This window comes from Paenibacillus glacialis, from assembly GCF_001637205.1.
GTDB lineage: Bacteria > Bacillota > Bacilli > Paenibacillales > Paenibacillaceae > Paenibacillus_AQ > Paenibacillus_AQ glacialis.
Map to the genome: position 1 here is coordinate 57,672 of NZ_LVJH01000048.1, position 57,671 is coordinate 115,342.

General features: G+C 38.8%; 28 protein-coding genes and 2 pseudogenes (2 of these 30 cut by a window edge). 29 read left to right on the forward strand and 1 reads right to left on the reverse strand.

The window, feature by feature from the left end; all coding sequences use genetic code 11:
• The 5 genes from PGLA_RS19875 to PGLA_RS19895 all read left to right on the forward strand — a co-directional run.
• Nucleotides 1-620 carry the 3' portion of a hypothetical protein gene (locus PGLA_RS19875; protein ID WP_068536199.1) on the forward strand. The gene continues 109 nt to the left of window position 1, outside the view, so 620 of the gene's 729 nt are visible here — the last part of the coding sequence; its start codon lies beyond the left edge, outside the window; its stop codon occupies nt 618-620.
• A 264-nt stretch (nt 621-884) separates the two neighbouring features.
• A complete protein-coding gene (locus PGLA_RS19880) occupies nt 885-1,481 on the forward strand; it encodes a nucleoside/nucleotide kinase family protein (RefSeq protein WP_068536201.1) in 597 nt (198 codons plus the stop codon).
• Complete coding sequence (locus tag PGLA_RS19885; protein ID WP_068536202.1) at nt 1,465-1,965, forward strand: 2,4'-dihydroxyacetophenone dioxygenase family protein; 501 nt, start codon at nt 1,465-1,467, stop codon at nt 1,963-1,965. Before PGLA_RS19880 ends, PGLA_RS19885 begins: the two co-directional genes overlap by 17 nt.
• Nucleotides 1,966-2,047: 82 nt before the next feature.
• A complete protein-coding gene (locus tag PGLA_RS19890; RefSeq protein WP_068536204.1) occupies nt 2,048-2,566 on the forward strand; it encodes a ClbS/DfsB family four-helix bundle protein in 519 nt (172 codons plus the stop codon).
• A gap of 90 nt (nt 2,567-2,656) precedes the next feature.
• A complete protein-coding gene (locus tag PGLA_RS19895; protein ID WP_068536206.1) occupies nt 2,657-3,190 on the forward strand; it encodes a GNAT family N-acetyltransferase in 534 nt (177 codons plus the stop codon).
• A gap of 85 nt (nt 3,191-3,275) precedes the next feature.
• Here the strand turns inward: PGLA_RS19895 and PGLA_RS19900 are convergent, their stop codons facing one another.
• On the reverse strand, nt 3,276-4,019 hold the full coding sequence (locus PGLA_RS19900; RefSeq protein WP_068536207.1) for a YheC/YheD family protein: 744 nt from the start codon (nt 4,017-4,019) through the stop codon (nt 3,276-3,278).
• Nucleotides 4,020-4,096: 77 nt separating this feature from the next.
• Here PGLA_RS19900 and PGLA_RS19905 point away from each other — a divergent pair, with 77 nt between their 5' ends.
• The 24 genes and pseudogenes from PGLA_RS19905 to PGLA_RS20015 form a co-directional block, all read left to right on the forward strand.
• On the forward strand, nt 4,097-4,312 hold the full coding sequence (locus PGLA_RS19905) for a hypothetical protein (protein WP_068536209.1): 216 nt from the start codon (nt 4,097-4,099) through the stop codon (nt 4,310-4,312).
• A gap of 37 nt (nt 4,313-4,349) precedes the next feature.
• Entirely contained in the window at nt 4,350-5,237 is an 888-nt protein-coding gene (locus tag PGLA_RS19910) for a serine/threonine-protein kinase (RefSeq protein WP_425415408.1), read from the forward strand.
• A gap of 385 nt (nt 5,238-5,622) precedes the next feature.
• Complete coding sequence (locus PGLA_RS19915) at nt 5,623-7,173, forward strand: tetratricopeptide repeat protein (RefSeq protein WP_068536212.1); 1,551 nt, start codon at nt 5,623-5,625, stop codon at nt 7,171-7,173.
• 275 nt (nt 7,174-7,448) lie between these two features.
• Entirely contained in the window at nt 7,449-7,706 is a 258-nt protein-coding gene (locus tag PGLA_RS27595; RefSeq protein WP_342671701.1) for a GNAT family N-acetyltransferase, read from the forward strand.
• Between the two features lie 336 nt (nt 7,707-8,042).
• A complete protein-coding gene (locus tag PGLA_RS19920) occupies nt 8,043-8,360 on the forward strand; it encodes a PadR family transcriptional regulator (protein ID WP_068536214.1) in 318 nt (105 codons plus the stop codon).
• Complete coding sequence (locus tag PGLA_RS19925; protein WP_068536215.1) at nt 8,357-8,899, forward strand: DUF1700 domain-containing protein; 543 nt, start codon at nt 8,357-8,359, stop codon at nt 8,897-8,899. Before PGLA_RS19920 ends, PGLA_RS19925 begins: the two co-directional genes overlap by 4 nt.
• Before the next feature lie 4 nt (nt 8,900-8,903).
• Nucleotides 8,904-9,665 carry a DUF4097 family beta strand repeat-containing protein gene (locus PGLA_RS19930; protein ID WP_068536217.1) on the forward strand — a complete coding sequence of 254 codons (762 nt, stop codon included), beginning with the start codon at nt 8,904-8,906 and terminating at the stop codon, nt 9,663-9,665.
• Between the two features lie 145 nt (nt 9,666-9,810).
• Entirely contained in the window at nt 9,811-10,584 is a 774-nt protein-coding gene (locus PGLA_RS19935) for an ABC transporter ATP-binding protein (RefSeq protein WP_068536218.1), read from the forward strand.
• Nucleotides 10,585-10,590: 6 nt separating this feature from the next.
• Nucleotides 10,591-13,002 carry an ABC transporter permease gene (locus tag PGLA_RS19940; protein ID WP_068536220.1) on the forward strand — a complete coding sequence of 804 codons (2,412 nt, stop codon included), beginning with the start codon at nt 10,591-10,593 and terminating at the stop codon, nt 13,000-13,002.
• A gap of 376 nt (nt 13,003-13,378) precedes the next feature.
• Nucleotides 13,379-14,590, forward strand: a complete 1,212-nt coding sequence (gene fabD / locus PGLA_RS19945; RefSeq protein WP_068536223.1) for an ACP S-malonyltransferase — start codon at nt 13,379-13,381, stop codon at nt 14,588-14,590.
• A 55-nt stretch (nt 14,591-14,645) separates the two neighbouring features.
• Nucleotides 14,646-30,374, forward strand: a complete 15,729-nt coding sequence (locus PGLA_RS19950; RefSeq protein ID WP_068536224.1) for a non-ribosomal peptide synthetase — start codon at nt 14,646-14,648, stop codon at nt 30,372-30,374.
• A 64-nt stretch (nt 30,375-30,438) separates the two neighbouring features.
• Nucleotides 30,439-38,208: a non-ribosomal peptide synthetase gene (locus tag PGLA_RS19955; protein WP_068536226.1), complete on the forward strand. Its 7,770-nt coding sequence runs from the start codon at nt 30,439-30,441 to the stop codon at nt 38,206-38,208.
• A 23-nt stretch (nt 38,209-38,231) separates the two neighbouring features.
• Nucleotides 38,232-49,265, forward strand: a complete 11,034-nt coding sequence (locus PGLA_RS19960) for a non-ribosomal peptide synthetase (RefSeq protein WP_068536228.1) — start codon at nt 38,232-38,234, stop codon at nt 49,263-49,265.
• Nucleotides 49,262-50,578 carry an MFS transporter gene (locus tag PGLA_RS19965; RefSeq protein ID WP_068536229.1) on the forward strand — a complete coding sequence of 439 codons (1,317 nt, stop codon included), beginning with the start codon at nt 49,262-49,264 and terminating at the stop codon, nt 50,576-50,578. Before PGLA_RS19960 ends, PGLA_RS19965 begins: the two co-directional genes overlap by 4 nt.
• 24 nt (nt 50,579-50,602) lie before the next feature.
• Nucleotides 50,603-51,871, forward strand: a complete 1,269-nt coding sequence (gene ectB, locus PGLA_RS19970; protein ID WP_068536230.1) for a diaminobutyrate--2-oxoglutarate transaminase — start codon at nt 50,603-50,605, stop codon at nt 51,869-51,871.
• An 84-nt stretch (nt 51,872-51,955) separates the two neighbouring features.
• Nucleotides 51,956-52,558, forward strand: a complete 603-nt coding sequence (locus PGLA_RS19975; protein WP_084411318.1) for a pentapeptide repeat-containing protein — start codon at nt 51,956-51,958, stop codon at nt 52,556-52,558.
• 16 nt (nt 52,559-52,574) lie between these two features.
• On the forward strand, nt 52,575-53,138 hold the full coding sequence (locus PGLA_RS19980; RefSeq protein WP_068536232.1) for a GrpB family protein: 564 nt from the start codon (nt 52,575-52,577) through the stop codon (nt 53,136-53,138).
• Complete coding sequence (locus tag PGLA_RS19985; RefSeq protein WP_068536233.1) at nt 53,131-53,844, forward strand: class I SAM-dependent methyltransferase; 714 nt, start codon at nt 53,131-53,133, stop codon at nt 53,842-53,844. Before PGLA_RS19980 ends, PGLA_RS19985 begins: the two co-directional genes overlap by 8 nt.
• Before the next feature lie 196 nt (nt 53,845-54,040).
• Nucleotides 54,041-54,385 (forward strand): annotated as a pseudogene (locus PGLA_RS19990) (HIT family protein); the annotation flags it as partial.
• Nucleotides 54,386-54,523: 138 nt separating this feature from the next.
• A pseudogene (locus tag PGLA_RS19995) lies at nt 54,524-55,190 on the forward strand (HAD hydrolase family protein).
• 325 nt (nt 55,191-55,515) lie between these two features.
• A complete protein-coding gene (locus PGLA_RS20000) occupies nt 55,516-56,067 on the forward strand; it encodes a GNAT family N-acetyltransferase (protein WP_068536235.1) in 552 nt (183 codons plus the stop codon).
• Complete coding sequence (locus tag PGLA_RS20005; protein WP_068536237.1) at nt 56,064-56,942, forward strand: alpha/beta fold hydrolase; 879 nt, start codon at nt 56,064-56,066, stop codon at nt 56,940-56,942. Before PGLA_RS20000 ends, PGLA_RS20005 begins: the two co-directional genes overlap by 4 nt.
• A 62-nt stretch (nt 56,943-57,004) precedes the next feature.
• The gene (locus PGLA_RS20010; RefSeq protein WP_068536239.1) at nt 57,005-57,427 is read left to right on the forward strand and encodes a GNAT family N-acetyltransferase; all 423 of its coding nucleotides are present in this window, start codon (nt 57,005-57,007) and stop codon (nt 57,425-57,427) included.
• Nucleotides 57,428-57,604: 177 nt separating this feature from the next.
• On the forward strand, nt 57,605-57,671 hold the beginning of the coding sequence (locus PGLA_RS20015; RefSeq protein WP_068536241.1) for a serine hydrolase domain-containing protein. The gene runs 977 nt beyond the window's last position; the window shows 67 of its 1,044 coding nt (coding positions 1-67); the start codon lies at nt 57,605-57,607; its stop codon lies beyond the right edge, outside the window.

Genomic DNA, 57,671 nt, shown 5'->3' on the forward strand with positions numbered 1-57,671 from the left:
AATCAAAGAATAATGAAAAGCCTGAAGAACAAAGAAATGTTAGCGCTACAGGTATAGAAACAATAATACCTTCTGGCTGGAAGATACTTGAGAAAGTCAAAGGAGAACCAGAAAAAGCAGAAGGAGATTTAAATAAAGATGGCATTCATGATATTGCTGCAGTTATTGAAAAAACAACAACTGAACCAGAAGAGGCCCCTTCACGCGCATTACTAATTGCTTTTGGTTCTATGGATAAAACCTATTCACTTTCAATCATTGCTGATAGAGTGATTTTAAAGGCCGATGAAGGTGGTGTTTGGGGAGATCCCTTTGATGGTCTTTCTATAGATAGAGGATCAGTTCTGGTAAGCGAGTACGGTGGAAGTAACTGGAGATGGTACAATAAATATAGATTTAGATATCAGAATAATGATTGGTATTTGATTGGGGCAACAATGGGGGAATATTTCACCGGTACGACAACACAAGAAAACGCCGATGAGGAAGATTATAACTTGCTTACTGGTGATTATATTATAAGAACTACCGTTGACAATGGGAAAGTTACAATGAAACAAGGAAATAGAGGTAGAAAACAACTAATAAAACTAAGAGATTTTAACATGGAAGACATGTAGATATTTAGAGCGAATCGTGAGAATCGCCTAACACCGTACTCATGTATCCGATCTTCGGTCCTTTGGTTGACAGATATATAATCATGAATAAGCTCGGACAACAAATGCCCCATCCTAAGATAAGAGATATCTATGGCTGGGGCATTTTGTGAATACCTGAACGTTAGGCGAAACCTTTGAAAGCAATATTAATAGCTTGTGTACCATGGTAAAATAGATAAAATGCAGATTCATAACAAAAAAATCGCGTTCGAGGAGAATATAATGGAAAGACAACAAAAACCATATGTAATTGCCATTGCTGCAGTTTCTGGTGGTGGGAAAACTACAGTGACGAAACGTTTAACAGCTACTTTAAGCAATTCGAAAGCTCTTTATTTCGATGACTATGAATTTGATGGTGAGCCCGATGATATTCGTGAATGGGTAGAGAAGGGTTCGGATCATAATGTGTGGAATTTATCGCCATTAATCAACCAGATACAGTTGTTACTATCAGAACATATACCACCACTTGACTACATATTACTTGATTATCCTTTTGCCTATGCACATGAAGAAATGAGTAAATTAATCAATTTTACAATCTTTATCGATACCCCCTTGGACATGGCTATGGCAAGGCGAATATTAAGAGATTTTGCAGAAGAGTCTATTGAGAATGTCAGAAATGATATGGAAAATTACCTATCTCGAGGAAGGAATGCGTATTTGGATATGTTAAGAACAACAAAACCTAATTCAGATTTCATTGTCGATGGTTCTTTGCCACTTGATACCATTGTAGCCACGATAACAGAGGAAATTAATAATAAAAAAAGTAGAAAAGAGGAGAGTCCGCTCTATGAACCAACTAATTAAAGAAACAGTCATTAAGCTTGCTGAAAATTTCCAAATACCCGAAAGAGTGTTCAATATCGATGATTTACCTTGGGTACCTTTTGATGAAGGGGAAGTTAATTGTTACTTTAAACCACTTAGATTTGACTTATCGACAGGAAGTTGGACGTATTTATTTAAGATAAAGAGCAATAAAATATTAACTCGTCACCGGCACACAGGAGGAAGTGTTATAGGATACAACATTCAAGGGGAATGGAGATATGAAGGACGAGAATGGATCGCCAAACCAGGAACATTTATATTCGAACCACCAGGAGATATTCATACATTAATTACAGAAGACGAAGAGGTAATTACATTATTTATCTTGGGAGGATCTCTACAATACTTCGATGAAAATAACGTGATTATTGGACAAGATGATGTTTATACAGTTTTGAAGAAGTATAGGGATTATTGCATTGAAAATGAACTAGAAATACGTGAGGACCTAATTTATTAGATAACGATCAAACTGAATATAAGAAAATAACATGTGGTGACTCATGTGAATTATTTATCGAGATTAAAAAGGAGGTTATTATATGCCAAGTCATGATTATGAATCTAAACACGCATTGAAAAACGCTATCCATACCGGCTATCTGTCTCTGGATATTGAATTTGATGGAATTGAAGATTCTCAAAAAGATATACGTATTCAAGAGGTAGATCGCACGCCTGCAGAAATCATTGCCTATCAACTTGGTTGGATGAATCTTGTTATGGGATGGGACAGGGATGAAAAAATGGGTAAAACCGTCATTATGCCTGCTCAGAGCTATAAATGGAATCAACTTGGCGGACTGTATCAATCATTTTATCATACATATGCGCTCTACTCTTTAAACGATTTGAGATCTTTATTCAAAGAAACAGAACAACAATGGCAGGACTGGATTGATTCATTGAATGAAGAAGAACTCTTTACGCAAGGTGTTCGACTTTGGACAGGTACTAATCCGCGGTGGGCGATGGTCAAATGGATTCACATTAATTCAGTTGCGCCTTTCAAGACATTTCGTTCTAAGATTCGTAAATGGAAGAAACTACAGTTATCGTGATCCTTTTCTGGATGATAGATTTGGAGAATATACGCATTGTCTTTCGAGTGTTTGTTTTGAGAAGAAACTATGAGGCTATGGAGGTAAATAATGTTAAGTGTGAAGTATAGAAAATTAGTAGTTGAAGATTGTAAACGAATAAATGATATGAATCCATCGCAATACATAAAAAAAGCATGGAGAGAAGTCAATGGACAACGCCAGTTAGTTGAGATTAACTATCTAGATTCTGATTGGGCTAATGGTTACGAACACCATTTCAATAGTTTGAAAGCAACGATATTAAGTGAAGGTGATGCGGTAGGTGCTTTTGATGACAGTAACAGATTAATGGGGTTCGCTACAATAAATCGTGAGTTCTTTGGTGACAATTCTAATTACGTTTTATTAGACCAATTATTTATTTCATTAGAGCATAGAAATAAAGGAATAGGTAAAAAGTTATTCTTGATAATTGCAGAAATAGCGAAAGAGTGGCAAGCAGATAAAATATATATTTGTTCTGGTTCTGCCGAAGAGACAGTTGCATTTTATTTTGCGCTTGGGTGTAAAGAGACAGTAGAAATAAATAAGACACTATACGAACAGGACCCAAGGGATTTTCAACTAGAGTATCAACTTTAATGATATCCTCGGGTTCCCATCCAACTTTACTACATACCTAATATTACTGTCGAGAACCTCTGTAATGTCGAGGATTTGCTCATTTTCATCTCCTTGCTTCTATTCGCCTCTTTGCATGAAGATATCTTCGGTATTGGATGGGATCAAGCTTCTTCAAGCCGTGAAAGTTAGGTTTGGTGTTAGCTTCGATAAACCATACTTTCCCTTTCTTGTCGATGCCCATATCCAATCCGATGATTCGAAAAGGGAAACGAGAGCCTAATTTACGTGCGATTTTGTAGGAGACACCACTTAAAGTCTTGAGAACCCTAGATACGTGTAGCGGTTGGTCGGCTCCTCGAAGGATTTCCTTTATTCTCGCATCCCGTGCTCCTTTTGCCACATTGGTGACGATGGAATTGGACCTTGGCGCGACTTTGGCACTCATCCAGGTAAGTAACCAACGATTGGAGGGTTTTTGGAGAACAATCCGCAGATCAAAAGGTTTATTTCGATAGGTTGCTAGTGTAATCCCTCGCTGGATAATATATTTTTTACCGCGACGCATTCTCTTTACTACTTCGAATACAATGTTTCTGTTACGGCAGATTATTGACTTGGTTTTATACGAAATCAAGCTTTCTGAACGATTAAGCCTCTTAACTCGGATTATCCCCGTTCCCGCGGAACCATTATCGGGCTTGATATATAAGACAGGGAATTCCCTGAGCATCATGGTAAGCGTGGCATCACGGTACCAACGGGTTTGCGGAACATGACGGGATAGGAAGCGATCATTTAGTAATGGCTGCCCTTTTTTCATTTTGCTACTGATGAATTTGTGTTTCATTCACCCACCTCCATTCCTACATTATTCGGAATCACTTATCTGGATGAGGGCTAATATCCTACCTGATTAAATATTGCATGACTTATATTTATTATCATTACCGGTTAATTCCAACAGGGACGGAAACATGGAATGAAAGAATTCTAATTGGTCATGACGCAGATGGAAGTGATGGATGGTCTTATAGATGGGAGTTCGGTAATCAGACACTTCACGACCACATTTCTGTGCAGGCGTTAGGAAGTGATAGTTCTACACAAGCAACTGAGAGCATCAAAGTGCATTCCCTTTAAAGCTTAAAATAATATATTCATACCTATGGAGGAGTTAATGAGTAATCCAGTTACAATCACGCTCAATAACGTATCGTTTCAATTAAGAAAAGATCGGAATTTTGATTGGCTAAAAGAAATGGGAAGTGTATTTTGTGTTTTTGATAAACAAGACTCTGGAAATATATCATTTGGGATTCAGAAAGATGAAACAAAGAGGTTTGTCAAATATGGAGGTGCTCACACATTAGAATATGCAGGTGATCCTCAAGATGCGGTTGTGCGATTAAAAGAAGCTATTCCAATATATGAAGACTTGAAGCATCAGCACCTAATCAATTTAGTAGACCATTTCGAGGTCGAAGATGGGTATGCTTTAGTATTTGAATGGTTTGAAGGTAAATGTCTTCATCCTCATTGGTCATTTCCACCACCAGCGAAATACAATGATCCCAACTCTCCATACTTTTGTTATAGACAATTGTCAATTGAATTGCGGCTGCTTTCGTTAAATAGTATTTTTTCATTTCATACGGTTATAGAAAGAAGAAGATATGTTGCTGCTGATTTCTATGATGGTAGTATCTTATATGATTTCACTACCAATACAACAAAGATTTGTGATATTGATTATTATCAGAAGAAACCATTTCTAAATACAATGGGAAGACTTTGGGGGTCATCCAGGTTCATGTCACCTGAGGAGTTCGAATTGGGTGCAAGTATTGATGAGATTACAAATGTATTTAATATGGGAGCAATTGCGTTTTGCCTGATCGGTGGCGAGCTTGATCGTTCTTATTCAAAATGGGATGCGGGTAAAGAATTATACTGTGTAGCACTCAAAGCTGTTGAGAGAAATCGTAAGGATAGATATAGTTCAGTGGCAGATTTCTATTCAGCTTGGAAGATTGCTCAACAAAGTGATTGTACAAGGAATATTTAAATGGTTCTTTAGAACGTTAGCGTAAATAAGATTTTATAAAATATGGAGGGTTCTCAATGGATGAGAATTCATAATTAACTACGGTTGACTCAGATGAGAAATTTCTTAATATTGCTAGAGAACTAATTAAGGATTCGAGAGTTGACTTCTCCCTTTTGGATATCCAATCTGAAGGGGCTTTTTGTTGGCAATTAATCATATCAATCCTCTATCATGGATGTTTACATTGAATATATACAAGAATCTACCAATCTACAGGTTTTGAAGGATGCAACTTATATGGTACGATTCTAGAGACGTTCATTTGTTGCAGGAGATTGAAGTACACAAACTTAGTATGATAACAGATAGACTTAATGAAACACAGAGAGCAGGTAAATAGTGAATGGCAGACAATAAACAACAACGCTTTCGCTTCAGTGAAGCACCTATTTGGGATTTGCAGCGGACGTATTATGAAGAACAAGGAATGAATGCTTGGAATAATGATCAGGTTCCACAATATATAACGAGCAACCCTATGATTGCTACAGCCTACGCTGAAATGATTTTCGGATTTCTTCAAGACCGGGCCGGGAAGGGCTATATTTCTGAACCCGTTACGATCCTGGAGCTTGGAGCGGGAGCAGGGCGCCTCGCATTTCATGTATTGCATAAACTGTGCGAGTTGAGAGATTTTGCAGGGATAGTGCTTCCACCTTTCCGCTATGTTATGACCGATTTGGCGTTAAAAAATGTGATTGGTTGGAAGAATCATCCTGCTCTGCAATCATATATTCAGCAGGGACTGCTGGATTTCGCACGGTTTGATGCCGTGCATGATACGGAGATGAACTTGGTGGTATCTCAGATCACCATTCGGCCCGGTGATCTGAAGCAACCGTTACTTATTGTCGCTAATTATTTCTTTGATAGTATTCCGCAAGAGTTGATCTATGTGGGTGGTGGCAAGATTTTTGAATGTGATGTTCTAATTGAGTCCCCGGATAATTCCAATCTGCTTAATGCTTCAGAAGCACTGGAACAAATGACATTGAATTACGAGCATCGTCGGGCTCCTAGATATGAAGCAGAAACATACCCGTATCGCGATGTGATCGCGTTGTATCAGCAGGAGCTTGAGGATTCACATATCTTATTTCCAGAGGTTGGGTTGACATGTCTGGAGCGGTTGAATCAGTTATCACAGGCAGGTTTCCTACTTCTCACAGCGGATAAAGGCGACCACCGTCTGGATAACTGGAAGTTTGCAGAACCACCTGAGTTAATTCTTCACGGTAGCTTCTCTTTAACAGCAAATTATCATGCCATTCAACAAGTATTTGAGCAAAAAGGTGCACAGACACTATTCACCACGCATCATTATAAAAATATAAATGTCGGCAGTATATTCATGCTGGAGCAACCGTTAAGCTATGCCAATACCCGATTGGCCTACCGGCGATGTATCGAACGTTTTGGACCGGATGAGTTCTTCAGTATGAAGGAATGGGTAGACCTGCAATTCGAAACTATGGGACTGCATCAAATCTTGGCTTTTTGGCGATTGGGAGGGTATGATGCGGAGTTCTTCATACAGAGCGCGAAACATATCTCGAACTTGCTACCAGAGGCTAGCGATGAAGAAATGCTGGATATCCAAAGAGGTATACACATCATGTGGTCATCGTACTATGTGATGGAGCAGCGCTATGATTTAGCACTCGACGCTGGGTTGTTGCTGTTCGAGATGGACATGTACGAGGATGCGAAGCTGTTCCTAGAAATTTCTGTACATGCAGATGAAGATGAGCCTGTGCCAACGGTTCTCTACTGCTTGGCTATCTGTAGTTATGAGCTTGGGATGGAAGACGAAGCATTGGAATACACACGCGAGGCGTTGGTTCTTGAGCCTGAGCATGAAGAGGCTTTGGAGTTATTAAAATGCTTTGAGTGATGTGAAAAATAGAATCAGAACATGCAAAACGACCCGACTTAAGACGATAAAGTCTAAGGTTGGGTCGTGTTGCATTATATGAGGTGCATTTGCAGGATATCTCATTGGCTGGAACTAAAATTTATGGATGCTAATCTAAAAGAACTTGGACTAGATATTGTTATTGGTGAAGGAAATGAAATTTCCGATTCAATACTAACTAACGTAATACAACCCTATGAGATAGTAAGATAATGTCCAAAAGCGAGAAGTGAATCCAGACGTTATTATAAATTTTGAATGAGTGTGGGTATTATTCCAAAGTTAACCATGAAAGAAGAAGAAAGAAACTGGTAGGAATTAGAAGAGTGATATCAGACGGAATTTTCCAGGCTTTAATATGTGATTTGATTGTCTTACCAGAGTATCAAGGAAGAGGAATTGGCGGCGTGATGTTAACGCAACTACTATTACATTGCGAATATGAAGAGATTGTAATGGTACAACTAGCATACATAGACAACTGTTTGTGTCCGATCCTCAATATTTCGTAGCAACTTGAAGGTTATTTAACCGAGAGATAATACCCATAGATACTGCGCTTGAAGGCCTATTAAGTACAGTCCTTGATTTATACCATCATACTCCTCTAAATGAGAACAATGCTTCAACACATCCACAGTCCGTCCACCTGTGTTTGCGATTCATTTGAAGAAGTAAAAAGGATATGGGTAGAGTAAGGAAAGCAAAAAGCGTGACTTTGATTTAGTTATATTATGAAAAAAATATATAATAACAGGTACCTTGCAATAAATAGTAGCTAATGTTAATATATGTATATAAAGGTATTGAGTATTACACAGTACTAAGCAAAGTGATGGTGAGGAACCTTGAATATTCAATTTAAGAAAGGTGTGTTGGAGCTTTGTGTTCTCGTCTTGACAGCTAAAAAAGATCGTTATGGTTATGAACTAGTGGAACAGATTTCACGGAGATTTGAAATTGCCGAAGGAACGATTTATCCATTACTAAGAAGACTTGCATCTGAAGGTCTTTTCTCAACCTATTTATCTGAGTCGATGGAAGGACCTCCGCGTAAGTACTATAAGATTACGGATCAAGGAATGACGGTCTTGAATGAGCTTGTAACGGAATGGGAAAAGTTCGCTGGGGGAGTTCGAGAGATGATTGAGGAGGGCTCAGAGTGAACAAAGACTTGTATTTAAGTGAGTTGTATAAATATTTAAAGCGGCTTCCTCCAGATGAACGAGATGAAATTATGACGGATTATGCAGAGCATTTTGAACAGGCTGAATTAAATGGACGTTCAGAGAAAGAAGTAATTCAGAGGTTAGGAAGTCCGAGATTAGTCGCTCGTGAGGTGCTTGCTCAGACTCAAATTAAGAAGGCTGGGAAATCCCCTTCACTCTCAAGCGTAACTAGGGCCGTCATGGCGACAGTTAGTTTAGGATTGTTCAATTTAATAGTTGTTTTGCTACCATTCGTTGCTTCGTTATTATTGTTTGTAGGCGTGTATGGGGTAGCATTTTTTTTAATCATATCACCCATTCTTTTATTTATTCAGAATCCACTGGTCTCGATCTTTATCAATGAATTCTTTCTCATGGTGGGTTGTGTAGGCATAGGACTAATGTTAGTTATCGGTTCTATGAAAATGACCAGTGTATATTATAAATTTGTTATTCGTTACTTGCGGTATAACCTGAGCTTAATAGGAAGGATATGATGAATTGAGAAACTCAAGGAACATATTAAGATTTGCATTTGTTTTAATTATCGTTGCCATCATTGGAAATGTTGCGATGTATTTGATGGGGAATTCCGCCTTCAATATCGCAGAGCTAAAGATAAAGAAATCCATAAATGTGGAGCAAGCAACTGGTATTTCTATTCTTGCAGATTCAGGAACTGTGAATATAGTCCCAGTTAAGGGTGACGAGATCCAAGCGACTCTACAAGGAGAAACAACAAAAAAATGGATAAAGGATTACCATTTAAATGTTAAGGAAGTGAAAGGCGAAATTAATATTGAGATTACACAGGATAGTAGATTGCGCCTATTTGATCTCTATACGAATCTGCAACTTACGGTAGGTATACCTGCGGCGAAGATGAGTCAGCTACAGGTTAAAACGGATACAGCAAACATCAAAGTAGACTCAGTTCATGTTACCGAATATCGACTTTCTAGTGATACAGGTGATATTGATGTTAATGTAACTGATGGGTTATTTGACATCAAATCGGATACAGGAGATGTAGCTTTAGCACTTGAGCAAATTAAATATGAGATTAGCGTTGTAACAGACACAGGGGATATTAGTATAGAGGCGGTTCAAGAACCTGAAGCGCTTCGCACCAAACTGGAGGCAGACTCAGGAAAAATAAATGTTACATTTCCGCACTACAAAGATGGTTATATAGGGATAGGTGGCCCCATGGTTAAACTAATCTCAGATACAGGGGATATAAATATGGGAAATAAAAAATAAATAATGATAATTCATGTATTATGCCATTTATGATTGACTAAATTTAATAGGTATAAGGCGAAGACATAGGTATTAGGACTCATAAATGATATTATTTTTAAAATTTATAATTAATAAAAAATTATAATTTAAAGGTGGGGTATTTATGATAACGGCTAATTCCAAAAAGACAGTGATGATTGAAGCAGTTGACTTATGTAAGTCCTATTCAACAGGATCAGAACAATTTCATGCTGCAAAAAATGTTAATCTTGAACTGTATAAAGGTGATTTTACTGTCATTATGGGTAGTTCAGGATCGGGTAAATCAACGCTTTTATACTTGCTAAGTGGTCTAGATAGTTTATCTTCTGGAAAAGTATATTTTAAAGGGCAACAGATAGATGGATATTCAGAAAAAGAGATAACGGATTTTCGCTCTAATAAAATTGGTTATGTATATCAGTCCATAAATCTAATTCCAGATTTCAGCTTGTTTGAGAATGTTGCATTTCCTGGATATGTGGCTGGTCGTGGTAAAAACGAAATTAATATGCGAACGACAAATTTATTAAAAATGATGGACATTGAATTACAGGCTGATCGCTTGCCATCGCAAGTATCTGGTGGACAGCAGCAAAGAGCAGCGATTGCCCGTGCACTCATTAACTCGCCCGAAGTTATTTTCGCTGATGAGCCCACTGGAGCGCTTAGTCAGGAGCAAGGGACGATTATATTAGATATTTTGACAGAGATAAATCATAAAGCTCAATCGATTGTTATGGTGACACATGACATCAAAGCAGCTTGTAGAGCAGATCGATTGATTCTTGTTAAGGATGGGCAAATAGACGGTATACTGGAACTAAGTAAATATTCACCAGAAGATATGAAAGCAAGAGAGAACCAAATTTTCCTATTCATGTCAGGCAAGGGGTGATTACGAATGTATCCTGTATGGAAGTTATGTTGGTCGAATCTGAAGAATAAAAAAGTGCAGAATGCTTTTATGGCTATCATCATCATGCTCTCCGCGCTACTCCTATCTACTGCCGTGCTAGTGATTAATAATACGAATCGTGTATATGAGGATATGCACACGAAGGTTAATGGTGCTCATCAAATTTTAAGGTTTGAGAATGGCATTCATGATCCATACAAGGTTAATCAGTGGTGGGCACAGCAAGAAGGAGTGACTACTTCTGAAGTGATGCGTTATCGATATCTCTCCAGTATGGTTCATGAAGGAGAGGAAATTCCGAATGTAGATTTGTTTATGATGGATACTCCGAATATGCCCTTTACGGTTGATAAGCTTTTATTTGTACAAGGTGAGGATAGACAAGACCCCGAACCGGGAACAGCCTGGATACCAACATCGCTCGCTTATTCCAATAATATTCAAGTGGGAGATCAGATTGAATTCAAAACAGATAAACAAACATTCCAATTGTTGGTTGCTGGTGTAGTTGTGGATATTTCGTATTGTTCACCGTTTGCAACGAGTGGAAGAATTTGGATGAATGATCAAGACTATACTACCCACTTGTCAACATTACAGGGTAATGATAAGTATATGACCGAAATGCGATTTGATGATTACAGTCAAAACAGAGCTTACTGGGGAAATTTCGAGAAGTTTCTAGGAACTCCTTTTTTGGAATCTGTGAAGGATTTTGAAAGCATATCATCGTACTACATGATAGCCAATCAAGTAATAAGCTTTATTATGATTTTTATAGCAATCGTTATGATCTCAATCGCACTGTACACACTCGGATTTACCATTTCAGATGCGATCATATCTAGCTACAAAACGATAGGTATCATCAAGTCAGTCGGATTATCCTCTCGCAAAATTATTGCTGGGTATGTTACACAATATACTTTGATTGCTTTCATATCAGTTGTTCCAGGGATTTTGATTAGTTATTATTTCTCAAATAAAATTGTTAGTAGCTCTATGGCTTATCTGAACACAAGTTCGTCGAATATGAATATTCATTTTTCGGGTATTGAGATATGGATTGGTTTTGCAGTAATTACTGTTATTGCTCTATCAGCACTGCTTTTCTCATACAAAGCCCATAGTGTAAAGCCTGCGCAAGCTGTTCGCTACGGTATGTCGGAAAAAGATAGCTCTAAGTTGTCAAGACGTTTGGATACTGGGAAAAGCAAGTTGTTGCAATTTGGTCGTCTTCCGATCGAATTTCTCATCGGGCTAAGAGGAGTAAGAAAAAATATTCGTGGATCTTTACTGATTATCCTCATTTCAGCCTTGTCAACATCTGTTTTGGTATTTGGATTCATGTTCATATTCAGTATTACTTCTATCCATCAGACCATTGCGAAATGGGGATATGATTCATCGGACCTATCTATTAGAATTGATAATCCAGATAAAATTACCTATGAACAATTACATGGAGAAGTATTATCAGACAATAGAGTTAAGAACTTTAGCCTATATGGAGATGCAAATGCTGTTTTACCAATTAGTAAGGAACATGCTGCTGATTCGGATGGGGACTCCATGGGAATATTACTCACTGTTGCTGATGGTAATTATGATGAAATAGGCTATGAGAATGTGAAAGGACATAATCCGATCAAGGATAATGAGATTACAATCGGTGTAAATGTAGCTAGAAAATTTAATATAAATGTAGGTGATCCACTCGATATTTATATTGAAGGAGAAAAGTATACACTCACGGTTACAGGGATTTATCAGGCCATTGCCAATATGTCTAACACAGGTCGAATAACAGCTGAAGCGGTTAGAAAGGTCAATCCGAAATTTGGAGCTTCGTTGAATACAATCTTCATTAATCTTCAAGATGGTGTTTCTGTCAATCAATTTGTGAATGAAATGCATAAGAAATATGGAAATGCACTTTGGACGGCAAGTCAAGCTTCTTTGGTAGATGAAGTATTTTCTCAGGCTGTTACAATTCTAATATTACCGATGTCCCTAATGGCATTACTATTCATTGCAGTAACATTTATTATTATCTATAGTATATGTCGTATTAATATGAAAAAACAGAGTAGAACCTATGGCATCTATAAATCAATAGGAATGACTTCTCAACAGATTCGGTTGTCAATTACAGCAGAAATATTGGTCGTATCTTGTATTGGAGCTGTAATAGGAATTCCTTTTGGATTATTAGGTCTCCCACCCTTATTGAATTTTGTTTTGATGGATTATGGAATAGTTGAAGTACCTTTAATTATGAATGGGGTAGGAATTATAGGAATGATTCTTTTAAGTATTCTCATAGCATGTTTGGGTTCTTGGTTTGCATCAAGAGTTGTGAAAAGTGCATCCCCACGCATATTAACAGTAGAATAATATAATGGTCACACTCCCCTAATTTGATTTTTAAAAGTCTCAAAACCTAACCTAATACTAAAGACGACTTACAATTCTATTTGAATTGGAAAGTCGTCTTTTTAAGTTTTTAATAATAGAAAGCTTCAAGAGACTAAAAAGCAGAAAGAGACAGTACTATCTTTGTTAATTTACATAAAATGTCATTAGTATACAAATTTAATGTAATATTTACATTTAATTTACACGAAGTGATTGACTATAAAATTACGGCTATGTTATGTTATTTTATGGAAACTAATCCAAATAGAGATGTATTTAATATTATTTATGTTTATTGTCATTAATTATATCTTGAGATTTTATGATAATTAATATGAAGAATGGAGGTTTGTAGATGACTAAAACCGCCTTTTTGTTTCCAGGACAAGGTTCTCAATATGTAGGTATGGGGAAAAAATTGCAAGATCAATTTAATACGGCAAAACGATTGTTTGAGGAAGCAAATGATACATTAGGTTGTGATCTTACTAAATTATGCTTCGAGGGTAGTCATTTACAACTCATGCAGACGATGAACACGCAACCGGCTATTTTGACTATAAGTGTTATTTCTTTTGAAATTGGTAGACAAGAACTTGGTTGGGAACCTTCTCTTATGGCAGGACATAGCCTTGGTGAATATTCTGCTCTTGTGTGTGGAGGTGTAATGTCATTTCAAGATGGACTCCGAATTGTTCGAAAAAGAGGCATGCTTATGCAGGACGCGGCATCCTCTGGTCTAGGCACTATGGTTGCAGTAATGAATGTTTCTAGAGAGCAGTTGGAGCAATGGTGTAGTGAGATTTCTACTGAAACCAAGCAGGTTGTGATCGCATGCTGCAATTCATTGCATCAGCATGTCTTGGCAGGCCATCAATTGGCGATCAGTGAAATCATTGAAAGGATGAAAGGGATCCCGAGTGCCAGTGTTAATTATTTGAATGTTAGTGCTCCATTCCACAGCCCTATGATGAATTCAGCGGCAGACAAATTAGTAGAAGAGTTGAATCAATACAAGTTAAAAGACTCGCAGTGGCCCATTATTTCAAATGTGACTGCACTTCCGCATAAGCAACAAGAGCTAATAAAGCTACTACATCATCAAATGACACATCCCGTTCGTTGGCTAAATACGATGGAATATATGTATCGGGATGGCGTTAGCCAGTCGGTAGAAATTGGGCCTAGGCAGATACTGAGTCAACTGATGAAAGAAAGCTTTCCAACCATTCAGACACATCATTTTGAGAATCCAGATGATTTAGAAGATTTACGTGTAACGTTCAATACAGAGCAATATGGTCGTACAGCGATCAGTGCACGTATTCAGGAGGCTTTGACAGCGTCTATAATTGCCCGGAACCGGAATGTGGACACTGAACAATATATGAAGGGTGTTATGCCACCTATCAATCATATCAAAAAAATCATTGAACAAGTTAATAGTGATAGAGATATCAACTTGACTAAGACGATTCATCACGTAAGTGAACTACTAGAATTCATATGTAATAGCAAGCAACTATCTATGGATGAACAACTAAAAATCGTAAAAAAATTAGTATAAGTCTTGAAGGATAATGTGTGAATGAATCGATAATACATTGTTGGGGAGGAAGAACATGTTTACGAAGCAATTTACAACACTAATCGACGTTATTAAAGAAAGAGGTAAAGCGGATAATAGAGGAATCACCTTTATTGAAAGTGATGATCATGAAGATAGACTCACGTATAAAGATCTGTATGAACAAGCGTTAGCTTTTCTAGCTAATCTTCAAGCATCAGGGGTAAGTCAGGGACAAGAAGTTGTGTTTCAAATTGAGAATAATCGTAATTTTATCATTTCTTTTTGGGCTTGTATTCTAGGTGGAATAATACCTGTCCCGGTTAGCATTGGAAATAATGATGAACATAAGAGCAAGGTATTTAAAATTTGGGATGTGTTAGCTCGTCCATATATGGTGACAGAGACCAAAATACTAGCAGATTTAGAGAAATACATAATAAAAAGTGGCCAAAATGATCTAAACGACAAGATTCGAGACAAGATTATGCTAATAGATGAAAGCGATCTATTTTTACGACAGCATCCAGCACAAGTATACACCGCGCAACCAGAAGAAATTGCATTCATACAATTTTCTTCTGGTTCAACGGGTGATCCGAAGGGTGTCATTCTTACACATAAGAATCTTATCTATAACGCCAGTGGTATGCTCAATTGCTCAAAAATTACCGCTGAGGATTCATATTTACAATGGATGCCTTTAACGCATGATATGGGGTTGATTTGCAATCATATCTCACCTCTTGTAGCAGAGGTAGATCAGTATATTATGCCGACTTCTCTCTTTATTAGACAGCCATTATTGTGGATTAAGAAAGCAAGTGAACATGAAGTCTCTATAATTTCATCCCCGAATTTTGGGTATAAGTACTTTTTGCAATTTTTCAAACCTGAAAAGGCAGTAGATTGGGACTTATCAAGAATTCGTATCATATATAACGGGGCAGAGCCGATTTCAACAGCGCTATGTAATACTTTTTTAGATACACTTGATGCCTATAAATTGAAACGAACTTCGATGTGTACTGTATATGGCTTAGCTGAAGCTTCTGTTGGGGTTTCTATACCTAACGCTGAAGAAGAGTTCGTGACTATTTATCTGAATCGTGAACATTTAGGTATAGGTAAACAAGTTGTTGAAGTAGATGAACATTCGAATAAGAGCCTGTCCTTTGTAGAGGTTGGGTATCCAATTGATTATTGTCAGGTTCGAATTTGTGATGATGATAACAACGAATTGGAATATAATACCATTGGCCATATACATATTAAAGGGGATAACGTGACCCAAGGGTATTATAGAAATCACGAAGCGACTCGAAATCTATTAACCTCTGATGGATGGGTGAAGACGGGAGATTTAGGATTTCTCCGCAATACTCAGTTGATAATAACGGGTCGTGAGAAAGATGTCATTTTTGTTAATGGACAGAACATATATCCCCATGACTTAGAGCGGATTGCTGAGGAAGTGGAAGGCGTTGAACTTGGAAGGACTGCCGCATGTGGGGTTTATAATTCGAATTTGAAGAAAGAAGAGATTGTTTTATTTATTGTCTCGAAAAAGAAACTTGAGAAACTGATTCCCACTGTTGCTTTACTAAAGAAGCTTCTAAATCAAAGAGGCGGATGGGAAATTGCTGACATCATCCCAATTAAGCGAATGCCCAAAACGACTAGCGGAAAAGTGCAACGGTATAAGTTAGGTCAGCAATATGAGAATGGGGAGTTCGCAGATATTTCACAAGAATTAAGAAACCTTGCACTTGCTTCTAATGAGGTGAAGGAAGATGTGAGTACAATAGCACTCACCTTGAGTGAACTAGAGCATGAAATTCAAGTAATTTTTCGTGATGTACTGGAAGGAAAACTGGTTAACATTCAGGATAGTTATTTCGATATGGGTGCAAACTCGCTTCAGTTGGTTCAAATAGCAGATCGGATCGAACAGAAATTTCATGTGAAATTAACCGTTGCCGATTTGTTTGCTTATCCATCGATTGTTGAATTATCGAAGTATCTCAAATCAGATTCAGGTGATATGATTGACAGTATTTCAAATCAGAATGAAGATTTAGATAGACCAAGAGATATCGCGATTATCGGAATGTCACTAAATCTACCAGGAGCTTCAGATCTTCAAACCTACTGGAGTAATCTAGCAGAAGGTCGTAATCATATTGAAGCTTACAATCCTAGCAGACGTGAAGATGCTAAAGATTATTTATCTATTATAGATTGGAATAAGGAGGAATCAGAATTTAGGGTAGGTGGTTATTTAGATGAAATTGATAAGTTTGATTATTCATTCTTCAAAGTAGCACCTAATGAAGCAAAATTCATGGATCCCAACCAACGACTATTTACACAGCAAGCTTGGCACACGCTTGAAGATGCGGGATATGCAGGGAACAAGCTACGCGGTCGCAATGTAGGTGTATATGCTGGGTTTTCCAAGGTTGGGTATGATTATGAACGCCTTATTTCCAAATATGATCCTGAACGAATCTCTAATTATATCGTAGGTAATTTACCATCCGTTTTAGCTAGTAGAATTGCCTATTTTCTTGATCTGAAAGGTCCAGCAGTGACCATAGATACAGCTTGTTCTTCATCATTAGTTGCAGTTCATTTGGCTTGCCAAGGCATTCGGAATGGTGAATGTGAAATGGCTATTGCAGGTGGAGTTAGGACTTCACTATTACCGCTCGCATTAGGACTAGATATGGAATCACAAGATGGACGTACACGAGCGTTTGATGCGAATTCGGATGGGACAGGGGTAAGTGAAGGGGTAGCATCTGTATTATTAAAACCGTTAAGCCAAGCCCTGCTGGATGGAGACCATGTGTATGCAGTCATTAAAGGAAGTGCAATAAATCAAGATGGCACAACGATCGGAATTACCGCTCCGAATCCAACGGCGCAGACGGAAGTCATTCAAGCAGCTTGGAAAGACGCGGGCATTCATCCTGATACACTTACTTTTATTGAAGCCCATGGTACTGGAACGAAATTGGGTGATCCTGTCGAATTCTCTGCATTGGAAAAGGCTTTTGAGAACTATACAGATAGAAAACAGTACTGCGCGCTTGGGTCAGTAAAGACGAACATCGGGCATACATTTGAAGCATCTGGGATCGCTGGTCTGATCAAATCGGTACTCATGCTTAAACATCGGCAGAATCCGCCGTTAGTTCACTTTCGACAACCCAATAATAATATAAAATTTGAAGAATCGCCTTTTTATATCGACACAGAACTAGCATCTTTTGAGGAGTCTTCACAACCTTTACGCTGCGGAGTTAGCTCTTTCGGGTTTAGTGGAACGAACTGTCATATCGTCATGGAAGAGTATGTTCATAATAAAGTGGAAGAACAGACAAAAGAGAATGTCCAGCCACACATATTTACGCTATCAGCTAAAAATGAAAGCGCACTTTATGAGCTAATCAATCGGTATAAGAGCTATGTATCTGCTTATTCGGGAGACGCTATTGCTGATATTTGTTACACGGTTACTACAGGGCGTACCCATTTAGAGCATCGACTTGCTTTCGTATGTTCGACACGAGAAGAATTGATCAATAAACTCGAGACTTTGATTTCAGAGGGAGAACACACTGGAATCTACAAAGGAGTGTATAGAGTCGTTTCTGATTCCGAATATTTACGTAAACAGGGAGAAATAACGGAAAGTGAGATAAATGATATTAGCCAAGAAATAACAGAGGAACTGATGGCGATTTCATTAGTCTCTACAGCAGATGTGGATCGCTTAAATCGAATATGTGAACGGTATGTTCAAGGTGCTAGAGTGAATTGGGAACAATTATACACTACGCATTCTGTTAGAAAGATACCATTACCTTTATATCCCTTTGATCGTAAGCGTTGCTGGATCGAAATTGAACGTATCGATAAGAGAGACGTGGAGGCCAGACCGATGCAATCTAATACAGGTGTGTTGCGGGTAACGAGTACTGAAGCATCTGACCATACGTCAGAGATACAAGAAACCGTTAAGCAAATGGTTAGCCAAGCTTCAGGGTTACATTTAGATGAGATTGATGAACATGCTCATTTCTTGGAGATGGGTCTTGACTCCATTATGCTCGTCCAAATCCGTAAGGAAATAAACCAACTCTTTAAAATAGATATTGCTATTGAACGTTTCTTCGATTCTATAACGAATGTGAATAGTTTGGCAGAATTTGTAACGAAAAATACCGATTTCCACCCATTTAAATCTCAGAGAGAAGTAGGACCAACACATAAAGATATCGTGTGGAGTGGATTGGAAGAGCAAAGGTTACAATCGGCAGCTTCTGTTTCAACAGAAGTTGGAGATCCGATACAAGCGACGGTAGGCGATTCTTCGATTGAACGTATTTTTGCACAACAACTTGAATTAATGAATACCCAACAGCAGAATATATCGGATATTGTCGGACGACAATTGGAACTATTAAGCGGTCATTCCTTGAACGAAGGTATTTCTCGGAAGAAGGTACCGGAGGTTCGTCCTCTTAAAGTAGTTAAAGGCGGACAAGATGAAGCGAAACCCTTTATTCCATATCAACCTATGATTATCGGAGAAAATGGGGACTTCACTGAACAGCAGAGGAAATACTTGAACCAGTTTCTTGAACAGTATGTGAGCCATACGCAGGGTTCTAAATCATACATTCAACAGACTCGTTATGTGCATGCCAATAACCGTAATGTCCCGGGGTTTCGTTCTTATTGGAAGGAGATTGTCTATCCGATTGTAGCAGAGCGTTCTTCTGGAGCAAAGCTGTGGGATGTAGACGGTAATGAATACATCGATTTAACGATGGGATTTGGTGTGAACTTATTAGGTCATAACCCTGATTTGATTGTTTCGGAAATGGAGGCTCAAGCCTTCTCTTCGTTGCCGCCATTAGGTCCGATGTCTGATCTAGCGGGTGAAGTAGCAAGCAGGATTAGTAGAATTACAGGTGTAGATAGGGTAGCCTTTTACAATTCAGGTACTGAGGCTGTAATGGTAGCATTACGTACAGCAAGAGCCGCTACAGGACGATCGAAAATAGTCGTATTCTCTGGTTCTTATCACGGTACTTTTGATGGGGTATTAGGCGTTGCACATCCGGAGTCCGATGAGGGGCCGGCGCTTCCTATGGCACCTGGAATACATGCCGATTATGTTAATGATGTGCTGATATTAAATTACAATAAACCAGAATCATTGGATATGATTCGTAAGCATGCGCATGAATTGGCTGCAGTATTAGTTGAACCGGTACAGAGTCGGAGACCGGATCTGCAACCACACAAATTTTTGAAACAGCTTCGTGAAATAACTTCTCAATCCGGGACAGCTCTTATTTTTGATGAGGTAATTACAGGTTTTCGGATCGGTATAGGTGGGGCGCAAGCTTGGTTTGGAATTCAAGCGGATCTTGTTATTTATGGGAAGGTAGTCGGAGGCGGATTACCGATTGGTATTGTTGCTGGTAAAGAGCAATTTATGGACCCTATCGACGGAGGAGCATGGACCTTTGGAGATGCATCTTACCCATTGAAGGCAGCTCAAAAAACGTTTGTTGGGGGGACCTTCTGCACACATCCATTAACGATGCGATTGGCATTAAAGACAATGGATTACCTTGAATCGCAAGGCTCCACACTATATGAAGAACTGAATCAGAATACGAATGAACTCGTTTCGGAATTGAACTCTTTTTTCAAAAAAAGAGGCGTTCCAATCCATATGGTTAATTTCGGGTCACTGTTCCGGTTTGTATCCTTTGGTGACATCGAATTGTTCTTTTATCATTTAATTCAGAAGGGTCTATATGTATGGGAAGGGCGTAATTGCTTCTTATCCACAGCACATACACGCGATGATATAGATACCATTATTCATATCGTGAAACAGAGTGTCAGCGATTTACAAAGAGGTGGATTCTTACCAGGTACTCCTGATCCGTCAAATGATGACGATAGAAATAAGGTCTTGGTGTCAGAGAAAGAGCAAGAAGCGGTTACTGCAAGCTTGTCGAATGAACAAAAGCAATTATGGATTGCTTCTATAACAGGTGGTCCAGCATCTGCGTCATTAAATGAGTCTGTACTGCTTAAGATGAAAGGAATAATAAATATAGAGGCATTGCAACAAGCGGTAAATATGTTAACAAAGCGGCATGAAGCATTGCGTACAGTCATCGATCCAAGCGGGGAGTTCCAGGTTATTATGCCAGAACTCAAATCTCGAATCATGGTGGAGGATTTCCGAGGCGAATCAGCGGATACAAGCAAATCAAAGATTGAAAGTTGGTTGGCAACAGATGCGGCTACAGCATTTGAAATGCATGCAAGCAAACCTTTATTTCGGATTACACAGCTAAAAGTGACTGACATGGAGTCTCTTATAGTGCTGACCTTTCACCATATTATTGTGGACGGTTGGTCCATTGCTGTATTCATTGGTGAATTGGAGCTAGCTTATTCCGCCATCTGTAACCATCGTATACCTGAGTTATCTGAAGCTATACCTTTTCGTCAATACCTGGAATGGCAGGAACAACTACAACAAGAGGAGGAGGCAGCCAAAGCAGCGACTTACTGGGAAAATCAATTTATAAAACCTATACCAGTACTGCATTTGCCGTCTCCTAAGGGACATTTATCTAAAAAGACATTTAATGCAAACAGGTACACTTTAAAGTTAGATCGCGCTATATCGAAAGAGTTAAGAGCATTAAGTATAAAAAGTAAAAATAGCTTGTTCATCACGATGCTCACAGCATATAACCTGTTCTTACATCGACTAGCAGGGCAACAGCACATTGTTGTTGGTATTCCGACTGCGGGTCAGTCCCATATGGGTGAAACAAACTTGATAGGTAACTGTGTCAATTTGTTTCCAGTATACACTCAGGTAGAAGGTAGTGACTCCATCACGGATTATCTTCACACCGTTAAAATAACGATGCAGCAAATGGAACAATATCAAGGTTTCTCTTTGGCTAAATTAGTTGAGCGAATTCCTGGTGTTCGGGTGCCTGTCATTAACATCTTGTTCAATATGGATCGACCCGTTCGGAAATTGCATTTCAATGGGGTGGATACGGAGATCGTACCTTATCCTGTGAAGTATTTACATTATGATCTGTTCCTGAACGTGACGGACATTAATCAGGAATTGTGGCTTGATTTCGATTACAGTACAGATCTAATTGAACCGGATGTCATGAAGATTTGGGCAGAGGGGTATCGGCAATTACTGTTGGGTATGATTCAGGAGCCATCTAGATTGGTCTCTCATGTATCATTATTAAATGATGACCATATTCAGACATTGACAGAGATTTGGAATAACAATGAGGGCAAATGTGTACTTGATCAGTACAGAAGTCCGGCTCTGATTGGTGTTGTTGGTGAGATGTTTATAGTTGATCCGAGGAATATCCCTGTTTATGAAAACATGATTGAAACGAAGAAACAAGCTGTTATCATGCCATCTGGGGAAATATTAATATGTGGTGAAGTTTCGCGTATGGGACTGATACGTGGATATCGTGTAAATCTTGTCCAACTCGAAGAAGCATTGTCGAAGCTTAAGTGCTTGAAACAAGCTCAAATTGCGATCCGCACGTTAGATGGGGATGATAACAACCAAGAATTGATTGCTTATATTGGAGCCTCAATAGAGGCTGTTAATCTGGCAACGATCAGACTGGAGTTGGCAGATACACTGCCTGAATATTTGATTCCTCCTCATATTATACTGTTGGAATCGTTCCCGTTACTTGCGGATGGAACGATTGATGATCATGCTCTTCCAGTTCCAGACACTGAACATATGGAGCAAGAACCGTTGAATGAGACAGAAGTTACACTTATTCGCATGTGGTGTGAACTACTTGGAACAGAAAGGGTAGGCGTACATCAGCATTTCTTTTCTCTTGGAGGAAATTCATTGAAAGCAACGGTCATGTTGTCACGAATCTATCAGGAGTTTGGATACCGAATCCCGCTAGGACAATGGTTTCAATATCCAACAATTAAAGAACTTGCAAAGTTAATTAGTGGTGTAGATGGGGATGTGTATCAACCGATCCCTGTTCAGGAGCAACATGAGATATCTGAAATATCGACAGCGCAAAAGCGGATTTACGTTCTCGATCAGTTGGAGGAAGGCACTTTAGTTCACAATATTCCGGGTCAAATTGTAATAGAAGGTAAGTTAGATGCAGATCGGTTAATCGGTGCAATTCAACAAATCGTTACTAGACATCATGTGTTCAGGACGACATTTGAAATTCTTCATGGTGATATCATACAACGATTAGGTGAAGTATCGCTATTGAACGTACCGTTTACGGAATTAGATAATCCATTGGATGTGGAACAGAGATTCCTCCAATTTGTGAAGCCATTTGACTTATCAGAAGCACCACTATTCAGAGTGGAACTTTTGAAGTACTCCGAATCCGAACATATGCTGTTTATTGATATGCATCATATGATCTCAGATGGCTATTCTATGGCGATATTTATGGAAGAACTCATTAAATTATACGAAGGGCAATCGTTGCCTGAATTAAGAATTCAGTATTCCGACTTTTCCGTCTGGCAACAACAAATTCTCCATGAACAACGGATAAGTGATCAAGAAGCATACTGGGTTAACCAATTTGAAGGTGAACTGCCTGTCTTAAATTTACCAACCGATTATCCAAGACCAGGTAAGTTAAGCATGGAAGGGAAGCGGCTGACTGTTAGCTTAGATGAACGGTTGACGAAGCGGATGCGCCAACTGGCACAACAGACGGATACGTCCATATTTATGGTAATGCTATCTGCATATAACATTTTACTACATAAATATACAGGCCAGAATGATCTGATTGTGGGTACGCCGGTATCGGGACGTAATCATCCAGATATTGAATCATTAATTGGTGTGTTTATTAATACGGTCGCAATCCGTAGTAGTCCAACGAACGATAAAGTCTATCGTGAATTTCTGGAAGAAGTGAAATACAACAGCATCGCTGCGTTCGATAATCAGGATTATCCGTTCGAACTACTTGTGGATCAACTAAATATACGGAGAGATATCAGTCGGAATCCATTGTTTGACACGATGTTCATTTTGCAAAATATGGATTTCAGAGTGTCGTCAAGCGCGGATGTTACATTTAGACCAAATGAAAGGAATCTGGGCATATCACCATATGATCTTACGTTAAGCGCTGAGGACTGGAACGATCAATGTATTACACTTCACTTGGATTACAGTACAAAGTTATTTAAGGAAGAAAAGATCGAACGGATGCTCTCCCATTACGTGAATATTTTGAATAGTGTCGTAGATAACGTAGATGTATGTCTTTCTCAGATTCATATGTTAACGGAAGAAGAACGACAACAGTTGTTGTTTGAATTCAACGATACAGAACTGCCGTATGACAAGACCCAGACCATTCCGCAATTGTTTCAAATTCAAGTTGAACGTACACCAGATGATATTGCGATTGAATGCGGTAGTAAATATTATTCCTACAAAGAATTAGATATAAGGTCGAGCCAATTGGCAGCTGCTCTTCTTGAACAAGGTGTCTTGCCGGGAACAATCGTAGGTGTGATGGTCAAGAGATCAATCGATTTGGTCGTTGCTTTGTTAGGTGTGTTGAAAGCTGGTGGTGCCTATTTACCTATTGATCCTGATTATCCAGCGAAACGGATCGAATATATGTTGACTGATAGTGGTGCGCAATTGTTGCTTACGGAAGCTGATTTAATCAATCATATGGAATGTCATGTGAGAACATTATGTATTCATGACGATAACTTATATACGAAAGAGATCGATAATGCACGATTTCCAATGAACAATGCGGGTCATATTGCATATGTCATTTATACGTCCGGCTCCACAGGTAATCCCAAAGGGGTGATGATTACCCATCAGGCTGTACACAATTTTATTGATGCGATGTGTGAAATAATTAACTTTACCTCTGGGAAGACAATACTGGGGTTGACGACGATCTCTTTCGATATTTTTGTACTTGAGACTTGGGTTCCGTTGACGAAGGGATTGAAAGTTGTCATTGCAGATGAAATAGAACAGATGGACCCCAAAGCACTACATCAGCTCATTACGAGTCAACATGTGGAAATGTTACAAATTACGCCTTCTCGGTTGAAAATGCTAATGGCCGACGATCCATTCATGGCTTTTCTCGAAAAAGTATCTGATATTATGGTCGGTGGAGAACCTCTACCTATTCATTTAATGAAAAAGCTAAAGCGACATGAACATTTACGTATTTACAATATGTATGGTCCGACGGAGACCACGGTTTGGTCTTGTGTGAGCGATTTGACATTTAAAAATAATGTGGATATCGGTCATCCGATTGCGAATACGCAATTGTATATTGTTGACGCAGATAATGAGCTCGTACCGATCGGCGTACCGGGAGAGTTATGTATTGCGGGTGATGGTTTAGCTGCTGGTTATTGGAAGAGAGAAGATTTAACGCAACAGAAATTCATCGATAATCCTCATGTTCCAGGGTTCAAAATGTATCGGACAGGGGATATGGCGAAGTGGAGAGAAGATGGCACTGTTGAGTATTTAGGAAGAACAGACCTTCAAGTTAAAATTCGTGGATACCGGATCGAGTTAGAAGAAATCGAAAAGATTATGATTAATCAATTATCGGTTCAAGAAGCAGTTGTGGTAGCTAAAGAGGATGAAGATGGCAACAGTTATTTATGTGCATATTTTGTGTCGGAGAGGAAGACGCAGCTTAGTCAAATGAGGGACAACCTGTTACAGGTGTTGCCAGAATATATGGTTCCGTCTTACTTTATTCCACTTGAGCAGATGCCATTAACACCGAATGGGAAGATTGATAAAAAGGCGTTGCCTAATCCAGAAATGAACAATTCAAATATTACAGCATATGTTCCGCCAGGCGATGCAATAGAAGAACGATTGGTCACCATATGGCAGGAGGAATTATCTCTTAATCAGATCGGAATTCATGATAACTTTTTTGAACGAGGAGGACACTCCTTAAAAGCGACAATCATGAGAGCAAGGATGAATAAGGAATTTGGTGTTGATATACCCTTGAGAGGGATCTTTCAATATCCTACGATTAAGGGTATATCCGAACTGCTTCAGGGGATGGATCAAAAGTTACACATAGAGATTCCGGTCGTAGAGAAACGGGCGTATTATGGTGTATCAGCAGCTCAAAAAAGATTGTTCATATTAGATCAAATGAATGGTGCTAATACATCTTATAACATGACAGCGGCTTTCGAAATACATGGGGATTTGAATATTCCTAAATTGGACAATATTTTCTGGGAATTGATGCAACGGCATGATGCATTCCGAACATCATTTGAGATTGTAGATGGTGAGCCAGTACAAATAATTCATCCTAATATTGAGTTTAAGCTTGAGTACTATGGAAAAGTGGAGAACACGGAACTGAAACGCCTTATAGAACAATTTATTATTCCATTTGACTTAAGTGTAGCTCCTTTATTTCGGGCAAACTTAGTTCAATTAAATGAACAGCATTTTGTGTTGTTCATTGACATGCATCATATTATTTCGGATGGGACATCCGTAGGTTTGTTCATTGATGAGTTTAACGCCCTGTATAGCGGTAGTGAACTTCCTGAAATATCGATTCAATATAAGGACTATGCTGCGTGGCATAATGAACGATTTGTTCAAGGTATTTACGAAGAACAGAAACAGTATTGGATGGAGAGACTTGCGGGGGAACTTCCAGTATTAAACATGCCAACAGATTTCAAGAGACCTCAAAGGCATAGCTTTGATGGGGGTAAGATTGAGTATATCATTCCAAGTGAAATTTCTTCTAAGTTACAGAAGTTAGCAGGAGAGACAGAAACAACACTTTATATGATTTTACTAGCGGGATATAGCATCTTATTATCCAAATATTCAGGACAAGAGGATATCATTGTGGGTTCCGCCGTAGCCGGAAGGGATCATGCTGATCTGCAGCAAATGCTGGGAATATTCGTAAACACGCTTGCGATGAGAAGTAAGCCAGAAGGTGGAAAGAGCTTCCTTGCATATCTAGAGGAAGTAAAAGAAACGTGCATGAGCGCATATGAGCATCAGCAGTATCCATTTGAGAATTTGGTAGAAGCACTTGCGATTCCGAGAGATTTAAGCCGCAGTCCAATATTTGACGTTATGCTAACCATGCAAAATGCGAGTATAGAAGCATTCCATATGGAAGGATTAACGGTCAAACCATATCCATTGGAACAACAAACGACAAAGTTTGATATATCCCTGCTAGCAGAAGTTATCGATGATGAGATTCGACTGGAATTTATATACTGTTCCAATTTATTTACAAGTGATACGATGCAACGATTTGCTCAGCATTTTGCCAATGTTCTAGCGGTTGTAGTATCAGAGAAGTCGGATCTCACATTGGCAGATATCTCACTTCTAACCAATGAGGAGAAGGTTCAATACGTAGCTTTAAATGATAGTACAGATGCAAGAATACAGCCGAAATTTAGTACAGTGGTCGAATGGTTTGAAGATCAAGTCGAACGTACGCCTGATCAAACCGCGCTCGTATATGGGGAAGAAAGATGGACCTTCTTAGAACTGAACTCTAAGGCTAATCAGCTTGCGAGAATGATGATTGAGAATGGTTTCATGGAAGGTTGCAACATTGCTGGGATTGTAATGGAGAATCGTCCGGAGACGATAGCAGCCTTGTTAGCAACATTGAAAACGGGCGGAGCATATCTACCTATAGATCCAGAGTTTCCGATCGAACGAGTTGAATATATGCTAAACAATAGTGGCTCCCAATACTTACTAACGTATGAACAGCACTTAGATCAGGTAGGGTCAACGATAGAAGTACATGTACTAGATCGTTTAAAAGGATATGAAGGACCCGACCACAATTTAAATATTCAAGTGAAAGAAAATGATCTTGCTTATGTCATTTATACGTCAGGAACGACAGGTACACCTAAGGGTGTAATGCTCGAACATCGGAATGTTGTTAATTATATACATTGGTTCACCACAACGTACGAGATTAATAGTCTAGATAAGACGATACTTCTATCATCGGCTAGTTTTGATCTTTGCTATACGGCTTTATATCCTGCACTAGTCAGTGGTTGTGAACTGCATATGCTCGACCGACATGATTATGTCGATCCCGATTGTGTATTGAATTATATTTCATCAAATGAAATTACCTATATTAAGGCTACACCGTCATTATTTCATATTATGGTTAATCATGAACGATTTAAAACGAGGACTCTATTGGATTCATTGAAACTTATCGTTCTTGGAGGAGAAAAGATCAAGGTTCAGGATATCGAGCGGTATTATGAACTTTATCCACACACAATATTTGTGAACCATTATGGACCGACTGAAGCGACGATTGGGTGTATTGCCCATTCTATAGATTTGGCAGGATTCAAATTATTTCAACAGCAACCTGTTATCGGTAAACCGATATTCAACACACGAGCATACATTGTTGATGCTTTTGGTAATCCGCTACCTGATGGTGTTCCGGGAGAACTTGTTATCGCTGGGAATGGACTTGCACGGGGGTATTTAAATCAGGATGAACTTACAAAACAAAAATTTGTCCAATTCCCGTTCAAACGTGGAGAAAGGTTATATACCACAGGAGATCGGGTCAAGAGATTATCAAATGGGGATATTGCATTTATTGGAAGAATGGATCAACAAGTCAAAATCAGAGGGTATAGGGTAGAACCCGCTGAGATTGAAGCACATGTCTTGACGCATTCAAATGTTCAGGAAGCCGTACTTATGGTGAAAGAAAGCGATGATACAAATTACTTGTGTGCTTATATTGTTACGCAGGATGGTCTGACCGCGATAGAGATCCGTAATTATTTGGCGACACGATTACCGCATTATATGATCCCTGCTGCTTTCGTCTTCCTTGATCAAATGCCTTTGAACGAGAATGGTAAATTAGACTATAAAGCGTTGCCCGAACCACTTACAGACATAGAGTCTTCAGATACGTATTCAGCCCCAGTCAACGAAATTGAGGAAGCGTTGGTGCGCGTATGGGAAGATACATTAGGTGTTAAGGGAATTGGTACAGATCATCATTTCTTCGAATATGGTGGAGATTCGATCAAAGCATTGCAAATCTCTTCGCGACTAATGGCTTATGGTCTGAAGATGGAAATGAGAGACTTATTTAAATACCCTAGAATTAGAGAATTGAGTAGGTATGTTCAAGCATCCATCAGCGAAATAAGTCAAGAGTTGGTGATAGATGCAGTGGGATTAACGCCAATTCAATATCGGTTGTTTGAGCAAAAGTGGGAGCTTGTTGGGCATTATAATCACTCCCTCATGTTATATACACGCAAAAAATTTGAGACCGAGCTTTTAATGCAATCATTCAACCATATGGTAGAGCACCATGATGCTCTGAGGATGAGATTTAGCCGTGGAGATAACCGTGTCGTACAGTTCAATCATGGTTTAGAAGGAGACACGTTTTTTAAATTAGACGTTATTGATTTTACAGGGAGAGAAGATTGCAAAGCTGACATCGAACAACAATCGGCAAGGATGCAAGCTGGATTGAATATCGAGCAAGGTCCACTCATCCAATTGGTCTTGTATCGTACGGATATCGGTGATTATTTACTCATTATTATTCATCATCTTGTGATAGACGGTGTATCTTGGCGCTTTATTCTGGAAGACTTCACCATGATCTACAAGCAATTAGTTGAACAGAAAGCTATTAAACTTCCTGCGAAGACGAATTCTTTCAGTGATTGGTCAAAGAGCCTCGCTAAGTATTCAGTAAGCAAAGCGTTGCTGAATGAAACAAAGTATTGGAGTCAAGTAGAGCAGACCTATACGGTTGAATTACCAGTCGATCACAGCATCGAATGCAATAAAGCTTATGATCATGCCATTGTGAAAATGACTTTGGATACAGACTCAACTCAAAAGTTATTAACAGATGTTCATCATGCGTATAGTACGGAAATAAATGATATTTTGTTAGCAACCTTAAACCTGACGCTTCAAGAATGGGTCGGTTCTGCTCCTGTTCTCATTCAGATGGAAGGACATGGCCGAGAAGCAGTGATTAAAGAGATCGATGTGTCGAGAACGGTTGGATGGTTCACATCGGTATTCCCTTTCGTACTTGGAACAGAAGGCGTAAATGATTTTTCAGAGATCATTAAGACGACCAAGGATAATTTGCGACGTATACCGGGAAAAGGCATCGGCTATGATATTTTGAAATATTTAACTGCGAAGGATTCGTCGATAGACCTACCTTTACATTTCCAACTTAAACCGGAAATTGTATTTAACTATTTGGGGCAGTTCGACAAGGCCGTAGTTCAGAGCGACTTGTTTGAACTTTCAGATGTGTCCACAGGGCCTGAGATAGGGGGACAGATCGAGAAAGTCCAGAAGTTGGAGTTGAACGGTATGGTGATTGGAGGGGAGTTGACGATAGATTTGGTTTACAACCAATCTCAGTATGATGCGGACACGATACAAAGGTTGGCAAACCGATATAAAGACCATCTAATCGATATCATCCACCACTGTTGCCACAAACAAGTTAAGGAGATCACACCTACAGATTATCAATACAATAAGTTGTCACAAAAACAGCTAGATAATATTTCTAAGAGATTAAAAGGCAAGCGGTAGATACGGATAGATAATGGCGTGTTTATTAAATCAGTTCGTATCCTAGAGGGGGAGTGAAAACTAAGTGAGCAATCCTGAAATTGAGAAAATATACCCATTAACGCCAACACAAGAAGGGATCCTGTTCCATTCCCTATTGGAACCCAGTTCCGAAGCGTACTCTGAGTATATTTCATTCACAATAAAGGGGGATATCCAATCCCCTTTAATGGTACAAAGTTTTACCAAATTGATCGAACGTTATGACGTCCTAAGAACGGTGTTTATCTACACAGATGTAGATCAACCTCTACAAATCGTATTGGAAGATAGTGAACCGCATATACACGTTGAAGATATATCTGCTCATAGTGATGAGGAACAGATACGTTTGATAGAGGCATATAAATTGCAGGATCAGGATAAAGGTTTCGATCTGGAGACGGGACCCTTAATTCGGATGGCTATGTTTAGAGTGAATAAACAAATCTATAAAGTGATCTGGAGATTTCATCATATTATTATGGATGGCTGGTGTCTTGGTATTCTGGCACGTGATTTATTTCAAATATATGAATCCTTGGCGGGGTACAATCGATTACAACTTGATGCTCTCTATCCTTACAGCGACTATATTCAATGGCTAGGTGAACAGGATCAAGATGTAGCTATACAATATTGGAGGAATTATTTAGAGGATTACGAACTGCGGGCAGTTATCCCATCCACTAAAGGGGCAATACTGGCTGACGGATTTGATCACCGAAAATATCATTTCAAATGGGATTCTGAGACTACCAGTAGGCTTCAAAAGATTGCTATAGACAATCAGGTTACGGTAAGTACGATCTTTCATGCGATTTGGGGTATTTTGTTACAACAATATAATCATAGTGAAGATGTTGTCTTCGGTTCGGTAGTATCGGGAAGACCTCCTGAATTACCTGGGGTTGAGAACATGGTCGGTTTATTTATTAATACGATTCCGTTACGAGTAAAAGCCGATACAAGTACTACCTTTAAAGAGCTACTGGGTGAGGTACATGATTCAATTCTAGAGGCGAACAAGTATAACTATGTTTCATTAGCAGAAATTCAGTCTGGAACTGTACTCAAGAATAACCTTATTAACCATATCATTGTGTTTGAGAATTATCCGATGGACAAGGTTATTGACGGCGATGAAGAACATCTTGTTTCAATGATTGATAGTGAAATGATAGAACACACAAATTATGATCTGGATGTTACTGTATTTCCAGAGCGTGAGCTTGAAGTATTATTCACATATAACGGATTCATTTATGATGAGGAATTCCTTCGAAACGTAGAAGGTCATTTGAAACGAATTGTAACGACAGTATTAGAAGATGTAAATGTTAGAGTACTTGACATTGAAATGATCACTGTAGAAGAGAAACAAACGATATTATCTGATTTTAATCAGACAGATAAAGCTTATCTATTCGACAAGCCTGTTCATCAACTAATAGAAGAGCAAGCACGTAAATGCCCACATAAAATTGCGCTGATCTATAAAGATGAGAAAATGACCTACGAACAGTTAAATCGCAATGCGAATTGGCTTGCGAGAATATTTATGGAACGCGGATTGCGGCACGGTGATTTCGCAGCGGTAATGCTGGAACGCTCACCCATCATGGTCGAGAGTATTTTGGCAATATGGAAAGTTGGTGCGGCCTATATACCGGTGGATGTCCATTACCCAGAAGAAAGGAAAGCAGGTATCATAGCCGATTCGGATGCTAGGATCGTAATTACTGTATCAGAATATGTAGAAGAAGGACTGTGTGCACAGGATCTGAAAAGGTTCGTAGAGGTGGATAACCTCATCTATCCATCAGATGAAACTTCTTGTACGAATGTAAGTCATAAGGTATCTATTAACGATCTGGCATATACTCTGTTCACCTCAGGGTCTACTGGCAAACCTAAAGGTGTAATGATTGAACATCTTGGCATGTTAAATCATATATGGGCTGAAGCTGATGATCTAGGATTGTCAGAGAATATCGTGTTTGCACAAACGGCAAATCATTGCTTTGATATTTCTGTATGGCAGTTTTTCGGTGCCTTAGTGCTTGGTGGAACAACAGTGATTTATTCAGATGATCTTATTCTTGCACCGAAGCTGTTTCTCAACCAAGTTATCAGTGATCATGTGACATTACTGGAAGTAGTACCTTCATATTTGACAATCTTGCTAGATTTGATTGAGGAACAGTCTATTCAATTCCATCGATTGCAACATTTAATCATTACCGGTGAAGCTGCTACCCCTGCACTTGTAAAACGCTGGTTTACACTTTGTCCAAATATTAAGATGGTGAATGCTTATGGACCGGCGGAAGCTTCAGATGATATTTGTCAATACGTTATGGATCATGTACCAGCATATTTGGAGCAAATCCCGGTTGGGAAACCTCTTGCTAATATTCAGATGTATGTCGTGAATGCTCAAATGCATTTGTGTCCAATTGGAGTAATAGGTGAAATTTGTGTGGCAGGAATTGCAGTTGGAAGAGGTTACCTTAATGATCCGGAGCGAACGGAAAAGGTCTTTATGGAGGATCCATTTGTGTTACAGTCGGGTGTAAGATTGTACAAAACAGGAGATCTAGGAAGATGGCTACCGGACGGGAACATCGAATTTATAGGTCGCAAAGATCATCAGGTTAAAATTAGAGGTTTCCGCATTGAACTAGGTGAGATCGAGCATCGGTTAACCGAGTACGATCAGGTTCGAGAGGCAGTAGTTATCGTTAAAGAAGAGAATGGGAAGGGGAAATATCTATGTGCATATTACACAGCGAATATAGATATTAAACCTTCCGATATCAAGGCTAATTTATATACTTGTATGCCAGAATATATGGTTCCCCAAGTCTTGGTACAACTAGAGAATATGCCGCTTAATGCAAATGGGAAGATCAACCGCAGTCAATTACCTGATCTTGTTCACGACCGATCGGATACACCCTTTGTACTCGCTAGCAATGAGATAGAAAAAGTGCTGGTTTCCATTTGGAGTGAAGTTTTAGGCGTGGAGAAAGTGAGTATTGCAGCAAACTTTTTTGAATTAGGTGGTCATTCACTGAAAGCGACTATTCTGGTTTCTAAAATAAATGGGGAGCTTAGCGTAGATGTGAAGGTGAAAGATGTTTTTCAATTTCCAACTATTGTTGAGTTGGCACATCGAATTCAAGGATTAAGCGAATATACGTCAACAAAGATTTCACCCGTTGAGATAAATGACTATTACCCAGTGAGCCCCGCACAAAGAAGAATGTTTGTTTTACACACGTTAGAAGAGTTGGGATCAACTGCTTATAATATGCCGTTTGCATATCGTGTTCAAGGTAATTTGGATATTGAATACTTTAGGCATATGATTACGAAGTTCATCGAACGTCATGAGGGATTTAGGACATCGTTTCAAGTGATTGATGGGGAGATTGTACAGATTATTCATCCAGTGGTGGAATGTAAGCTAGAGATTATAGATATGCGAGATACTTCTGATGATGAAATAAATCAAAGGGTGTTCTCGTTTATTCAACCATTCGATTTAGAGGCACCTCCATTATTGAGATTTCAGCTGCTTCATACCAGCGAACAAGCATATATTCTACTCATTGACATGCATCATATCATTTCGGATGGATTGTCAGGTGCCATTATGTTGCGTGAGTTAGAACAGTTATATCAAGGTGAATTACTGACCCCACTTGAGATTCAGTATAAGGATTTCGCAGTGTGGTTGAACGAACGGCTTACTAGTGAAGAGATGAAAGAACATGAGGCATATTGGTTAGAGCACTTTAGTGGTGATCTACCTGTGCTCAACATGCCACTTGATTATAGAAGGCCGCCTTTGCAGAGCTTTAAGGGGCATACATTGCATTTCACGATAGAATCCCAACTTGCCAAAGCTATCAGGGCACTTGTCAGTGGATCAAGGGTTACCTTATATTCGGTGTTACTTGCGGCATATAACGTCGTGTTAATGAAATATTCAGGACAAGAGGACATCATTGTAGGCTCACCGATAGCAGGCAGAAATCATCAAGATGTGCAACAGATGTTGGGTATGTTTATTAACACTGTTGCACTTCGCAACTTTCCAGATCGTAATAAGACGTTTCATCAATTTGTCCAAGAAGTTTCCGATCATACACTTTCAGCTATTGAACATCAGGATCTACCATTTGAGCGATTAGTGGAACTGCTTGATGTTGCCAGAGATACAAGTCGCAATCCACTGTTTGACACCATGTTCAATTTGACAGATATCGAGGAAGAGGAAATTCATATGGGTGAAATGCTAATGACACCATACGAGCTTAATAATAATATTGCTAAATTTGATCTTATGCTTGATATATACACAGATACTTCGGAGATCAAATTTGATTTGCAGTATAATATTGACTTATTTACCTTAGACACCGCGGAGAAATTCGGGCTCCATTTCATAGAGATTTTGAATAAAGCCACTGCTAATCCCGATCTCCTGTTAGTGGAGCTGGATATGTTCACGTCTAATGAACATAAGGAAATGATTGATTTATGTACAGGAAGAGTAGCTGATTACGACTTTAGCCGAACGGTGCATGAACGGTTTGAACAGTTCACTGTGGAAAGACCAAGTCAAGCCGCAGTCCTGTATGGGGGCAAAGAGATTACATATGCAGAGCTGAATGCACAAGCGAATCGAATGGGTCATTATCTCCGTAGACAGTTAGGCACTTTTCAACCAGATACGGTTGTAGCTGTTATGCTTGATCGTTCGCCTCCTTTTATTCAAAGTGTGCTTGGTGTGTGGAAGGCAGGCGGAGCTTACGTTCCTATCGATATTGAGTATGGTATAAAGCGCAAATCAGGTATATTAAAAGATTCAGGCGCTCAAGTGTTAATTACGCGATCTGAATATTTGAAGGATGGATTGGATACTGAATACGGTGCTCTAATCATATGTCTTGATCTGATTGAATCTGAATTATTGGAAGAAAATGATGAGAATCTAGTTGTTAAGTCTGATATAAATAGTCTAGCTTATATATTATTTACCTCAGGATCGACAGGCAAACCTAAAGGTGTAATGATCGAACATCTCGGCATGCTGAATCATATTTTGGCAGAAGCAGATGAACTAGGGTTGGATGGAAATCTCGTCTTTGCTCAAAATGCAAATATTTGTTTTGACATTTCAGTCTGGCAATGTTTCGGAGCACTCGCACTTGGAGGTACAACAACAATTTATCCAAATGACCTTGTGATGGAAGTGGAACGATTTATACACAGGGTGTCAGAGGATAAAGTTACGCTTTTAGAAGTCGTTCCATCCTATCTAGCGGTTATGTTAGATGCTATGGAGAAAACAAAGATAAAGTTACCTTTTCTGCGTTATCTTATGATTACGGGAGAAACGATAAAGACCGATTTGGCTCAGAGATGGCTGGAACTACACCCTCTCATTAAAATCATTAATGCCTATGGTCCAGCGGAGGCTTCTGACGATATAAGTCAGTATGTTATTGACAACATTCCAACGGGGATGGATAACATTCCAATCGGTAAGCCTATTGCCAATGTAAATCTCTATGTGACAGATGAACAGATGAAATTATGTCCAGTTGGGGTATTCGGGGAAATTTGCGTATCAGGTATCGGCGTAGGTAGAGGATATATTAATGATTCTGAAAGAACGTCTCAGTCGTTCATAAATAATCCTTTTGCTAAGGAAGATGACAGGAATAATCGTCTTTATAAAACGGGAGATTTAGGACGATGGCTTCCTGATGGGAATTTGGAGTTTATCGGGCGTAAAGATTTTCAAGTTAAAATTAGGGGATTTCGTATTGAGCTTGAGGAGATTGAAGTTAGTATTTCACAATATCCGAATATACAGCAAACGGTGGTTCTAGCACGGGAAGATGAGTTGGGCAGTAAATATTTATGTGCTTATGTGGTCATGGAATCATTGGATGCTGCTTCTGAAGATGTCTATCTTCGGGCACTCAAGGAGCATCTAGAGAGTACACTTCCCAACTATATGGTGCCTGCTTATTTCATTCCACTAGATCACATGCCTCTATTAATTAGCGGAAAGATTGATAGAGCAGCTTTACCAGTACCCAATCTAAATACTGTCTGTAAAGCGGATTATATTCCGCCTCGAAATGAAGTAGAGCAATTATTAGCAGAGATTTGGGAAGAGGTTCTTAGTGTCACACAAGTTGGTATCGACCATAATTTCTTTGAACTTGGAGGCGACTCGATCAAGGCAATTCAGATTTCCTCTAAATTAAGTGGTCATGGTTATTCATTAAGAATGAAAGATCTGTTCCAAAATCCGGAGATCAGAAAATTGGCCAAGTACGTTCAATTAGATCACCGAGAAGTTGACCAGAGTCCAGTTAAAGGAAATGTTGAACTTACACCCATACAACAATGGTTCTTTGAATGTGACTTCTCACCTGTTAATCACTGGAACCAAGCTGTTATTTTATACAAAAAAGACGGTTTTGATGTAGAAGTATTGTCTAGTGTATGGAAATACATGGTCAGTCATCACGATGCATTACGAATGGTTTATAAGCGAGAAGAGGATAAATGGACGCAGCATAATGAAGGGCTTAACGATACTATAGAGCATTCATGGTTTGATTTGTTCGTAACAACAGTGCCAGATGGGGACGAAGGGCGGATAGAAATGTCCAGAGACATCGACCATCTTCATGGAAGTATCGATTTGGCAAAAGGACCTTTGGTCAAATTGGGATTGTACAAGACGAGTGATGGTGACCATTTGGCGATTATTATTCACCATCTCGTGATGGATGGTATTTCTTGGCGCATTTTGTTTGAGGACTTAACGTTGGCCTACAATCAGGCGATGAATGGTGAATTAATTACACTACCCGCCAAGACAGATTCTTTCCAAACGTGGGCAAAAGGGTTAAGGGAATATGCTAATAGCAAAGCTATGAGAAAGGAATTCGAATATTGGAATAAAGTAGAGAGCCTAGAAGTAAAGACGCTACCCAAGTCCAACTATTCACAAGATTCGATTAAAGTCCTAGACAATCTGACGTATAGTTTCCATTTATCGAAGATTGAAACAGATCATTTGTTAGGGAAAGTACATGGTGCATACAGTACAGAAATCAATGATATTCTCCTCACTGCCTTAGGGAGAGCTGTATCGCAGTGGACAGGTGAAGAGAAAGTATTAGTCTGTCTTGAGGGACATGGTAGAGAAGAAATAATCAAAAATATGAATATTAGTAGAACCGTGGGTTGGTTTACTTCTGTGTATCCGGTTGTGTTAGATATGCTGAATTCACAGGATATGTCCTACCATATTAAGTCGGTCAAAGAAAACATAAGACGGATTCCCAATAAAGGAATTGGGTATGGGCTGTTAAGGTATCTCGCAACTGAAGAGATCCGTGAGAATATAAAGTTTAACCTTGAACCTGAGATTAAATTCAACTATTTGGGGCAGTTCGATACGGATGTGAATACAGACGTATTTAGCATTTCTGATGTTCCTTATGGACAAACAGTAAGCCCAGATGCTAATAGAGAAATTGCTTTAAATATAGGTGGACTCGTAGAAGAAGGTAGATTGATGATATTTATCGAGTACAGCCTTCAGGAATATACAGAAGAAGAAATCACGAAGTTTGGAGATTATTTCAAAAATCAACTGGCTGATGTGATTCTCCACTGTATGGAGAAAGATGTGAAAGAGATAACTCCATCTGATGTAGGAACAGATCTGTCCAATGAGGAATTAGAAGCCATAATGTCGTTTTATAACCATTAAATAATGTTCAGGGAGAGATGGTCATGAACAAAAAACGATCCATTGCTGGGGTATATAACCTAACTCCAATGCAAGAGGGGATGCTGTTTCATTCTTATTTGAATTCAGATTCCCCTGCTTACTTTGAACAATTCTCTTGTACAGTCTCGGGGAAACTTGATGTTCAATTACTAGAAGATAGCTTTAACGTACTAATCCAGAAATACGATGTGTTAAGGATGAATTTTCTTCATGAAAATATGAAGAATCCTAAGCAAATTGTGTTCAAAGAACGGAAAATGGCTGTCTCTTATGAGGACATAGCTCACATGAATACGTATGATCAGGATCAATATATTAGAAATTCAATTGTTACAGATCAGAAAAAGGGGTTTGACTTAGCCAAGGATATGTTACTTCGGGCAACTGTATTGCAGGTAAATCCATACACATATAAGTTGATTTGGAGTTATCATCACATCATTCTAGATGGATGGTGCTTAAAAAACATTGTGCAAGAATTGTTTGAAGTGTACAAAACGTTAAATTTGGACTTGCCTTTGGAACTCGATGAAGCGCCACCTTTTTCCAATTATATTCAATGGTTAGATCAGCAGGATCGTGAAGAAGCACACAAATACTGGTCGGATTATTTGCAGGAGTATGATTCAGAGATTAAACTCCCGTCTCTTGGTCATCGGAGAAATAGCGTGGGTAAGGAAAGAACAGACTCAGTAACAATTCCAGGGAACCATCAAGAGGATCGAAACTACGTGGTACATGAAGAAACAGTTATTAAGCTGGAGCAACTTGCGAAATCTCATCAAGTAACACTTAACACGGTATTACAGTCCGCATGGGCATTGTTAATGGGGCGATATAATCGAACAGAAGATGTTGTCTTCGGTTCAGTCACATCGGGTCGACCTGCTGAAGTGGAAGGAATAGACCAAATGATAGGGTTATTCATTAACACGGTCCCCTTGAGAATTACATTTCACGGACAACAATCGTTTGCTTCATTAATTCAACAAGTTCAACAAACCTCCTTAGAAACGCAAAACTACGATTTTTACCCACTCGCAGAAATACAGTCCTTATCATCTAAGAAGCAAACATTGATCAATCATATCTATGCTTTTCAAAATTATCCTGTAAGTGCTGAAGTACTAGATAAATCCGAAGATCCCTTTAGTATTAGTGATCTTGAGGATTTTGAGCAGACGCACTATGATTTCAACCTTATCATGATGCCAAACGATGGTTTGCAGGTAAAATTTAAATATAACGCTAGCATTTATGATCATGTGATGATGGACCGTTTGTTTCAACACTACCAGCAAGTGTTAAACGCAGTCAGTCAAGATGCAGAAGTGCTGATAAGAGATATTGCTATTGTCACAATCGAAGAGCATAAGCAAATCCTTCATGAATTTAACGATACGCAATCTGAGTATCCGAAAGATCAGACGATCCTTCAATTGTTCGATATCCAAGTAAAAGACAACTCTGAACAGATCGCCATTGTATATAAGGATGTTAGCGTCTCCTATAAGGCATTAAATGATAAAGCAGATCAACTTGCAGCTAGGTTAAGACAAAGAGGTGTCGGACCAGATCAGGTTGTTGGGATCATAGGTGACCGTTCATTGGACACTGTTGTCGGGATGCTGGGAATATTAAAGGCAGGGGGCGCTTATTTACCCATTGATCCGGAATACCCTACAGACCGAATACAATATATGTTACACGATAGTAAGACACAATGGGTGGTTACTCCAAGATGTTATGCGGACCGAATCGTAAACGGTGCTGAGATGATCATCATGGATGCTGATGAGAGAGATGGAGAAGTTCGATCTGCTTCGCAACATCCTTTTCCAACACTAACTTCATCTAACTTGGCTTACGTCATGTATACATCTGGTTCAACAGGTCGACCTAAAGGGGTTATGGTCGAACATCAAAACGTAGTGCGGCTAGTCAGAAATACGAATTATATTCCCTTTAATAAAGGGGATCGTATTTTACAAACGGGAGCTCCTGTATTTGACGCATGTACTTTCGAAATATGGGGTGCATTATTAAATGGGTTAGAATTATATATTGTCGATAAGGAATTGATACTGGATCCATTAAAGTTAGAGGAAGCATTACGTGAGTATCATATTACAACGATGTGGTTAACTTCCCCACTCTTTAATCAATTGGCCCAGGAACAACCAGATCTGTTTCAGTCACTCCGTTATTTGATCGTTGGGGGGGATGCTCTTTCTCCAAAACATATTCATCGGGTGAAAGAACAGTGTGAAGGATTAACGATCATAAACGGTTATGGTCCAACAGAGAATACAACATTCTCCTGTTGCTATACGATTAATAGAAATGATGAGATGAGCATTCCCATCGGAGGACCGATTGCTCATTCCACCGCCTATATCGTTGATTTATATGGACAATTATGTCCGATTGGCATTCCCGGTGAGCTGTGGGTAGGCGGTGACGGTGTCGCTCGAGGTTATATTAATAATGAAACAATGACTATGGACAAGTTCATTGATAGCCCGTTTGTGACTGGGGAACGTATTTACCGGACTGGAGATGCTGCAAGTTGGCTTCCTGAAGGGACGATTGAATTTGGTGGCAGACTAGATAATCAAGTGAAAATTCGAGGATATAGAATTGAAATTGGGGAGATTGAAGGTCGCATCCAACGTCATGAATTTGTTAAAGAAAGCGTAGTAGTGGTATGGGATAAGGGTGATGGAAATAACGTTTTATGTGCCTATGTGGTATGTGATGGTGAAATTTCCACATCAGAAATAAGAGAATATGTAAAGGGGTATCTTCCTGAATATATGATCCCCTCATATTGGATATTTCTTGACCAACTTCCGCTTAACTCAAATGGCAAAGTTCACCGCCAGGCACTACCTGAACCTGAAGAAAATATCATGTATGAAGGAACATATGTAGAGCCACGTAATGATATAGAGCACAAATTAGCAGATATATGGTGTGAAATTCTAAAAGTGCACACTGTAGGGGTGTATGATCATTTCTTTGATTCAGGTGGTCATTCTTTAAATGCATTAAGGCTAGTCAATGAAATAAAAAAACAATTCCAAATGGAAATAGCGTTGACTGACGTATTTCAGTTCCCTGTGCTAGCAGAGATGGGTTTAAGAATCGCCAAGGGTGAAGAAGCAAGTTATACGGCGATAGAATCAGCTGAGAAGGCTGACTTTCATCCTGTTTCTTCAGCACAAAAACGTTTATTCATCTTAAATGGAATTGCAGATACAAACACCGTATATAATATGCCATTTGTGATACAGATAAAAGGAAAGCTCGATATAGAGCGTTTAGAACAAGCTTTCCAAACGTTGATTTCACGTCATGAGTCGTTACGCACTTCATTTTATTTTCTCAAAGGAAATCCAGTGCAACAAGTGCATGGGAGTGTACCTTTTACCATAGACCACTTAGAGTGCAATCATGAACAGGAAATTGAGACGATTGTCGAGAAATTTGTAATGCCATTTGATTTGGGTTCAGCTCCTTTAATTCGAGTCGGGTTAGCCAAGCGACAGGAAGAACAATATATATTAATTGTGGACATTCATCATATCGTTGCAGATGGTTCTTCCATCGGAGTTATTGTGAAAGAATTCAGTACATTATATAACGATAATAGTGTAAATAGTCTAGAAGCCATACGAATTCACTATAAAGATTATGCGGTTTGGCAGAACAAACAGGTTGGTAATGGTGCTTTGGAACAACAGGAGAACTATTGGGTCAATCAATTCGCAGAAGATCCTCCAGTATTGAATATGCTAACTGACTATCCTAGGCCACAGATTCAAAGTTTCGAAGGGGCTGTTGAATCCCTAGATATCGATGGAGAACTGTTATCTAAGTTAAAGCAGCTAGCAAGTATAACGGGAACAACGTTGTACATGGTATTGCTTGCTGCTTACAGTGTTCTGTTAGCTAAATATACATCCCAGGAAGATATCGTTATTGGTACTCCAACAGCGGGTAGATCTCATGCAGATGTGGATCATATGATCGGCATGTTTATTAATACGTTGGCTATACGTGTAAGACCGCGAACTAAACAGACATTTGCCGCTTTTCTTGAAGAGATGAAGCATACGACATTGAAAGCTTTTGAAAATCAAGAGTATCAATATGAGGATCTAATAGACAAACTAGGATCAAGACGGGACATGAGTCGTAACCCACTATTCGACACGATGTTCACATTACAAAATATAGATATTCAGGAAGTTATCTTAAACGAACTAACGACCGAATCCTATGCATGGGATGGTCATGTCTCTAAATTTGATTTGACACTGACAGTGTTAGAACGTGAACAAGGAATGACGATTGATGCAGAATATGCGACTAAATTATTTAAACCTAGCACGATAGCTAGATTGCTAGAACATTATACGAATATTTTACGTTGCATCGTTGCGAATAGAGAACTCCAACTTGCTGAAATTGAACTAATGTCACTGACGGAGCGTCATCAAGTGCTTGTGGACTTTAATGGGACGCCTACGGAATACGCACGCAATCGTACGGTACATGAATTGTTTGAAGAACAGGTGGAGAGAAGACCTAACAACATCGCAGTTGTATACAAAGATCAGCAATTAACATACAAAGAATTAAATGAACAAGCGAATAGGCTATCTCAATCGTTACGTGTTAAAGGTGTTAAGCCGGGGCAAATTATAGCCATTATGGTTGAGCATTCCATTGAAATGATCGTCAGTGTATTAGCTGTGTTGAAGGCCGGAGGCGCTTATGTTCCCATCGACGTGGAATATCCTTTGGAGCGCATTAATCATATCATCGAGGATAGCCAAACGAGTCTATTACTTACAAGAAGTGCCTTGATTCAGACATTGGATTCGAATGTTCAAGTGATCGATGTAGAAGAAATGATTGGAATGAATCATGAATCTCAGTCATTTCCACCAATGCTCTCGATACCCTCGTCCTCTGATCTGGCCTATATTATATATACTTCGGGTTCAACAGGTAAACCTAAAGGCGTCATGATTGAGCACCATGCCTTGATTAATATGACGCAATGGTTTCAGACGTATTATAAGCTAACAGATTCGGATAAGTGTACGAAATACGCAGGATTTGGTTTTGATGCTTCCGTATGGGAAATCTTCCCTTCATTATTATCAGGTTGTGAACTGCACATTATTCCAGAAGAAATTCGATATGATGTACACCAGTTAGTAGGGTACTACAATAGAAAAGGAATTTCCGTGAGTTTCCTACCTACAGCTGTTTGTGAGCAATTTATCCAGCTCGATAACCACTCCCTTCGTGTATTGATTACTGGAGGAGACAAACTCAGAGTATATAAAGACACGCCGTATGAACTCGTAAATAACTATGGTCCAACAGAGAACACGGTTGTTACTTCAGCATTTAAAGTGAATGAGAAATTCGATAATATCCCAATTGGGAAGCCGATTGACAATGTAAGAGTCTATATTCTGGATCATCATATGAGAATTGTACCTATTGGGACTCCTGGAGAACTTTGTATTGCAGGTGATAGTTTAGCAAGAGGATATGTGAATCAACCTGACTTGACAGCGGACAAATTTATGGAGGACCCTTTCTATCCTGGAGAAAGAATGTACAGAACAGGCGATCTGGCAAGATGGTTGCCAGAAGGGAATTTAGAATATTTAGGTCGTATCGATGAACAAGTGAAAATCCGTGGCTTCCGAATCGAATTGGGAGAGGTTGAAAGTGTGCTTCTAAAGCATGCAGAGATTAAGGAGGCTATTGTTGTAGCCATCGATAACCAAGATCAAGAAAAGGTACTATGTGCATATATCGTGACGCAATGTGAACTTAAGGTGAGGGAATTACGAGGGTATTTAGCTCTAGAATTGCCTGAATATATGATCCCAACTCATTTTATATGGTTAGAGGAATTACCTCTGACAGCGAATGGGAAAGTGAATCGTCACGTGTTACCGCAACCTGATTTCACTTCTGCATCATCAGATAATGATGTTGAGCCGCGTAGCGAAACGGGAAAGAAACTTGCTAGTATTTGGACGGAAGTTCTAAAAGTCTCACCTATTGGAGCCAATAGTCATTTCTTTGAACTTGGAGGACATTCATTAAAGGCTGCCATGCTGACATCTAGTATCAATGAAGCCTTCAACGTACAGCTTACATTAAGTGGCGTATTTCGTAATCCGATACTTGAACAGATGGCGGAGTGGATAGATGCTTTAGAACAAAGCGTCTACACGAGTATTGAACACGCACCGCAAAGCGAGCATTATCCGGTGTCTTCGGCACAGAAACGGCTGTTGATCCTCAACGAGTTGGAAGGAGCGGGTACAGCCTATAATATGCCATTTGTGATGCAATTGACAGGTAAGCTGGATCATACGCGATTACAACATGCTTTCGATGTACTTATTCGCAGACATGCTGCTTTTAGAACTTCGTTCCAGCTTAAAGACGGTGAATTGATACAAATCGTGCATAAGGATGTAGCCTTTAGTATTCATGAGATGGAAATAAGCGATGAGTCGGGCATCATTTCCGATACCATTAAGCAATTTATCGCACCATTTAATTTGAGAAAAGCCCCGTTAATTCGGGTAGGACTAGCCATATTAAACAAGGACAAATATATATTGATGATCGATATGCATCATGTTATTTCGGATGGAGCATCCATCCGTCTGTTAGTAGATGAACTGAGTCATCTATACAGTGTTGGTGAGCTAAGCGCAAACGTACCACAGATTGAGTATAAAGATTATGCAGTCTGGCAGCGTAGAGTACTGCAAAGCGAACGCTTTAGAATTCAAGAGCAATATTGGTTGGATCGTTTCCAAGGGGAAATTCCAGTATTAGCACTCCCCACTGACTATCCTAGGCCACAGATGCAGAGCTTCGAAGGAGATAGTATTTCTGTCACAATTGAGAGGGACTTAAGCTTAAAAATCATAGATTTGGCTGCTAAATCAGGGACTACACTATATATGTTCTTACTTGCAGCATATAACATCCTGCTGTCTAAATACGCAAATCAAGAAGATATTATTGTCGGAACACCATCAGCTGGCAGATCTCAAAAGGAGTTAGAAAATGTCATAGGTATTTTCGTAAATACACTTGCCATTCGCAGTTATCCAGAGGGAACAAAGTGCTTCATAGACTTTCTGGAAGAGGTGAAGGAACATACGATACATGCGTTTGAGAATCAACAGGTTCAGTATGAAGATCTCATCGACAAATTAGATATTCAACGTGATGTAAGTAGGAATCCCCTGTTTGACACAATGTTTGCGGTAGATAATATCGGGGTAGATGAAGTTCAGTTGGACGGACTGCAAATGGAATTGTATCCGTTCGATAACAAATCCTCCAAATTTGATTTAATGGTTACAGCTACAGAAGATAGACTAGGTATCCGGTTAGATGTCGAATATGCCGTTAAGCTTTTCGAGAAAAGTACGATAGAACGTTTTATCGCGCACTATATTCATATTTTAGAAGCTGTGGTAGATAACATGCAAGTGAAGTTATCTCGCATCGGACTGTTACTAGAGGAAGAACATCGTCAGATTATCGAAAACTTCAATGCTACACAAACAACGTATCCTCACCAGACGATACACGAACTATTTGAGGAGCAAGCATCTTATAATGGTGAACGAATTGCTCTTGTATGTAACGATACGGAGCTAACTTATCGGGTGGTCAATGCTAAAGCGAACCAACTTGCTCGAATATTACGAAATAAAGGAATCGGTCCTGATCGGATCGTCGCCATTATTGGTGACCGTACTTTGGAGATGATCATCGGGATGCTAGCTATTCTAAAAGCTGGAGGTGCATATCTTCCGATTGATCCGGATTATCCAATGGATAGGGTTGAGTATTTCCTAAGGAATAGTGGAGCTGAGATTATGCTTGCCCGGAATTGTTATACAGACAGGGGCATCGATGGTGTAGAAGTAATCGTTCTAGATCATGACCTACTAAATGACAAGGATGCACCTAACCTTCATCACGATACCAACCCGAACCATTTAGCTTATGTGATGTATACGTCAGGTTCTACGGGTCTACCCAAGGGTGTAATGATCGAGCATCTTGGCGTTGCACGATTGGTGAAAAACACGAACTATGTACACTTTAGTGAAGAGGATCGTGTATTACAGACGGCAGCTCCGGTATTTGATGTCAGTGTTTTTGATATATGGGGAGCACTTCTGAATGGCGCGCGATTGTATTTAGTAGATAAATTCACTTTGTTGGACCCGGTAAGAGTGGAATCGGTAATACAACAAAATAACATTACGACGTTATGGTTAACATCACCCCTATTTACCCAGTTCGCTCAACAAAAGCCGGATATGTTTCGCACTGTGCGCTACTTAATCGTTGGTGGGGATGTTCTGTCACCTAAACATATTCAACTGGTGAGAGATCACTGCGAACAATTAACAGTCGTTAATGGATACGGACCAACGGAGAATACTTCATTCTCTTGCTGTTACATTATTGAAGAAGCGTTTGAGAAGAGTGTGCCCATTGGACCGCCAATCAGTAATTCAACAGCATATATTGTGGATAGTAATGGTAATTTAAATCCAATTGGTGTACCTGGGGAACTATGGGTTGGAGGAGATGGTGTTGCACGCGGCTATATAAACAATGAAGAATTGACCAGACAGAAATTTATATCCAATCCATTTATAGAAGGTGATCGAGTCTATCGGACAGGGGATGCGGCGAAATGGCTTCCCAACGGTACGATTGAGTATATTGGAAGAATGGACAATCAGGTTAAAATTAGAGGTTTCCGAATTGAAATTGGGGAAATCGAAAATTACCTACTCAGTCATCCATCTGTCAAGGAGGTTGTAATTCTTGTCAAACAGAACGAGGAAACCAATAAATTCCTTTGTGCTTATGTGGTAGCAGAAGATGGTCTAAGCGTAGATGCTGTTAAAGAATATTTAAATCAGCAATTGCCTGAGTATATGATTCCATCCGCATTTGTATTTATGGAACAACTCCCACTGAATGTGAATGGGAAAGTGGATCGTAAAGCGCTACCTGAGCCCGAATATAGTGGAAGCACGTTAGAATATATAGCTCCTAGAAACGAGATAGAGAGTACAATTGTACAGATTTGGTCTGAAATTCTAGGAATCAAGCATGCCAGCGTAAGCATAAATGACAATTTTTTCGAGCTCGGTGGGCATTCATTAAAAGCAATTCAAATGGTATCGAAGCTGATGGAATTCGGATGGGATATGAGTATTAACCAAGTATTTGCACATCAAACACCTGCCGAATTAGCGATTTACGTGACTAAATCAATGCATATTCATCAACATCAGATTACCGATATCCAGAATGCAGAACAGTGGCTTAGCGAGAAAGTACAACGGACATGCAAATGGCAGACTTACCTGGTTGAAAATGAGGAATACGTAGTCCTTCATATTTCTGATCTAGATGAGGTATTGAGGTCTGAAATTGAACTTTTGATTACAGAGCAGCTTGATCATACCATTCAACCGCATTACATCATCGAATCTGTTGCACTTCCAGAAGGTAGGATGGAGCAGGTCATAAGTCGACAAGAATTCAATACGATTCTGAATTTACAGCAAGGACAATCTTCACAATGGGTGGATAGCATACTTGAACCCATAGAGCGAATGCATATGACGTATAGGGACGAAATAATAGGCGGACATGTGGTGAAAGAATATGATATTTCACCTTCTCAAAGATATCACTTTGAGCATAAGGATGTCTCAGGAACGATGGTGCAATGGACTAAAGCCATTCATCCAGAACGTTTACGACAGACATTACAACACATTGTATCGAATGAAGAAGTCATGCGAAGTGTACTGGTTCAAGGAAAGGAACATGAGGATCATTATTGGAGGCTGTATGCGGAACCAGAATATTTAAATCTACCCATGATAGATATTTCGCACTTGGATCCAAATACACAAATCGATGTCCTGAGATTATTAATGGACAAGTTCTTCATTAAACCTTATTTAGATTCTGATTCGATCATGTATCGTGTGCTACTTATCAAGCAGAATGTGAAGAAGTACTTGTTGTTGCTCCCTTTCTCTCATACGATTTTTGATTACATGAGTAATGAGATTCTGCGTAATCAAGTCAATGAATATTATGAGGCCCTGAATCAAGGAAATGTAATTGAGAAGACAAGAGGCGTAACGTTTACAGACTTTATTGATCAAATTAGCAGAGGTCCCAAACGTATATCGGCTACTAAATTCAATGAGTTCTATGATATTGAGAATTTCGGTATTTCTGTGAAAAAAATTGAGGCTAAAATTCAGCGGCACAGTAACGATACGTTGATGACTATCATTAACCACGACATCAAGTTAGATAAGCACTTGAAACATCTGGATGCTGAGGATAAGTGGCAAATGTCGCTGGGTATCTTTGTGAGATTTTTCAGCAAGTACTTTGACATGGAGCAGATACCTATGTGGATGACCCACTTTGGTAGACAGTATGCTGATCAATCATACTTTGATATTGTCGGCGAATGTATTGATTACATTCCACTGTTGCTTGACAGTACCAAGCATATCGATATTCAGTGTGAAATGATAACGCAAAAAATACAGATAGCATCTGATCATAATGTCCATTTTTCAAATCTCTTGTATAATACTTCGGTTGAACCAGCATTCTTAGATGCTAGAAACATACTACTCCAAGCGTTTGAGAAGATGCCTATCAATTTCAATTATCTAGGTGAGCTTAGTGAAGAAGCAGATTTAGATTATTTGGATGCAGAAGGTGTGAATTGTGATAATCCGAATCGTATTCTCTACATGACTTGGCACAAGGGAAATACGATTCATATGACGATGGTTCTACCTTGTGAGGAAGACAAAGATTATATACGAGAGCTGCTAGACGATGTAGCACAAAAACAAATACAGGATTATACTTCGGCACAATTGAAAGGTGTAAACATATGAGGGATTCAAGAAACATTGCTATCTTTAGCTTAAGTCGCTTAATTTCCGAACTTGGAACATCTGTTTTCCGCTTTGCTCTCAGTCTATATATTTTAGATTTAACAGGCTCAGCAAGTATGTTTGCCCTTGTGTTAAGTTTTACGTATATTCCAGGTATATTTGTTAACATTTTTGCAGGGGTGTTTGTCGATCGGAGCAATAAAAAACGAATTATGGTTATTACAGATATACTCAGTGGGGTTTCTATTTTGTTATTGATGCTCATGTTTCAATTCTATCATGATAGCATTATGTTATTTATCGTATATGCAATGGTACTAAGTACACTACAAGCTTTTTTCATGTTAGCGGTGAATGCTTCTATTCCGAATATCGTTGCTGCGGACAAAGTAGCTGCCGTCAACTCGAGTAATCAGAGTATAGGTGCTCTGATCAGCATATTGGGGCCAGTGATTGGGGCTGTAGCATACAGTAAATTTGGTCTAGAGAAGATCTTTTTACTGGATGGAATATCATTTATTCTTTCAGGTTTTCTTAACATGTTATTGATATTTACTGTTAGGAAAGAACATTTAGGTGCACAGAAACCTTATTTGGACAGTTTGAAGGAAGTATACTCTTACATTAAACAACGTACGGCCATTAAGTATCTGTTAACAATATTCGTTATTATTAACTTTATTATTGGACCTGCTATATCTCTGATCCTGCCTTTCATTGTCTATCAGGCACTGAAAATGTCGCCAGAGCAGTTGTCATTTATTGAAGCAGCATTAGCAGTAGGTGTTATCGTTGGAGCTTTGCTCGTTTCGATCCCCAAAATCAATAAGTTCATAACGAACAAAATTTTCATTCTTATTCAGCTTCAAGCGCTAATGATTATGTTGTGGATGTTTCCTAAATGGCCAATCATTGATACGAATGTACACATCGTAATTATGGTTGGATATATGATCGTATTAGCACTTACAGGTGTATTTAATACAATGGGGAATATCCCGATGCTCTCTTATGTACAAATTTATATTCCAGAGCATATGAGAGCTAGTATTTTGGGTGTGGTAAGTACGGTCACAACGATTGCAGTACCTATCGGTATGTGGATATACGGTGCAGCATTGGAAGTCGTTGACTGGTCTTATATCACTGTGATTTCTGGTGCATGTCTTCTTATTGTTGGTATTATTGCCCATCGTAACCACGATCTTAGAGAGTTTTTCAATCAGACTATCGAACCGGAAACGGTTAGAGCGCCGGGAGTGCGTGAAGCTGATATGTATAAAGCAAAGGTCACAATGAAAAGCGAAAACTAAGATTGATGAGGAGATGTAGATTAAATGAAGACATTTGAAATGTTAGAATCCAATGTTAGGTCTTACTGCAGAAGTTTTCCAGTTACTTTTGATAAAGCGAAGGGTGAATTAATGTACACCGAAACAGGAGAAACTTACATTGATTTCTTTGCTGGAGCCGGTGCACTTAATTATGGTCATAACAACGAATTCATGAAATCGAAGATTATGGAATATGTTGCTTCAGATCGAATAATGCACGGATTGGATTTGTATACAACAGCGAAGGAAGAATTTATCGTATCTTTCTCGGAACATATTTTAGAACCTCAATCATTGAACTATAAGCTGCAATTTTGTGGTCCGACGGGAACGAATGCTGTGGAGGCTGCATTAAAACTTGCACGTAAGGTCAAGAATAGAACGGGTATCTTCGCATTTATGGGTGGCTTTCATGGTATGTCACTAGGTAGCATGTCGGTCACCAGTAATAAATCGATACGTGAAAGTGCGGGGATTCCGTTAAATAATGTAACCTTTATTCCTTATGGCGAGTCATTTGAAGGATTGGATACCATTAGATATATGGAACAAATTCTTTGTGATACGCATTCAGGGATCGAAAAACCAGCAGCGATAATATTGGAGACTGTTCAAGCCGAGGGTGGTGTTATTGTAGCTAATATTGATTGGTTACAAAAACTACGGAATTTATGTGATGAATATGATATTTTATTGATCGTAGATGATATCCAAGTAGGATGTGGTAGAACTGGACCGTTCTTTTCATTTGAACGAGCGGGTATTGTGCCTGACATCGTGATTTTGTCCAAATCAATTAGCGGTTATGGGTTACCCATGTCATTACTGTTAATGAAACCAGAATTAGATACGTGGAGTCCAGGAGAACATAATGGGACATTCCGAGGGAATCAGCTCGCTTTTGTTGCGGCCAAAGCTGCTTTAGAACTGAGAATGACAGATAGACTTGAGAATCAAGTGTTAGAAAAAGAAGATTTTCTGAAACATTATTTAAAAAATGACATTCAATCAATAGATCATAATATTCAAATCCGTGGTATTGGTTTGATCTGGGGGATTGATGTATCTCATTTAGGTGAAGCTGTAGCACGTGATATTACTTCTATCTGTTTTAAAAATGGTCTTATTATTGAAAGAGCAGGTCGCAATGATACCGTGATCAAAATTATGCCACCACTGACGATAAGTATGGATAATTTAATGAAGGGCTGTGATATTATCAAAGACAGTTTGAGTAAGGTTTGCGATTCATTAAGCGCTCAAGTTCGATAGATCAATCTAGGAAACCACAAGCATGTTACTTTGCTAGATATAGCATAGTACAACAAGTGGTTTCTTTTTTCGCATGTTCATTTTATGATGATTTATAAGGAAGAGGGTGTAAAGGCTTATTCAGCATTCCAAATTGAGCATGAAAATAAGATTTTGAAACCAGGTATAGCATTTAATCTGGTTAAAGCTATCCTAAAGTTAAATCAATTAGTTGAGGGCAAGAGAAACATGAATTCAAAATTATTGGAGGAAATTATTATGGAACGTTTGGAGATAGTTAATACGACAAAACAATTGGATGTAAAGAATGCAAATCTTGCGGGTTCTAAATTTGAATGTGCTTGTTTAGAAAACGTACATTTACAGAATATCTCATTAGCTGGAACCAAGATCATGGATGCTAACCTAAGTGATTTGGAGATAGATGGTGCACAACTTGGAGGGGCTTATATACATAATATTGGTATGCCTCCTGAAGGACATCCAGGTTATGATCCGACAGCTATACAAAGAGGTCTTCGATTTGAGAATTGTAATTTGGAGAACAGCGAAATCACAAATTGCAATCTTAGTGGGTTAGATATTAATGATTGTGATTTAAATGGTATGAAGATAAACGGAATATTAGTTGTAGATCTGTTGAAACATTATGAAAAAGAACAGAAGTTGAACATGAGGTTAGACTGAAAAAAGGAGTTTTAACATGGAAGAAGTAACGGTTTCTGATTATAATCGAGATTGGATGTTAGATTTTAAACATGAAAAGGAAAAGTTAATATTCACATTAAAGGACGTCATCCAAGGAATTGAACATATTGGAAGCACCGCTGTGCCGGGGCTATCTGCTAAGCCATTGATCGATATGATGATTGGTGTTAGTGACATTGAGGGTGTTACAGAAACTCATAAGGAGTTATTAGCTGCAATTGGTTATGAGTATGTCTATCATAGTCATTTCCCTGAAAGAAGATTCTTTCGTAAGGGACTTTGGCGTGCGGGGACACATCATTTACATATATACAAATATGAGTCAGATCACTGGCATTCTAATCTGTTATTTAGAAACTATTTGATAAATCATCGTGAAGTAGCAAGTGAATACAATGATTTGAAGCTGGAATTAGAAGAAAGGTTTAAGACTGATAGAGTTAAATATACGGAAGCGAAAGGACCTTTTATTGAGTCAACTATAAGGAAAGCAAAATTAGAAATAGAAAGAAACCCAGAAAACATTATATTTAAAAAAAGGAGAATTGAATATGAATAGAATAAAGGATACCAAGGATGTTATTTCAATGCTAGATCATTTGTTCCGTTCACCAGCCCCTTGGTGGAATAAATTTTACGAAGATAAATCAAAAGGTGTTCCATTTTTTATTGATTATCCTGACGAGAATTTAGTGTCATATTTTAACTCAGATAGGTTTAAACCTATCAATGTACTGGAATTGGGATCAGGTAATGGTAGGAATGCTATATACATGACCGAACAAGGTTGTCGAGTTGACGCAGTTGATATATCACAAGAAGCAGTCGAATGGGCAAGAAATAATGCAATCAGTAAGAATGTTTCAGTTAATTTCATCTGTGGCAATGTATTTGAATTAGAGCTGGATGAGACTACGTATGATTTGGTATATGATAGTGGGTTATTACATCATTTAGTACCACATCAAAGATTCAAGTACATAGACATCATTAATCGAGTTCTTAAACCTAACGGATTATTTGGAATCGTATGTTTTGCAGATGGATTTGAAGAAATTAGTGGGGTTCATACCAGAACTGACGAGAGTATTTATAGGGTCTATAGTATGCAAGGTGGAATCGCATATACCCAGGAAGATCTAAGAGAGATATTGTCAGATCACTTTGAGGAAGTTGAAATAAGGCATATGAAAGAATGTAGTAATGACGAGAAACTATTTGGTAAGGGATTTCTATGGGCTAGTCTATGGAAAAGGAAATCGTAGTCTAACAATGCATTCCTTTATCGTCAAATGAATGTAATGAGTTATCATTTAACGATAGAAAGGGGGGGAATAATGAAAAATTGGAAAATTAGATCGTTCGAGGGAATATTATAATTCAGGTAACAAGGTGTTCGCACATCGGGTGGGGATTCAGTGCTAGTTGCACGACTCGTTCAGCTTAATGTGAAAGGACCTAATAAGAGGGTTGGTTATTTTGGCATCCAAAAGGCATTTTAACTGCATGGATGAATTGACTACTGAAGAACAGATTGAATACATCTCATTAATATATAAAATCAGACAAGAACAAAGAACTCGTCTTGGGATTGATAAAGTTTACTATTTCTATAATGAAGATACGACGCATCACTTTCATCTTTGGATGGTTCCTAGATATGAATGGATGGGTCAAATTGGTAATTCGGTTGAGTCACTAAGACCCGTATTATTACATGCAAGAAATCATATGAATGACGAAGAGAATATGGAATCTGTATTGGAAGGCATAACAATTTTAAGAGATGGATTGATAGAGAAGTAGGGTACAGATTTCTTATATCTGATGTGACTTGATGTGAGGTTTCAGAAGACTAATTACAAAGGTGGCTGTTCACAAAAGATGTACAAAATTGTGTTTTTTGATGTTGATGGAACCCTCTTTAGTGAAATAGACAGAAGTATGCCACAAAGCACGAAAGAAGCAATTAAGAAACTGATTGATCGTGGAATCAAAGTGGTGGTTGCGACAGGAAGACCCTACAATTTGTGCCAACGGCGCTCTAGTAAAATGTAATGATAAAACGATTTATAAATCAGTGCTAAGAACAGAAACGGTTCAAGGTGTCTCGGTCTTCGCTGAATTGAATAATCATAGTATCTCTTATTTCACAGAACAGTACGCCATGAATGGCATCGGTTCTGAAAATCAGCGGATTATGAGCGTATTAAAAGAAACACTGGCGCTTGATGACTATCCGGAAAAAATGGGCTCACTGTCTGAAGAAATATTCGGTATGTGTTTGTATGCTGACGACAGTGAAGCTCAAAAATTCATAGAACGATTTCCAGCGCTCAAGTTCAAGCGTTGGCATAACTATGTGATGAACGTGTATGAAGATACGGAAGCTTCCAAATCAATACAAGTATTAGACTATTTCAACATTGGTAGGTCAGAAGCCATCGCTTTCGGTGACGGCGGTAACGACATCGACATGTTGGAGTATGTAGAATTGGGAATTGCTATGGGCAACGCTGAGCAAGAGCTTAAAGACAAAGCAGACTTTGTTACCAAAAAAGCAAGCGAAGATGGGATCTCCTACGCATTACAATATTTTTCTGTCATCTAATACTAAGGATGGGGAGGATAATATGGGTTATTCAATATTTGAGGATACGATGGCGGATATGACATGGACTGAAATACAACAACCAATTGAATAGTATTATCGCGCCATCTTTTTATCGATCTATCAGAAGTATGAAGTATCTATTCTTACTTACCCAGATATTCACGCTGGGGAAAACGCACTGCGAATATGTGATTTTGTAAGTAACTCAAAAAGTAATTTGAACTTCTTACAAGTTATTTATGGCTGTGGGGCGTTCTTTGTCTACGATACGCACTTCAGGAACTGACTAACATGCGATCCTAAGATTGTGAGGTGATGTTAAATGCAAGTAGAAATCGAAAGATTAATCATTCGTGATTTTCAGATGGAAGACTGGGTAGATGTACATAAATATGCATCGAATCGCGAAGTAACTGAACATACGATCTGGGGACCGAATAGCGAAGTTGAGACCAAAACATATATAGAGCAAGAAATCACAAAGCAGCAGGCCATCGACCGAACGGATCTTGAATTTGGAGTGATTTTAAAAAAGACGAATGAATTAATTGGTGGATGTGGAATTCATATTAAGGATCATAATGCTGAATTAGGGTACTGTTTTAACCCTGATTTTTGGGGTAATGGTTATGCTACTGAAGCAGCAGAGGCGATGTTAATGCTTGGATTTGAAACCTTCAAAGTGCATAGAATTTATGCGACATGCCGCCCCGGAAATATACCGTCGGCGAATGTCTTGAGGAGAATCGGTATGCAACAAGAAGGCCATCTAAGGGAACATATGTGGCATAAAGGGCAATTTCATGATTCTTATTTATTCTCAATACTAGAAGAAGAATATTATCAAGGGAGAAAGAAGGTACAGAAGGTATGAATAGATATAAAACAAAAGGGGGCCAAAATTTAATCTACGAATCTTATGATAAGTTGTTAGACACATGGAATGTAGCTGTACAGCAACAAGACATTATAACTTCTTATGGAAGTACCCATGTAATAACAGTAGGTTCACCTAATAATCCTCCATTATTACTTCTACATGGAGTGGGTGATAATTCAGCGATGATGTGGATTTATAATATTCAGCAATTATCTGAGCGATTCTACGTTTTAGCAATAGATGCAATTGGCGGCTCAGGTAAAAGCGAACCAAATGAAAAATATTATAGAGAATTTGACCAATCTGAGTGGCTGGATCAGGTATTAGAATCAATGGGGATAAATACTACACATATAGCTGGGGTATCTTATGGTGCATATTTGGCTTATCATTATGCAATTATGAGACCAACAAAAGTGATGAAGATTGTTTGTATGGCTGGGAGAGTGCCTAGTAGCCAGCTCGAAATGATGAGTAAAATGATGAAGGCATTTTTACCAGAAGCACTATTTCCAACAGAAAGAAACTGTAAGAAATTGTTGAGGAAGCTAAGTGGGCCAAACTATTCGGTATTTGAAGATAACACGGAACTTATGAATCATTGGTATTATCTGCTTAAGTATTTCAATAACAAATCCATGATGAAACACAAAACCCTTATATTTAACAATGAGCAAATCCAAAAGATCAAAGGGAACTCCTTATTTTTAATTGGAGAACAAGATATATTGAGTCATTATCCAAAAGCCATAAAAAAACTGAAAGATAATCAATTGAACTACAAAATAGTGAAAGATGCAGGACATTCCATAAACCACGAACAATCAGAATTTGTAAATACAGAAATTATTGAATATCTCATAGGTTAGTTTTTACTGTGGTGACATGTGTAACTAATGTGTATTGCTAGTGAAAAAATAGGGGGATTCTCATGGAAGTATTGTACAAAGACTTCTTGATATCAGACGACAAAGACAAGATTAACAGGCAATTCGTACTGGATTATTTAGCTCAAAGCTATTGGGCTAACCGGAGATCACCTGAGAGGATCTTGAAATCTATCGATTCTTCTCATTGTTATGGCGTATATTATAATGACAACCAAATTGGATTTGCTAGGATCTTCACAGATGGAGCAACCATGTTTTATCTATGTGATGTGTTTGTAGTGCAAGAATATCAAGGACAAGGTGTAGGGAAGAAATTAGTCGAGATTATTACTAGTTCCCAAGAGTATGAATGGATGACAGGCATACTAGGGACATTAGATGCTCATGGATTGTATGAACAATATGGATTCGAAAGAAATTCGGAGCGATTTATGAGTAGACCTCCCCAGGGAAGAAAGATATGACGGGGGAATAGCTGAAGGAATGTACGCAGCGGTAATGAAAAACGAAAATGGAAAATAGTGTATAATAATTAAGAGCATAAGGAACATTCGATTCGATAACATCAGGTGCAGGTCGCTTGATGTCTTTTTTATCAGGGTGAGATCTACATTTTATTGTTATGGTGAGGGGTGTAACTTATGGCAAACAGTAGAACGCAAAAGCTAGGGGAAATTTTTGATAAAGCTACGAGTTCGAATCAAATCC

Coding starts and splice junctions, on each gene's coding strand:
- PGLA_RS19880 (WP_068536201.1), top strand. CDS start 885: ATGGAAAGACAACAAAAACCATATGTAATTGCCATTGCTGCAGTTTCT.
- PGLA_RS19885 (WP_068536202.1), top strand. CDS start 1,465: ATGAACCAACTAATTAAAGAAACAGTCATTAAGCTTGCTGAAAATTTC.
- PGLA_RS19890 (WP_068536204.1), top strand. CDS start 2,048: ATGCCAAGTCATGATTATGAATCTAAACACGCATTGAAAAACGCTATC.
- PGLA_RS19895 (WP_068536206.1), top strand. CDS start 2,657: ATGTTAAGTGTGAAGTATAGAAAATTAGTAGTTGAAGATTGTAAACGA.
- PGLA_RS19900 (WP_068536207.1), bottom strand. CDS start 4,019: ATGAAACACAAATTCATCAGTAGCAAAATGAAAAAAGGGCAGCCATTA.
- PGLA_RS19905 (WP_068536209.1), top strand. CDS start 4,097: ATGACTTATATTTATTATCATTACCGGTTAATTCCAACAGGGACGGAA.
- PGLA_RS19910 (WP_425415408.1), top strand. CDS start 4,350: ATGAGTAATCCAGTTACAATCACGCTCAATAACGTATCGTTTCAATTA.
- PGLA_RS19915 (WP_068536212.1), top strand. CDS start 5,623: ATGGCAGACAATAAACAACAACGCTTTCGCTTCAGTGAAGCACCTATT.
- PGLA_RS19935 (WP_068536218.1), top strand. CDS start 9,811: ATGATAACGGCTAATTCCAAAAAGACAGTGATGATTGAAGCAGTTGAC.
- PGLA_RS19940 (WP_068536220.1), top strand. CDS start 10,591: ATGTATCCTGTATGGAAGTTATGTTGGTCGAATCTGAAGAATAAAAAA.
- fabD (WP_068536223.1), top strand. CDS start 13,379: ATGACTAAAACCGCCTTTTTGTTTCCAGGACAAGGTTCTCAATATGTA.
- PGLA_RS19950 (WP_068536224.1), top strand. CDS start 14,646: ATGTTTACGAAGCAATTTACAACACTAATCGACGTTATTAAAGAAAGA.
- PGLA_RS19960 (WP_068536228.1), top strand. CDS start 38,232: ATGAACAAAAAACGATCCATTGCTGGGGTATATAACCTAACTCCAATG.
- PGLA_RS19965 (WP_068536229.1), top strand. CDS start 49,262: ATGAGGGATTCAAGAAACATTGCTATCTTTAGCTTAAGTCGCTTAATT.
- ectB (WP_068536230.1), top strand. CDS start 50,603: ATGAAGACATTTGAAATGTTAGAATCCAATGTTAGGTCTTACTGCAGA.
- PGLA_RS19975 (WP_084411318.1), top strand. CDS start 51,956: ATGATGATTTATAAGGAAGAGGGTGTAAAGGCTTATTCAGCATTCCAA.
- PGLA_RS19980 (WP_068536232.1), top strand. CDS start 52,575: ATGGAAGAAGTAACGGTTTCTGATTATAATCGAGATTGGATGTTAGAT.
- PGLA_RS19985 (WP_068536233.1), top strand. CDS start 53,131: ATGAATAGAATAAAGGATACCAAGGATGTTATTTCAATGCTAGATCAT.
- PGLA_RS20000 (WP_068536235.1), top strand. CDS start 55,516: ATGCAAGTAGAAATCGAAAGATTAATCATTCGTGATTTTCAGATGGAA.
- PGLA_RS20005 (WP_068536237.1), top strand. CDS start 56,064: ATGAATAGATATAAAACAAAAGGGGGCCAAAATTTAATCTACGAATCT.
- PGLA_RS20010 (WP_068536239.1), top strand. CDS start 57,005: ATGGAAGTATTGTACAAAGACTTCTTGATATCAGACGACAAAGACAAG.